59 protein-coding genes and 1 pseudogene are annotated in these 53,412 nt (G+C 59.2%); 27 read left to right on the top strand and 33 right to left on the bottom strand.

Translation table 11 applies throughout. The annotated features are described in order from the left end of the window. Positions 1–56 precede the first annotated feature (56 nt). Genes B0E42_RS12830 through B0E42_RS12815 form a run of 4 tightly spaced genes read right to left on the bottom strand, consistent with a single transcriptional unit; the run spans position 57 to position 1,811 of the window. Positions 57–365, bottom strand: coding sequence for an addiction module antidote protein (locus B0E42_RS12830; RefSeq protein WP_053180647.1), 309 nt, complete (start codon positions 363–365; stop codon positions 57–59). Between the two features lie 2 nt (positions 366–367). After that, entirely contained in the window at positions 368–598 is a 231-nt protein-coding gene (locus B0E42_RS12825; RefSeq protein WP_074849795.1) for a type II toxin-antitoxin system RelE/ParE family toxin, read from the bottom strand. A 20-nt stretch (positions 599–618) separates the two neighbouring features. Beyond that, positions 619–1,143, bottom strand: coding sequence for a DUF2867 domain-containing protein (locus B0E42_RS12820; RefSeq protein ID WP_053189437.1), 525 nt, complete (start codon positions 1,141–1,143; stop codon positions 619–621). Between the two features lie 23 nt (positions 1,144–1,166). After that, entirely contained in the window at positions 1,167–1,811 is a 645-nt protein-coding gene (locus tag B0E42_RS12815; RefSeq protein WP_053180727.1) for a DJ-1/PfpI family protein, read from the bottom strand. A 126-nt stretch (positions 1,812–1,937) separates the two neighbouring features. On the opposite strand from B0E42_RS12815, the gene B0E42_RS12810 reads away from it, so the two are divergent. The 4 genes from B0E42_RS12810 to B0E42_RS12795 all read left to right on the top strand — a co-directional run bounded on the left by B0E42_RS12810 (position 1,938) and on the right by B0E42_RS12795 (position 4,186). Next, positions 1,938–2,507, top strand: coding sequence for a TetR/AcrR family transcriptional regulator (locus tag B0E42_RS12810; RefSeq protein ID WP_053180645.1), 570 nt, complete (start codon positions 1,938–1,940; stop codon positions 2,505–2,507). 103 nt (positions 2,508–2,610) lie between these two features. Further along, complete coding sequence (locus B0E42_RS12805; RefSeq protein ID WP_172681163.1) at positions 2,611–3,225, top strand: hypothetical protein; 615 nt, start codon at positions 2,611–2,613, stop codon at positions 3,223–3,225. Beyond that, positions 3,182–3,382 carry a hypothetical protein gene (locus tag B0E42_RS31470; protein ID WP_013693816.1) on the top strand — a complete coding sequence of 67 codons (201 nt, stop codon included), beginning with the start codon at positions 3,182–3,184 and terminating at the stop codon, positions 3,380–3,382. The genes B0E42_RS12805 and B0E42_RS31470 overlap by 44 nt, the downstream gene beginning before the upstream one ends. A gap of 300 nt (positions 3,383–3,682) precedes the next feature. Next, positions 3,683–4,186 (top strand): AAA family ATPase, encoded by a 504-nt coding sequence (locus tag B0E42_RS12795; RefSeq protein WP_077506530.1) that lies wholly within the window; start codon positions 3,683–3,685, stop codon positions 4,184–4,186. Positions 4,187–4,624: 438 nt separating this feature from the next. Here B0E42_RS12795 and B0E42_RS12785 read toward each other — a convergent pair whose 3' ends face one another. The 3 genes from B0E42_RS12785 to B0E42_RS12775 are packed head-to-tail and all read right to left on the bottom strand — an operon-like array spanning position 4,625 to position 6,270. After that, complete coding sequence (locus B0E42_RS12785; protein WP_077506529.1) at positions 4,625–5,146, bottom strand: GNAT family N-acetyltransferase; 522 nt, start codon at positions 5,144–5,146, stop codon at positions 4,625–4,627. 21 nt (positions 5,147–5,167) lie between these two features. Then, complete coding sequence (locus tag B0E42_RS12780) at positions 5,168–5,383, bottom strand: DUF6434 domain-containing protein (protein WP_018610875.1); 216 nt, start codon at positions 5,381–5,383, stop codon at positions 5,168–5,170. A 32-nt stretch (positions 5,384–5,415) separates the two neighbouring features. Then, positions 5,416–6,270: an AraC family transcriptional regulator gene (locus tag B0E42_RS12775; protein ID WP_053180643.1), complete on the bottom strand. Its 855-nt coding sequence runs from the start codon at positions 6,268–6,270 to the stop codon at positions 5,416–5,418. A gap of 284 nt (positions 6,271–6,554) precedes the next feature. Here B0E42_RS12775 and B0E42_RS12770 point away from each other — a divergent pair, with 284 nt between their 5' ends. Further along, positions 6,555–7,709, top strand: a complete 1,155-nt coding sequence (locus tag B0E42_RS12770; protein ID WP_253278555.1) for an alpha/beta hydrolase — start codon at positions 6,555–6,557, stop codon at positions 7,707–7,709. Between the two features lie 114 nt (positions 7,710–7,823). Here B0E42_RS12770 and B0E42_RS12765 read toward each other — a convergent pair whose 3' ends face one another. Further along, positions 7,824–8,708 (bottom strand): LysR substrate-binding domain-containing protein, encoded by an 885-nt coding sequence (locus tag B0E42_RS12765; RefSeq protein WP_077506528.1) that lies wholly within the window; start codon positions 8,706–8,708, stop codon positions 7,824–7,826. A 104-nt stretch (positions 8,709–8,812) separates the two neighbouring features. Between B0E42_RS12765 and B0E42_RS12760 the strand changes: the two genes are divergently transcribed. Then, the gene (locus B0E42_RS12760) at positions 8,813–9,262 is read left to right on the top strand and encodes a PACE efflux transporter (RefSeq protein WP_053180634.1); all 450 of its coding nucleotides are present in this window, start codon (positions 8,813–8,815) and stop codon (positions 9,260–9,262) included. Between the two features lie 31 nt (positions 9,263–9,293). Here the strand turns inward: B0E42_RS12760 and B0E42_RS12755 are convergent, their stop codons facing one another. After that, on the bottom strand, positions 9,294–9,737 hold the full coding sequence (locus B0E42_RS12755; RefSeq protein WP_077506527.1) for a hypothetical protein: 444 nt from the start codon (positions 9,735–9,737) through the stop codon (positions 9,294–9,296). A 181-nt stretch (positions 9,738–9,918) separates the two neighbouring features. Between B0E42_RS12755 and B0E42_RS12750 the strand changes: the two genes are divergently transcribed. The 3 genes from B0E42_RS12750 (at position 9,919) to B0E42_RS12740 (ending at position 11,303) form a co-directional block, all read left to right on the top strand. Next, positions 9,919–10,329, top strand: a complete 411-nt coding sequence (locus tag B0E42_RS12750) for a hypothetical protein (RefSeq protein WP_077506526.1) — start codon at positions 9,919–9,921, stop codon at positions 10,327–10,329. 48 nt (positions 10,330–10,377) lie between these two features. Beyond that, positions 10,378–10,746, top strand: a complete 369-nt coding sequence (locus tag B0E42_RS12745) for a hypothetical protein (protein WP_077506525.1) — start codon at positions 10,378–10,380, stop codon at positions 10,744–10,746. A gap of 158 nt (positions 10,747–10,904) precedes the next feature. Further along, entirely contained in the window at positions 10,905–11,303 is a 399-nt protein-coding gene (locus tag B0E42_RS12740) for a hypothetical protein (protein WP_024619485.1), read from the top strand. A gap of 3 nt (positions 11,304–11,306) precedes the next feature. Here B0E42_RS12740 and B0E42_RS30150 read toward each other — a convergent pair. The 3 genes and pseudogenes from B0E42_RS30150 to B0E42_RS12730 form a co-directional block, all read right to left on the bottom strand. Then, positions 11,307–11,424: pseudogene (locus B0E42_RS30150) on the bottom strand (transposase domain-containing protein); the annotation flags it as partial. 71 nt (positions 11,425–11,495) lie between these two features. After that, positions 11,496–11,903 carry a DUF3224 domain-containing protein gene (locus B0E42_RS12735; RefSeq protein ID WP_077506524.1) on the bottom strand — a complete coding sequence of 136 codons (408 nt, stop codon included), beginning with the start codon at positions 11,901–11,903 and terminating at the stop codon, positions 11,496–11,498. A 173-nt stretch (positions 11,904–12,076) separates the two neighbouring features. Continuing rightward, the gene (locus B0E42_RS12730) at positions 12,077–12,853 is read right to left on the bottom strand and encodes an APH(3')-II family aminoglycoside O-phosphotransferase (protein WP_077506643.1); all 777 of its coding nucleotides are present in this window, start codon (positions 12,851–12,853) and stop codon (positions 12,077–12,079) included. A gap of 266 nt (positions 12,854–13,119) precedes the next feature. On the opposite strand from B0E42_RS12730, the gene B0E42_RS31115 reads away from it, so the two are divergent. The 7 genes from B0E42_RS31115 to B0E42_RS12700 all read left to right on the top strand — a co-directional run bounded on the left by B0E42_RS31115 (position 13,120) and on the right by B0E42_RS12700 (position 16,469). After that, positions 13,120–13,263, top strand: coding sequence for a hypothetical protein (locus B0E42_RS31115; protein WP_162843738.1), 144 nt, complete (start codon positions 13,120–13,122; stop codon positions 13,261–13,263). Between the two features lie 154 nt (positions 13,264–13,417). After that, positions 13,418–13,672: a Pathogenicity locus gene (locus tag B0E42_RS12725; protein ID WP_077506523.1), complete on the top strand. Its 255-nt coding sequence runs from the start codon at positions 13,418–13,420 to the stop codon at positions 13,670–13,672. Beyond that, complete coding sequence (locus B0E42_RS12720; RefSeq protein ID WP_018605232.1) at positions 13,665–14,378, top strand: YafY family protein; 714 nt, start codon at positions 13,665–13,667, stop codon at positions 14,376–14,378. The genes B0E42_RS12725 and B0E42_RS12720 overlap by 8 nt, the downstream gene beginning before the upstream one ends. 44 nt (positions 14,379–14,422) lie before the next feature. Continuing rightward, positions 14,423–14,731: an antibiotic biosynthesis monooxygenase gene (locus B0E42_RS12715; protein WP_018605234.1), complete on the top strand. Its 309-nt coding sequence runs from the start codon at positions 14,423–14,425 to the stop codon at positions 14,729–14,731. After that, entirely contained in the window at positions 14,728–15,072 is a 345-nt protein-coding gene (locus tag B0E42_RS12710) for a hypothetical protein (RefSeq protein WP_235862417.1), read from the top strand. Before B0E42_RS12715 ends, B0E42_RS12710 begins: the two co-directional genes overlap by 4 nt. Before the next feature lie 370 nt (positions 15,073–15,442). Next, positions 15,443–16,108, top strand: a complete 666-nt coding sequence (locus B0E42_RS12705) for a PDZ domain-containing protein (protein WP_018610889.1) — start codon at positions 15,443–15,445, stop codon at positions 16,106–16,108. A 91-nt stretch (positions 16,109–16,199) separates the two neighbouring features. Further along, positions 16,200–16,469: a YceK/YidQ family lipoprotein gene (locus B0E42_RS12700; protein ID WP_024619490.1), complete on the top strand. Its 270-nt coding sequence runs from the start codon at positions 16,200–16,202 to the stop codon at positions 16,467–16,469. Between the two features lie 121 nt (positions 16,470–16,590). On the opposite strand, the gene B0E42_RS12695 is transcribed toward B0E42_RS12700, so the two are convergent. Further along, on the bottom strand, positions 16,591–17,019 hold the full coding sequence (locus tag B0E42_RS12695) for a DUF2628 domain-containing protein (RefSeq protein WP_018610893.1): 429 nt from the start codon (positions 17,017–17,019) through the stop codon (positions 16,591–16,593). Positions 17,020–17,408: 389 nt separating this feature from the next. Between B0E42_RS12695 and B0E42_RS12690 the strand changes: the two genes are divergently transcribed. The 3 genes from B0E42_RS12690 (at position 17,409) to B0E42_RS12680 (ending at position 19,372) form a co-directional block, all read left to right on the top strand. Continuing rightward, the gene (locus B0E42_RS12690; RefSeq protein ID WP_053180620.1) at positions 17,409–18,248 is read left to right on the top strand and encodes an FRG domain-containing protein; all 840 of its coding nucleotides are present in this window, start codon (positions 17,409–17,411) and stop codon (positions 18,246–18,248) included. A gap of 108 nt (positions 18,249–18,356) precedes the next feature. Further along, positions 18,357–19,067 (top strand): AzlC family ABC transporter permease, encoded by a 711-nt coding sequence (locus B0E42_RS12685; RefSeq protein ID WP_003203772.1) that lies wholly within the window; start codon positions 18,357–18,359, stop codon positions 19,065–19,067. Next, positions 19,064–19,372, top strand: a complete 309-nt coding sequence (locus tag B0E42_RS12680; RefSeq protein ID WP_024619494.1) for an AzlD family protein — start codon at positions 19,064–19,066, stop codon at positions 19,370–19,372. The genes B0E42_RS12685 and B0E42_RS12680 overlap by 4 nt, the downstream gene beginning before the upstream one ends. A gap of 53 nt (positions 19,373–19,425) precedes the next feature. On the opposite strand, the gene B0E42_RS12675 is transcribed toward B0E42_RS12680, so the two are convergent. Both B0E42_RS12675 and B0E42_RS12670 read right to left on the bottom strand, forming a co-directional pair. Beyond that, the gene (locus B0E42_RS12675) at positions 19,426–19,632 is read right to left on the bottom strand and encodes a hypothetical protein (protein WP_018610898.1); all 207 of its coding nucleotides are present in this window, start codon (positions 19,630–19,632) and stop codon (positions 19,426–19,428) included. A 232-nt stretch (positions 19,633–19,864) separates the two neighbouring features. Next, positions 19,865–21,076, bottom strand: a complete 1,212-nt coding sequence (locus tag B0E42_RS12670) for an MFS transporter (protein WP_077506522.1) — start codon at positions 21,074–21,076, stop codon at positions 19,865–19,867. 128 nt (positions 21,077–21,204) lie between these two features. Here B0E42_RS12670 and B0E42_RS12665 point away from each other — a divergent pair, with 128 nt between their 5' ends. After that, on the top strand, positions 21,205–21,717 hold the full coding sequence (locus B0E42_RS12665) for an anti-virulence regulator CigR family protein (RefSeq protein WP_014337485.1): 513 nt from the start codon (positions 21,205–21,207) through the stop codon (positions 21,715–21,717). A 1,258-nt stretch (positions 21,718–22,975) separates the two neighbouring features. Here B0E42_RS12665 and B0E42_RS12645 read toward each other — a convergent pair. Continuing rightward, on the bottom strand, positions 22,976–24,820 hold the full coding sequence (locus B0E42_RS12645) for a sigma-54-dependent Fis family transcriptional regulator (protein ID WP_077506519.1): 1,845 nt from the start codon (positions 24,818–24,820) through the stop codon (positions 22,976–22,978). Between the two features lie 421 nt (positions 24,821–25,241). On the opposite strand from B0E42_RS12645, the gene B0E42_RS12640 reads away from it, so the two are divergent. From B0E42_RS12640 to B0E42_RS12615, 6 genes are read left to right on the top strand one after another with little or no spacing between them, the layout of a single operon-like run. After that, complete coding sequence (locus B0E42_RS12640) at positions 25,242–26,336, top strand: ABC transporter ATP-binding protein (protein WP_024616559.1); 1,095 nt, start codon at positions 25,242–25,244, stop codon at positions 26,334–26,336. Then, positions 26,336–27,445: an ABC transporter ATP-binding protein gene (locus tag B0E42_RS12635; protein ID WP_018608205.1), complete on the top strand. Its 1,110-nt coding sequence runs from the start codon at positions 26,336–26,338 to the stop codon at positions 27,443–27,445. The genes B0E42_RS12640 and B0E42_RS12635 overlap by 1 nt, the downstream gene beginning before the upstream one ends. Further along, on the top strand, positions 27,442–28,308 hold the full coding sequence (locus tag B0E42_RS12630; protein ID WP_014337489.1) for a carbohydrate ABC transporter permease: 867 nt from the start codon (positions 27,442–27,444) through the stop codon (positions 28,306–28,308). The genes B0E42_RS12635 and B0E42_RS12630 overlap by 4 nt, the downstream gene beginning before the upstream one ends. A gap of 10 nt (positions 28,309–28,318) precedes the next feature. Then, positions 28,319–29,119: a carbohydrate ABC transporter permease gene (locus B0E42_RS12625; protein WP_014337490.1), complete on the top strand. Its 801-nt coding sequence runs from the start codon at positions 28,319–28,321 to the stop codon at positions 29,117–29,119. A 10-nt stretch (positions 29,120–29,129) separates the two neighbouring features. Further along, positions 29,130–29,402 carry a DUF2160 domain-containing protein gene (locus B0E42_RS12620; protein WP_014337491.1) on the top strand — a complete coding sequence of 91 codons (273 nt, stop codon included), beginning with the start codon at positions 29,130–29,132 and terminating at the stop codon, positions 29,400–29,402. A gap of 48 nt (positions 29,403–29,450) precedes the next feature. Continuing rightward, on the top strand, positions 29,451–31,193 hold the full coding sequence (locus B0E42_RS12615; RefSeq protein ID WP_018608208.1) for an ABC transporter substrate-binding protein: 1,743 nt from the start codon (positions 29,451–29,453) through the stop codon (positions 31,191–31,193). Positions 31,194–31,415: 222 nt separating this feature from the next. Here the strand turns inward: B0E42_RS12615 and B0E42_RS12610 are convergent, their stop codons facing one another. The 17 genes from B0E42_RS12610 to B0E42_RS12530 form a co-directional block, all read right to left on the bottom strand. Then, on the bottom strand, positions 31,416–32,354 hold the full coding sequence (locus B0E42_RS12610) for an alpha/beta hydrolase (RefSeq protein ID WP_053180613.1): 939 nt from the start codon (positions 32,352–32,354) through the stop codon (positions 31,416–31,418). Positions 32,355–32,498: 144 nt separating this feature from the next. Beyond that, positions 32,499–33,272, bottom strand: coding sequence for a ChbG/HpnK family deacetylase (locus B0E42_RS12605; protein WP_139353144.1), 774 nt, complete (start codon positions 33,270–33,272; stop codon positions 32,499–32,501). Further along, entirely contained in the window at positions 33,244–34,419 is a 1,176-nt protein-coding gene (locus tag B0E42_RS12600) for a GNAT family N-acetyltransferase (protein ID WP_077506642.1), read from the bottom strand. The genes B0E42_RS12605 and B0E42_RS12600 overlap by 29 nt, the downstream gene beginning before the upstream one ends. Positions 34,420–34,424: 5 nt before the next feature. Next, positions 34,425–35,114 carry a GNAT family N-acetyltransferase gene (locus B0E42_RS12595; RefSeq protein ID WP_053189414.1) on the bottom strand — a complete coding sequence of 230 codons (690 nt, stop codon included), beginning with the start codon at positions 35,112–35,114 and terminating at the stop codon, positions 34,425–34,427. Then, positions 35,111–37,087: a hypothetical protein gene (locus B0E42_RS12590; RefSeq protein WP_077506518.1), complete on the bottom strand. Its 1,977-nt coding sequence runs from the start codon at positions 37,085–37,087 to the stop codon at positions 35,111–35,113. The genes B0E42_RS12595 and B0E42_RS12590 overlap by 4 nt, the downstream gene beginning before the upstream one ends. Positions 37,088–37,695: 608 nt before the next feature. After that, the gene (locus B0E42_RS12585; RefSeq protein ID WP_053180605.1) at positions 37,696–39,000 is read right to left on the bottom strand and encodes a lipopolysaccharide biosynthesis protein; all 1,305 of its coding nucleotides are present in this window, start codon (positions 38,998–39,000) and stop codon (positions 37,696–37,698) included. Further along, entirely contained in the window at positions 38,997–40,001 is a 1,005-nt protein-coding gene (locus B0E42_RS12580; RefSeq protein ID WP_053180602.1) for a polysaccharide deacetylase family protein, read from the bottom strand. The genes B0E42_RS12585 and B0E42_RS12580 overlap by 4 nt, the downstream gene beginning before the upstream one ends. Before the next feature lie 12 nt (positions 40,002–40,013). Beyond that, positions 40,014–41,150, bottom strand: coding sequence for a glycosyltransferase family 2 protein (locus B0E42_RS12575; RefSeq protein ID WP_077506517.1), 1,137 nt, complete (start codon positions 41,148–41,150; stop codon positions 40,014–40,016). After that, positions 41,143–42,102: a glycosyltransferase gene (locus tag B0E42_RS12570; protein ID WP_053180599.1), complete on the bottom strand. Its 960-nt coding sequence runs from the start codon at positions 42,100–42,102 to the stop codon at positions 41,143–41,145. Before B0E42_RS12570 ends, B0E42_RS12575 begins: the two co-directional genes overlap by 8 nt. Next, the gene (locus B0E42_RS31745) at positions 42,099–42,755 is read right to left on the bottom strand and encodes an O-antigen ligase family protein (protein ID WP_371915894.1); all 657 of its coding nucleotides are present in this window, start codon (positions 42,753–42,755) and stop codon (positions 42,099–42,101) included. The genes B0E42_RS12570 and B0E42_RS31745 overlap by 4 nt, the downstream gene beginning before the upstream one ends. A gap of 710 nt (positions 42,756–43,465) precedes the next feature. Continuing rightward, entirely contained in the window at positions 43,466–44,569 is a 1,104-nt protein-coding gene (locus tag B0E42_RS12560) for a glycosyltransferase family 4 protein (protein WP_024616571.1), read from the bottom strand. Beyond that, positions 44,566–46,158 carry a Wzz/FepE/Etk N-terminal domain-containing protein gene (locus B0E42_RS12555; RefSeq protein WP_053180595.1) on the bottom strand — a complete coding sequence of 531 codons (1,593 nt, stop codon included), beginning with the start codon at positions 46,156–46,158 and terminating at the stop codon, positions 44,566–44,568. The genes B0E42_RS12560 and B0E42_RS12555 overlap by 4 nt, the downstream gene beginning before the upstream one ends. Positions 46,159–46,175: 17 nt before the next feature. Continuing rightward, entirely contained in the window at positions 46,176–47,198 is a 1,023-nt protein-coding gene (locus B0E42_RS12550; protein WP_018602644.1) for a polysaccharide biosynthesis/export family protein, read from the bottom strand. Positions 47,199–47,218: 20 nt separating this feature from the next. Beyond that, positions 47,219–47,863: a CpsD/CapB family tyrosine-protein kinase gene (locus B0E42_RS12545; protein WP_014337506.1), complete on the bottom strand. Its 645-nt coding sequence runs from the start codon at positions 47,861–47,863 to the stop codon at positions 47,219–47,221. Next, positions 47,864–48,610, bottom strand: coding sequence for a sugar transferase (locus B0E42_RS12540; protein ID WP_018602647.1), 747 nt, complete (start codon positions 48,608–48,610; stop codon positions 47,864–47,866). Next, on the bottom strand, positions 48,607–49,665 hold the full coding sequence (locus tag B0E42_RS12535) for an NAD-dependent epimerase (RefSeq protein ID WP_053180593.1): 1,059 nt from the start codon (positions 49,663–49,665) through the stop codon (positions 48,607–48,609). The genes B0E42_RS12540 and B0E42_RS12535 overlap by 4 nt, the downstream gene beginning before the upstream one ends. Continuing rightward, positions 49,662–51,026 carry a UDP-glucose/GDP-mannose dehydrogenase family protein gene (locus B0E42_RS12530; protein WP_033062449.1) on the bottom strand — a complete coding sequence of 455 codons (1,365 nt, stop codon included), beginning with the start codon at positions 51,024–51,026 and terminating at the stop codon, positions 49,662–49,664. The genes B0E42_RS12535 and B0E42_RS12530 overlap by 4 nt, the downstream gene beginning before the upstream one ends. 376 nt (positions 51,027–51,402) lie before the next feature. On the opposite strand from B0E42_RS12530, the gene B0E42_RS12525 reads away from it, so the two are divergent. Continuing rightward, positions 51,403–53,100 carry a sulfatase-like hydrolase/transferase gene (locus B0E42_RS12525; RefSeq protein WP_077506516.1) on the top strand — a complete coding sequence of 566 codons (1,698 nt, stop codon included), beginning with the start codon at positions 51,403–51,405 and terminating at the stop codon, positions 53,098–53,100. Positions 53,101–53,412: the final 312 nt, after the last annotated feature.

The following is a 53,412-nucleotide window of genomic DNA, read 5'->3' as shown; positions in this document are numbered from 1 at the left end:
TGCAGGGCATGGGTAAAGAAGAGGCCAAGTCAAAGACCGTGGAAAGGAACCCACACTCAGGCTGGTGAATGATCAGCCGCATGCCCAGGCTGCGCATGAAGATCAATGCCTAGCGCATGAATAACCTTGAGTACGGTATCGAATCTCGGCTTTGATCCGGGTGCGAACGCCTTGTACAAGCTTTCTCGCCCCATGCCAGAGTCCTTAGCGATCTGCGCCATGCCTCGGGCCTTGGCTACATAGCCGATCGCCCGGAGAAACTCCTCGCTATCACCATCAGCCAGCACTTGAGAAAGGTATTCGCTGATGGCTTCGTCGCTATCGAGCAGTGCCGCCATGTCAAATGTTGTCAGGTGTTGGCTCATGTTCAAATCTCCTTTGCCAATTTCTTCGCTCGCCGGATATCAGCATTCTGTGAAGACTTGTCACCACCAGCCAGTAGCACGATGACCACTCCACCGCGCAGGGTGAAATAGACCCGGTACCCAGCGCCTACATCCACACGCAACTCTGAAATACCATCACCGACAGGTTTCACATCACCCAGGCCCTTTTTGGGGCGGCTTCGCCACCCAGCGGGAGCAAGCTCCCTCGCCACGGGTTTTGTGGCGTCGCGGCTCAGGCAGCCAAAGGCCAACCAATGCGCGCTGCACGGCGCAGGCTCGCCTTAACAACCAAACGATGAAACGGGGCAATAACGAAGATGTAGGTCCGGCCCAGTCGGTTGTGGCACTGGACCACGGTTGAAAAAACCAGTTGGCGACTGCCTTCTGGCTCTGCCTCTTCAGAACACAGGATCGATATCCGGAAGTCGAGGTGCTTGTCGTCCTCTCCCAACACGATTTCAGTCTGGTTCGTGCTGTAGACCTTGAAGATTTGAATCCGATGAGCAAGTGTCGCCAGATGTCTGGCTGTCTTGAGACCAAAACAGGCAACGACAGTGTCTCGGACTTTCATGAGCCATCCGATCCAGGATGGCTGGTGGGAAAGGATGAATCGCGCAAGCAAGTCTGGGTCGCTGGATGTGCCCGCAGGGAGCTGAATCGCAAAAGCGTCCGCCAGGTTCGTCGACTTGTAGAGGTGAGTGACGCCGGACCTCGAGGGGACCGGCACGGACTTAATAAGCTCAAATTCTCGGGGCATCGGGGATCTCTCCTGAGTTCTAACTACCAATTAGACGACCTGCCATGTCGCGTTTCTTGTTGGGCGGCGCCAATGTCTCCTTGTCGGATACTGAGCCCGATCAAGACATCATAGAACGCTTGTTGCCCGGCGGGCAGAACAGGGAGCAACGTCGCACGGCGCTTGTCGGCATCGAACCAGGATTCAACCAACCATCCCACCAGATAGAGCGCCGAAAGGCATCCGCCAGCAGTTGCAACGTTGCCCTGGCATACGAGAGGCTGGTCCACGGGCTCAAGTCCCAGCGCTTGCAAGCCCGATCGTGCATCGGGGTGTGTCGTTGCTCGGCCGCGGAGCAGCCCAAGCCGTTGAAGGATGAAAGCGCCGGCGCATAGGGAGCCGATTCGCTGGCGTCTGGGGTCAAGTTCAAACGACGGCAGGAAATCCGGGGCGGCCAGTGCAGCGGGTACTCCTTCCTTGCCACTGACGAACAATACCGCGTCGGCACTATTGGCCTCGGAAAGCGGACCGTGCACCGAAACAGGCAGGCCGTGGGCCGATCGTACGACAGGGCTGGAACCCAATATTCGGACGTGCCAGTCCTCCGTGTTGCGGCCTAAGATGTCCCACATCAGGAATAGGTCGATATCGGTGAATTGGTCGAAAGCAACCAGAACGATTTTCTTCAAGGCGAGCTCCATGAAAAGTGCTGGCGTGCAAAACGCAACGGCCATCTTTGCTGGTGTTCGCAGCGTATCGATCGGTTGCGCGCCATACACAGTCTGTATGGCGCCAAATAGGGAGCGAAATAACGGATGGAAAAACTAACGCGTCACCATTGGATCGCGGCTGGTTTTGAGGCCCTCGACCAGACAGGGCATATTGGCGTGTCAGCCGAGAGTCTATCGCGCCGATTGAATGTGACCCGCGGATCGTTTTATCACCATTTCCGCAATCGCGAAGATTTTGTCCGCACCTTGTTGGCCGCTTGGGAAGAAGACTACACGGAGCGCATGCTCGCTTTTGCGGCGCAGGGTCGTAGCGCGGGCGAAATCTTGAAACGCTACTTGAGTATTGCCGCTGAGAAACAACCTGGGCGGGAAGTTTCCATCCGAGCCTGGTCGCTGCACGATCCGTTGGTAGGCGAGTTTCAGCAGCGTGTTGACACACGACGGTTGGACTTCGCGGTACGGACGTGCCGCCGCTTGGCCCATAGGCCAGGCGAAGCAGAAGTGATGGGGCAGGTGGCCCACCTGTGCCTGATTGGGGGCCAACAGGCAGGTCTGCGGCGTGATGCCGCTCGCTTCAACAGTTTCGTGCATCGAGCCTTTTCGCTTTTCGAAGGGGCGCTTCCACCTTGGCGGCTTAGGCATGAGAAGAAATGAGCATGGGGAGTCCTGACCTGATAGCGTTGTGGACGGGTCATGGGTGGGGGCCGCGAATGGCCAAACCATGTGTTCCGATGTCTATTCGGAATGAGGACCGTTAATGCCGTACAACTACACGAACGGCCGGTACTTGGTCTTCAAAGGCCGGGGCAGCGATGGGGCGCCCTTGGGCCGGATTCACCAGGACGGAATAGTTCGAAACCTCCTGGGTGAGCCGCTGTATTACATAAACATGGACGAACATGCGTTCAGTTCGGTCGATTTTATTTTTCAGGGTGGTATACAAAAAAGTCGCGGCACGTTTTATGTGCTCAGCGACAAAGTTCTTTTCACATTTTCCGAGATGACGGTTAAGCCACTGGGAAACGAGACCGAGGAGCAGGCGCTTCACAGGGAGTTCAAAAAGAGGGCGCTAAGTTTGGCAGGGCAGATCGTCCAGGCGAAAAATGAGATGGTGCAGGCACGCTTGGATATGGCTTGGTCCAATTTAAATCTTTTCCGCCGTTTCCGTGCCTTCCTCACGAGCCGAGCCCGCAGGGAGCGAGCCTCACTAGGGTGGCGTTGCAGTGGGTTGGAAAGTGATCATGAGCTCAAATTGACGTCTGTCCCTGTGTCCTCCAGTGAGTTCAAAATCATAATCTGTCCCCAGTCTCAGCAAAGAGCGGCAATCAATGCCAAAGAAACTTCAGGAAAGCAAAGCAGCGACCGCTGCTGACATTGAGCGCTCTATCCAGGCACTGAACAAGATGGCTGAACGCCTCTGGGGCGACGGTCGAGAAGCTGAGGCGAAAGCCCTGCTCGACGCCTTGGATGCTTTAAACAGGGCGCTCGACAGGATCAGGATTGGGGAAAGTCGCAGGGTTCTTCATTGAGGTTTGAAGGAAAAGTGAGGAAAACGGAGTCGGCGAACCTTTGGCGCGCAAAGAAAAGCCCGACTGGGGAGGCCGGGCTAAAAGGGTTTCACTAGGAGCTGAGATGACCATAGGCGCTCGGCTGTGAAAGGGATGTGAAAGATTGCGTTCAGTACGAGTTTTAATATCGTGTCTGTCCCTGGTTTCATTAAAGAAATGTTGATCCAGCTGTCGACGCGGCGAGCGAGTGAGATCGAGCAATCGCTACCGCATAACCGGCTGCTGTCTACACTGGATAGCTCACTCATCGAAGGACATGGAATGCTCATCGTCTTCAGCGGCCTTCCCGGCACCGGAAAAACGACTATCGCCAATGATCTCGCCGCTACAACAGGCGCCGTGTACCTGCGGATCGATACGATTGAGCAGGCGATTCGAAACTCGGGCGCTCTTGCGCGAGACGTAGGGCGCAGTGGTTACATGGTCGCCAATGAGCTTGCGCGGAGTAATCTTCGTTTGGGCCGCACAGTCATCGTTGATTGTGTCAATCCCGTTCTCGAAAGCCGAATCGCGTGGAGCGAAATTGCCTCACAGGCTGGTATTCGATTGGCAAACATCCACGTGATTTGCTCCGATAAAGATGAACATCGGCGCCGGGTCGAAACAAGGATGGTTGATATTCCCGGGCTGACGCCACCCACCTGGCAGTCGGTACTGGATCACGAATATGAGCCGTGGGATGAAGCTCCGTTTTGCATAGACACAGCTCTGATCTCTCCGGTGCAAGCGGTCGCGATGATCATCAATCGACACGGTGTGTGCTGACTGATTTTTGTAAATTGCTGACGACATCGTTACGCGATGGTGGTGATGTCATGGATGTGATTGGAAGACGACTGCGGGCGCAGGCGGCGGAATTTTTGGAATTGCTGTCAGCCGGGGGAAGCGGAAGGAAAGGGCGGGGCGATTTCCTCTGTTCTTCCGCGCTGAAGGCGTCACGGGGGGCGGTTATGCTCGGGACGGCCACAGATTCAAAAAAACGGAGGCAGATCACGTTTATGAGACGGGTCGATTACAGCTGAGCCTAGAATCGGGGTCCCCAGCTTTTCGATTCGTCCTTCAGCACGATCCGCTGAGCTTTGTGCTCAGCCGGTCGAGGATCGCGAGCTCAAGGCCGGATCACCGTACGTGTCCGGTAAGCCATCTGGCTTTTTCCGCGTTGTCGTTATGACAACCAACCGACAGGGCGGTCATCGAATATGCCTATCGGGAAAGTTCGCATGCCATTACTACCATTCCAATTTCAACCCGGTCAGTTTTGAAAGGGATTTCACCGATTTCTTGGAAACCGAAACCTTCATAGAATCGCCGCGCATTTGAGTTGGTCTTGAGTACGTCAAGCCACAGCAAGCGTTCTCCGCGCTCTATCGCTCGGCGGCAAATGAAGTACAGGAGTTGTTTCCCATATCCTCGTCCTGCTTCGGACTTAAGAAAGTAGATTTTTTGAAGCTCCGCGCCCAATTCGCCAGTTAAAGGCGCAGGCGTTGACCAGTTAACTTTGGAAAAGCCTACGACCCTACCGCTTTCGTCAGAGGCTATAAGCCACAAATGGCAAGCGGGGGATTCGAGTGATTTGCCGAGCGAGGTAGGAGAAAAGTCTTGATTAAGGAAGACCTGCATGCCAGAGGGAGACCAGATGTCCGAAAAGTGCTCTTGGTAGGTCTCACAGCCGATTTCACGTAGGACATCTAGGTCGGCTGTAGTTGCTTCACGAATATTAATCACATTTCTCACCAGATTATTTGTTCAATGACCATCGCGATTGCGCTGCAGCCACTCATCGACGACTTCTCCGAGCGTTTTAGGGACGCCATCACGTATCCAGGCCATAAAGCCTCGGTCAAATTTAAACTTCGCGCCGCAGTGCTCCAGCATGAATCTGCGGACATTCTGTGTGTTTCGGTAATGCTTGCAAACGCTCGTATCTCTTGTGAGCGGCTCACTGTGCCAATTAAAACTCATGGGGCGGGCTCCATGCTGGGTGGTCTGATTTATCAATTCATGGCATGGGAGGCTTGGCGTCTTGCAAGCGGTATCCACACGTCCACGTAACCCTTCCCTCGGGAGGGTTCGAAATCAGGACTGTACTCTTCGAACTCAGGCGCGTCGGCAAGCTCGTATTCGGATTCAGGCAACCAGTGAGTGAAAATGGTGAAGAACGTCTGATGGATCGTCGAGATATGGCCTTGGTGTCGAAACACGGCATAGTTTTGCTGCGGCACCCTGAAATACCGAAAAGCCGGAGCAAGACCGTCGACGCAGGACACCTCGGTGCCGGCGATGTACTCAAAACTGCCATCCGGTTCAGGATTACAGCACAGGCCATAGCTCCCGTTGTTGACCTGATTGGGTACCTGTCCCAGGTAGGGGGAGAACGCTTGCCACAAACCGACGATGCCTTCGTTCTTATCGAAGGTAAAGCGATCCCCCAGGCCCGCGATGACAAACTCTGCTCTAGTTTCAAAGCGAGGTTCAGAGAGTGTTATGAGCTTCCTTTCTTTCATACGTAAAGGCTCCACCAGCGAGAGATGTTCATCCTCGTGCCCACGCACCTGCTTCGGCGTGAACCCAAACAGATCGCAGAAGGCGCGTGTAAAGGCTTCATGGGAGCCGTAGCCAGCATCCAGCGCTACTTGCAGGATATCCGGCGCACCTCGACGCAAGGTCAATGCCGCTTGGCTCAAACGCCGTGCGCGGATGTAACGCATCACCGACCAGCCCGTCGACAGCGCAAACAAACGGGCCAAGGCAAAGGGAGACATGTTGCAATGGCGCGCGACACGTCCCAGATCGAGTTGGGATCCCAGCTCCAGCTCGATATACCACAGGGCCCTTTCGATACTCAGCATGACGAATCTCCATGAGTGCTGAAGCAACGTTATCAAATGGAGGGGGACAGGATTTGATCGTTCTTGCGGTTTCTGCTTTAGACTCCTTTCTGAAACCGCCGATTACCCCATCCGCACCGTGACCCAAGTCTTGAAAAATATTAGTCGCCAAATTTCTTGGCTAGTGGCAAATTGACGCCATTCGTTTTGTGAGGTTTGAGGTAGACGGTCTTTTTACTGAAAAAAATGTGGATTGCTTTCTGTTTTGGTGCTCGCGTTAAATAAAATCAAAGGATGGAAAAATAATGAAGTTTTCTTTGTTGGGTGGTATCTGGCTTCTATCATTCAGCGTGTTTTTTGCCGGGTGTGCATCTTCAGTTTCGTATCCGGCTCCAACTTACAGTTCTGAGCAGCTACCTTATCCCACGCCGGAATACAGGACTGAAGTTTTTGCGCCAGTGAAGGTCAGCTATGCAACAAATAGAAGAAAAGCGCCGGATGGCAGTCTATTACCTGAGTTGAATGTGTCCGGTGACCCCCTGTCTTATGGTCAGGAGACCGTTCTGATTCCTTTTAAACGGGATCTAGGAAGCTTTAAAGACTCACATAGCCCTGCATTTAAGATGTTAATGGACTTTGGGCTCGTGGATGAGCAGGATGATCCAATTATCACCTTGCTTAATGACAGCTCGCTAACGTTGACTGAGGCTGACTTCTTTAAGCAGTTCAAACCAGCGAAAGGTTTTAAAAGCGGTGATGTATTGCTTTTCGTACATGGCTTTAATGTGAAATTTGAAGACGCTGTGAAGCGTGCAGCTCAAGTTTCTTACGATATTAATCCTGATTTGCAACCGGTGGTGTTCAGCTGGCCTTCTATTGGGGATCCGTTAAAGTACAATCGCGATTTTGGTAGGGCGTTGGACTCCGTTGATGACTTCGAAAAATTCATGTTAAAGCTGGTGGCCTCTACGCAGGGAAAGAGAGTTCATGTCCTGGCTCATAGCATGGGGTCAAAAGTAGTCATTCCTGCACTGGCTAGACTCTATTCTACTCATCCAAAACTGTTTGATAAGAAACTGGGTAATATCATACTGGCTGCACCTGACTTTCCCAGGGAGACGTTTATTCTAAAATATAAGGCCGCGTTTAGTAAGTTTGGCCGTGCGACAATCTATATGTCGTCGGAGGATAAGGCGCTCAAAGCTTCCTCTAGCACCTATCTTGCTGATCGAGGAATGCTTGGCTTTAGTGGCCCTGAAGGATTTTTCTTTCCCGGAATTGACTCTGTTGATATAACTCGTGCGGGAGGTGTTGATGTTCTTCTTGGGCATTCAAACTATGGTAGTTCGGCGCGTGTGCTAGTGGATATGCACGATATGATCGGAAGTAATTTGAGAGCTGACAAAAGAAAAGGTTTTATCATTGTGCCACCTTACAAGTATTTTTTTCTACAGCCGTAGTGGTTTTGGGGGGCTGGGAAGCGTGGGCAGAAACTCGCAGAGTCTAAACCACTAGCTAACAACGTACCCTAGGCTGCAAGCGTCCCGATTCGTCGGGACGTAGGCAGAACTCATTCAACCAATACTCCGCCCCAACAACCACTCACTAAACCCCCGCACCGCCGGCTGCCGCTCCCGCCCCGGTACACACACCAACGTATACCGCGCACCCGCCAAGCGAACCTCAGGGCGATAATCAACCAGCTCCCCACGCGCAACAGCCTCAGCAACCAGTACATTGCTGGCGAGTACCAGCCCGTGCCCGGCGATCGCCGCCTGCAGGGCATGTTGTTCCTCGTCATAACGCCGAAAACGCGCGTTCTCCAGCCAGCCCAGGGTCTCGGCCTTGGCGCACCATGCAGGCCAGTCGACCGCCACTTTTGCACTGCTCAGCCATGGCACGTCGATCAGTTCGACGGGCGAGCCCGTTGCGGGCGGTTGCCAGCCGGGGCGGCAATAAACGCCAAAGTACTCGTCCAGTAAAGGCTGTTCGAACAGCTGTGGGTCAGGCGTGAAGAGGGCGCGGATCGCCAGGTCGATGCTGGCGTCACGCTGCAGGTCGACCACGTCGTTGCTGGTATGCAGCCTGACGTCGATATCCGGGTATAACCGATGAAAGTCCCCGAGCCGCGGTATCAGCCACAGGCTGGCGAATGCCGGCGTCGTGCTCACCACCAGCGATTGTGCAGCACAAGGCGGTGACAGCACCTGCAGACCCTGTTGGATATCAAGCAGGGCACGGTGCATGAAAGGCTGAAGGCGCTCGCCGTCGGCGCTCAGGCGCACGCTTTGGCTGGAGCGTTCGAACAGCCGCACGCCAAGGAAGGCTTCAAGGCTTTTGACCTGATGGGAGATCGCCGCCGGGCTGACATTCAGTTCCTGGGCCGCTGCCTTGAAGCTGCCCAGCCGTGCAGCGGACTCGAAGCCGCGCAAGGCGGTGAGGGGCAGTTTGGCGAACATGGGGGGAGGTTACTCAGGTTGAGCGTGGCTCAATTTAGCTCAATTGTGCGCGGTGGCTCAACTTGCCAGGCTGTGGTTTTCCAACCCCGCGAAGGAGTCCACCGATGCAAGGCACGCCCCGTAAAATCCTTCAGGCCATCCTCTACGAAGCCGGCGGTGTGCTGTTCGTGGCACCGGCGCTGGCGCTGACCTACGGCCAGGGTATGGGCTATTCAACCCTGCTGTCGCTGGTGATTTCCGCTGTCGCGCTGGCTTGGAACATGCTTTTCAATGGCCTGTTCGAGTGGTGGGAACGTCGCCAGCGCAGCCGCCATCGTAACTGGCTGCGACGACTGCTCCACTCCCTGGGATTTGAAGGCGGCTTGACGCTGATCCTGACTCCGGTGATTGGCGCGTGGCTGGGCATCAGCCTGTGGCTGGCGCTGGTGACCAACCTGGGGTTGTTCGTGTTTTTCTTTTTTTACGCGCTGGTTTTTCAATGGTGGTTTGATCGAGTGTTTGATGTTCCGCTTTCGGCGCAGGCCGATCAGGGGGCTGCCTCTAGCACCCGCTGAGTCATTGGCATGAACATGTACGGGCGGAACGTTAACGGGAATCCAGGTTGGCACCTGCCTGGCTGTCCCTTATTGTCTTTCGAGTCGCTAATAGCACCAGCCATAAAAAAGAGAGCAGCCATATATAGAATCCGTAGCTGTAGCCCGTGACAGTCACGCGTCCGTCTCCATCATTCCACATGTTTGTATACAGGTACGACGACAGACCGAGGAGTGTGGCGCACAAGGCGCTGATCAGACGTCGTCTCGCCCTCTTGTCTGAGAAAAATGCCACGATGAAGAATAGATTGGCCAGCCAAGCGGCACTGCCATGCAATAGTGCTAGAAATCCGAAGCAGAGCGCTTCGTAGCCGTAGGTGACGCTCTCAAATTCCCATACTTCATTTCGAGTGTTGATGGCTGGCAGCATGAGGCTGACGGCAAAAAGGGCCAAGCTTAAGTCTCGAGCTTCTAATCGAAATGGGTGGAATTTCATCAGCTCTCCCTGCTGTAGAAAAGTCATCGTCCGACAAAGGCTACACCAAGAACGCCATTGCTCACATTTGAGCTAGGGGCAGCTCACCAGATGAGCCTTTCCTGGCCGAAAGTCGTTACAATTCGGCTCGACGCGGGGTATTCGCAACGCGCTGCATTTCAGTTGAATAAGGAAGTCCTACGTGAAACGGAGTTTCTCCCTGGCTCTTGTCGTCCTGGCTATAACGCTAGGTGGCTGCGCCGCCAACAAGTCGGCCAACGACCCATCCTTGGTGGGTTCATGGAAAGGCCTGCGGGCAGAAAACGGCAAATGCCAGTTCCTCTCCTGGAAAAATGACTTCAAGCCCGACGGTCGTTTCACCATCACCTTTTTCCGGGATGCCCAGCAGACTCAGCCGATTCAAACCGAACATGGCACCTGGTCCGCTGCCAATGGCAAGAATGAATTGAGAACCGATGGCGTGCGTATGCCAGATGTCTACACGTACAAGTTGATCGATGTCGACACGGTGCGTTACGTAAGTTTGGCGTCAGACCCTTCCGGCGATTGTCAGGAAGATTATGACTTCATTGAGCGCCGCATTCGCGGTTGAACCCATTTGGGGCGCCTCGTTTAAATCAGCATTCTAGAGGGATCTCTTATGCACTCATTTTTCGCCAAGACTTTTGGCGGTCTTACGACCAGCTACTACATCCGCCAGTTTCTTTTTGGGTTGGTGTTCACCGTGATGATCATCTCCCTGGCGGCCAACAGCCCCGCAGGAATCGGTGCGAAGCCTGGGTTGATCGTGTTGGCGATCATCAACACGTTGCTTTATCCGTATTCTCGGTTCGTCTACGAAAGCGTTGTCGGCTACATCATGGGCAACAATTTTTTTTTCGTGAATGCACTGTTCATGCTGATGGTGAAGGCTTTCACCATGGCCATGTGCTGGTCGTTCGCGATTTTCGTAGCGCCGGTGGGGTTGGCTTACCTGTTCTGGCGCAACAGCCGTTCGGTCGTTGAATAGGTCAATAGCTCAACGCGTTTGCAGTTGAAAACTGGTGTGGGTAGGGCAAACGTGAACCGACCATGATTATGGGTAAATTCATAATCACGGTCGGTGCCCTGTTTCCCTAAGGGCTCGACACCTTTCACAGGGCTTGGATCGCGACTGTAGATAAAACTATGCAAAGGTTGTCATTCTTCGTCAGAGTGTTGTTTGCATGTTGCCTTCTTGTCGCCACGGCTAATCACATCTGTGCAGATGCTTTACATGGTTTGCTCTGGGACTACGGATACGGACCTAGCGCTTATTTGGCGAGCCGTATTTTTTGGGGAGCACTTACATTTTTTGACCCGCTCGCTGCTCTGCTCCTGTTTCTCAAGCCAAGAGCCGGAATCGTGCTTACGGCTGCGATCATCTTGGTCGACGTAGCTCACAACACTTTATACGTCGCCTTGAAGCAGCAGTGGCTGGAGCCGTTCTACCTGTCCCAGGTGGCGTTCCTTATCTTTGTATTCCTGCTGTCCCCCATCGCTTGGCGCGGCTTTATTCCAGACGCTGTAATCACCAGTCCAGCTTGAACGTAATTCACTCGCCCGCTGCGTCGTCGGGCGCGCGAGAACCTCCTTCAGGTACGCATACGGTTCGTGACCATTCAGTCGTCCATGCAGACTGGATCAAACTCATGGCCGCTGCCCATCTCCCGCAGTAAGCACCCAGCGAGGCACCTCCCTGATGTGCATCAGGGGCGGTGTCCTTTACGGCTTGCTAAATTATTCGAGGTGGTAATCCAACCAGAGATGGTGCGTTCCGTCGGTGTCAATCGTGATCCCTCCTGACCCGGATATTCCTTCCAAACCATCCGTACCACTGCCTCCAACTATGCAGAAAAACTCGTCTGCACGATCAGTTCCGGTAGTGGAGGCGGAATGAATAAAGTTAAAGGAACCCTCTACGCCATTCACCGTGCCCTTGAAGCTCTCCAGTGCGATGTAGCTGCCCCTTCTTGACGCTTGGTCGAACGCTGCAGTAAAGGATGTCGAAGAAATACCATCGATAGCTCCCGTATAGGACTTTTCCATGAAGCTGATCGACACGGGTAAGCCTGTTGCAATGTTGGGCGTGGGCGTCAGGTCAGTGGGTTTGAAATTCTTGGTGGAAAAAGTCGCTCGCGCTTCCATTCGGATCAGTCCTGTTCCATATGAGTTGAGCGGTCATTCTAATGCAAGGGCACCCTCACGTTGAGAGCGTCAGGCAGAGAGCCAGTTCTGTGGTAGCAGCTTCCCGGCCTTCATGAACAACGTGACATTGCGCCTGGTTGTTGCTGATCGTCAGTCACCACCGGGCGCCGGTGCTAGAAGAACTCATCCAGAAGCCGATAGAAATAAATTCGATCCTGATCGGCTTCGAGCACTGCATATCGCCGCAGAAACGGCGCGACCCATTGTTCGCCCAACTCCTCGGCAATGTCCCGAGTTGCCAGTGCCAGGTCCTGATATCGATCCGCGACGCCCAGCCGACCGCAATCAATGAAACCCGTAAAACGACCGTTATCGACGATGATATTGGGCATGCACGCGTCGCCGTGGGTCACGACGAGATCTTGTTCGGCTGGTTGACGGTTTAGCAATTTTTCAAAGAGTAAGGCGGGGGCGAGTCCCTGGTGTTCTTCGTCCAATTCCTCCTGATCGACAAGCCCGGCTTCCATTCGGGCTCGGGCTTTGGCAATGCGATGGCGGGCGCTATGGTCGAAGGGGCAATCGGCCGGGTCGAGTTGATGGAGTTGGCGCAGGGCGTCGGCCATGACGTTGACCTTGGCCGCCTCGTCGATGGGGGCCGACAGCAGGTCCACCCCCGGCACGGCGCTTAACAACAGCCAGTCCCGATCTGTTTCGTGGGCTTCATCAAGGACATGGGCGCAAGGGGTGCCGGTAGAGGCCAGCCAACGCAGCCTTGCCGCTTCGTCGCGTAGTTCGCTTAACACTCCGGCAGGTTCCGTCTTGACGAACAGGGCGGGTGAGCCGGGAGCATCCAGGCGAAAGACCGCGGCATCCGAACAGCCGACGGCCATTGGGCGCCAGCTGTGATGTTTGAAGCGCTCCCGCCAGCCGCTCGGCAGTTTCGCGATCATCTCTTCGTGTAACGGGGTTGCGGTTGATTCGTCCTGGGTGTTCACCACTGCTCCTTGGAGAGTCTGGATCGACCGTTATGAAACCACACATGGGTCCGCCGGGGCAGGGTGTCATTGGTCGGCGACTCGTCTAGACCGGGGGTTTATGCTGGGCTCAGGGTTGCCACACAGATTGTTGGCGACTACCCTGAAAATGTTTGGATTGTTACGAGAAATTTCAAGCGTGGCGATTTTTGGTCAACCCACTTAAGGATGAGGTGAACACAATGTTTTCTCATGAAGGTGCTGCAATAGAGGTATTGCTCTTCATTTTTGGCTTTGCCGGGTTTGCCATGGCACTGTGGTTTGTTCATGCCTATTTTGAGCGGAAGGCTGAAAGTAGTGTAAAAAAACAACATTCAGGTCGTTGAGGCAGTTGAGCTTCGGCTGATGTTTCTTCGTAGACGTCTGCCGAACCTGCCTTCCTGATGGCCACGCTCAGGGTGATGGAGTCCATCTATTGAGATGCACTCTCCCGTGGGGCAAACTCCTGTCGCTTCATTGGCCGATAACAGGAGTTTACGGATGCCATTTCCACTGATGGAACAGAATGCCTTGTTGGCCCTAAAAGGCGTAGGGCCGGCCGTTATCGCTCGCCTTGAGCAGATGGGCATTGATTCGCTCGCGGTGCTCGGCAAAGCGAATGTTTGTGACATCCTGGCTCAGGCATCGGCTGCAGTGGGTTCGACTTGTTGGAAGAATAGCCCCCAGGCTCGGGCTGCCATTAACTCGGCCATTGAGTTTGCAAAGATCTCTCAGTTGAGCGCACCAGGTGCGTAAAGCTGATCGCTTATTTCAATTGGTGAATCTGATTCGTGTCCATCAGCCAATCTCTGCTGAACGACTGGCGAACCGAATTGGCGTTTCCGTTCGCTCGATCTATCGATACATCGATGACCTTTCCTTCAGTGGAATCCCAATCTATGGGACCGCCGGTGTGGGATATGCCTTGGATGCCGACTTCGAGATGCCGCCTTTAACGTTGAACAGGCTCGAGCTGGATGCGTTGATGCTCGGTATGGAAATGCTTTCAGCCTCCGCCGATAACGATCTGAGTGCTGCTGCAAGGATGTTGTTGAGCAAAATCTCAGCGTCTCTGGTCCATCACAAGGTTGACCCCAGCACGGCAAAAATCAGGGCACTTGGAACAACACCTTCCTCCACGCGCGGTCATCTGGCAACGCTTCGAAATGCCATCGAAAACACTCAGACACTGAAAATAACGTATACCCGTTTGGACGGTGCGGTTTCGCAACGCCTCATTTGCCCCCTTGGCCTTTTCTACTGGGGAGGAAAGTGGACAGTTGGAAGCTGGTGTTGCACCAGGGTGGCTTACCGCGATTTTCGGGTCGATCGCATCACCTCCATCGCTGTTGCCCAACAACCGCCACCCGACAATCCTGCCCTGGACCTCCAAGCGTATATGAAGCACCAGGCAAGTCAGTGGAAAGCGATCATCGCTACTGACACTACGCTGTCAGTATGAGCCACTAATAATGGGGACTCCTTAACACGCGGAAGGTCATTCCTATGCAGCACTCGTCTCATGTACTCGAACTTGCCATTTTCAAGGTCAAACAGGAATGCGTTGCGCAAATGCCTGGGCTCCGCGCAGGGCTTCGTGAAACGTTAAAGACCTTTCCTGGTTTGATCGAGTACCGTGCCTACTGCCCTATGGACGACGATCGAGTCTTCGTGGATTTAGCCGTGTGGGACAGTCTTGAGAACGCACAAAAAGCGGCAAAGGCGTTCAACGATGGAGATCCGAGATTCTCTGGGTATATGTACGCCATTGAAAACCTGACGTTCATGAGTCACCTCGTTCCAGAGATGAGTTGACCCTCGACGGACTGCCAGAGCGGGGTTCATGGAAAGGCCTACGGGCAGAAAACGGCAAATGCCAGTTCCTCTCCTGGAAAAATGACTTCAAGCCCGACGGTCGTTTCACCATCACCTTTTTCCGGGATGCCCAGCAGACTCAGCCGATTCAAACCGAACATGGCACCTGGTCCGCTGCCAATGGCAAGAATGAATTGAGAACCGATGGCGTGCGTATGCCAGATGTCTACACGTACAAGTTGACCGATGTCGACACGGTGCGTTACGTAAGTTTGGCGTCAGACCCTTCCGGCGATTGTCAGGAAGATTATGACTTCATTGAGCGCCGCATTCGCGGTTGAACCCATTTGGGGCGCCTCGTTTAAATCAGCATTCTAGAGGGATCTCTTATGCACTCATTTTTCGCCAAGACTTTTGGCGGTCTTGCGACCAGCGACTAGATCCGCCAGTTTCTTTTTGGGCTGGTGTTCACCGTGATGATCAGCAACTGAAAATTGGTGAGAGTAGTCGATGCCTTGGATGCTTTAGGCAGGGCACTCGATAGAATCAGGATTGGGGAGGGCCGCAGGCATTTACTCAGTTTCTAGTGGTCTGTGCCCAGTTTTTCCCAGATGCCTGGCTGTGGAGAGGGGTAGAGGGTGGATTGGACAGACTCATGGCAAAACAGTAGCTTTTAATCCCAACTCAAAAACTCCACCATCAGGGATGGCTATGTCGCTCAGACTTGTTTCGCTAATGGCAGCCGTCTCCCCGTTGCTTGTGGGCTGTATCTTTCTGCCCATGGGAGCAGAGGAAAAGGCGAAGTATGCCGAATATCATCGTGCTACCGAGTCTCCTGCGACCTATGAGGCGATGGACTGCAATACGTTGTTGATTACTCGGGACAGCTATGACCAGTACCCCACGCCTCGAACAGAAAAAATCAGGCAAGTGATTCATCAAGTGGTCGCTCAGCGAGACTGCTCCCGCAGCAGCGCAACCCAGCCAAGCATCGCCGCCAGTCCTGCTCCCACTGCGACGGCCGCGCCTGCCCCGATACCTGCCAAAAGCATTGCCGCTCCCGTGCCCGTTGCGGCTGGACATCTAGGGGCGCATCTCGGCGTGGTCACACCTGCTGTTGTAAAAAGCTTCGGTTTGCCTTCCGAGAAAGGGGTGCTGGTGTTTGGCCCGGAAGCAGGTGCCGATACCGCGAAAATGGGGCTCTTGGCGGGGGATATCATTTTGGAGATCGCCGGTGCGGCGGTGAACAGTCCTTCCGAGGTCACAGCCATCATCGGTCGCATGACGCCAAGTGACAGTGCCTTGATAAAGGTCTGGCGTTACCGGGCCGTGACTGACGTTCGGGTCGTTGTTTCTGACGGGAGTACGGCGCACTGATGCAAGACATGTAACTTATGTCGCCCGTTTCACAGGGCTTGGAGTAGAGTGCGGATCGCTCTTTTTCCGGCCCGTATTCGTGAGTGATCGCATGAAATTGTTCCTAGGCATATTGGCCGTTGTGCTGCTGGCAGGTTGTTCGACGCTCTCTGAAACCTTCGATGATCGTCCACGTTGTGGTCCCCATCCGTATTGCGGGTCCTCCACCGATATTGAAGTGATCAAGGCCGCAACGGATGAAAACGCCGGAGTGCTTCGTGCCTTGGTGCCATTGGCATTGATTGACCTGCCGTTCAGCTTAGTCGCCGATACGCTAATACTGCCGTATACCGTGTTTGCTGAAGAACCGACTCGGAACTAATCGGACCCGCCCGAAGACTTCGCAGGTCCGTAGGCTGGGTTATCCAAATTCCCACGACTCAGAAACAACAAGCCCGCACACTCATGATGAGCTGCGGGCTCTTGATGACCCAAGCCTACAATCAGAGACGCATGCCTTTGAACGGGTTCCAGCCTTGCTCGCCTTTCACTTCCTTGAGGTAGTAGGCGTAGTTGGTCATGAGCGCGTACATCATCGACAGAGCGATGCTCAGGCCTGTACTCAACGGCCGGGGAAACTCCATGCCGATGATTGCGAAAATTACGCTCAATGCGATATTGATCGCCAGGAAAATACCCAGCAGGGCAAGGTTCTTCTTCCAGAGGCCGAGGACGAACAGGTAGATAGGGCCGAAGAAAAACGCGATCACGTTGGCGTTGATGAGGATTTTCTTCTTGGCGCCAGGCAGCGTCTTGACGGCTTCCTTGTAGCGCGGGTCGTTTGGCGCGCCATAGGTTTCAAAGAAATCAAAGCGTTCCTGCCACTTGGCGCTGTATTTACCCGTGCTTTGTACTTGTTCAGTTGTGCTCATTTTTAACGTTCCTGTTTTCCATAAGTAATTTTTCTTTCTTCCAAGAAATCCTGTGCTCTGTTTCTAGCGCATTGATTGCTTTGATCTTTGACGAAGGGCTCAAGTGAGTCGCCTGAGGTGCTTATTTTGCCGTTTTATGGCCGTTGGTGTGGAACATTCCGCACTGGCCGCTGGAGCGGTCGCTTGGTCTGTGACGTGCTTCACTCTATTTGTCTTTCAAGAGCGCTCACGACATTCCATCTATGCTGTGGTGGCAATTTGATGCTATTTCGGGTTGAATGACGCCGTTTTGAATAGGGAAATGGGGAAAGGTACGCGTTTGGCGCGGGCTTTACGACTGTTTACCTTTGCAGGTGAGTGGTTGACTTTTATTCAGGGAGTGAAGTGTTGTGTATAAAACCACGGTTGTTGTGTCGAGTCTGACTGAGTACATCGACGCAGTTAAGAAACTCAATAAAGAATCCGGTACGGTCCACGGCTCGGTTTATCGAGGCCAAGGCAACGCGAACTGGGGATTAATGACTTCTCTGGCCCGCAGCCCCAAAACCAGATCAGGGGATTTGATCTCCAGGGCTACCAAGGCCTTCAGAAAATTCAACGCCGAACGTCACGCCTATCATCAACTGTCCTCCCACAATGATTGGGATGTGCTCGCGCTTGCGCAGCACTACGGTATGCCCACTCGCTTACTGGATTGGTCGTTGTCGCCCTTGGTTGCGCTTTTTTTCGCACTGGACGGCGTGAGGTACAAACGGATTTCTCTGATCGAAAGTGCTGGCTTGATGGCTGATTACAATGAAAACGATACGATTCCTGTCGATATGGATAACAGGGTTGGCGTCGTTGAAAATGACGCGGCGGTGTATGTGGTGACACCTCGCGGACAAGGAGGTGACCACGCGTGGGTGGAAACCAACGCCTTGCCGGAAGACGTTTTTTCGAACGTCCCCGATGCTCGTGAGGACGGCTTCTGTTTTTACACACCGAACTATATGAATGACCGGCTCAGGTCTCAAAGCGGGTTGTTTAGCATCGGCTATGAGGTAGAGGACAGTTTTCCAGCGTCTGAGGCGCACCAAATCATCATAAAAAAACAGAGCGTGGCAACGCTGTTTTCCGAGCTGTTGCTGATGAACGTCGGTTCAAAGCTGGTTTATGGCGATCTGGAAGGGTTGTGCAAGGATTTGACGTTCTCCTGTTTTGGCGGTTTTGCCACGCGCAATCTCTAAGGCTCGGCGGGTTGAGTTGCCCTTTGATCCGCCAAAAAGTTTTCGACACAGAGATTCAGCCCCATACTCTCGGTTTTTGCACCGCAGATACCCAGAAGAGGCCCAGTTTTGTCGAATGTTGAACCCCACCTGCACGCGCTGACGTTGAATCACATCTACGACGGTTTCAAACAGCTGATCCCCATCTCTCTTTTCGTCGTCGTGTTCGGCGTTGCTTTCGGCCTGGCGGCTGCGCAAACGGGCTTGAGTGATACGTCTGCCGTGCTCATGAGCACGCTGGTCTTTGCCGGCGCTTCTCAATTTGCCGCGCTGGATCTGTGGGGGCAGCAAGTGCCGGTCGTTCCGCTGATGATCACCGTCTTCGCCATCAACGCCCGGCACTTGTTGATGGGCGCGACGCTTTACCCGTGGCTGCGGGAGCTGCCCGTTGCCAAACGCTACGGTGTCATGCTGGTTGTTTCGGACGCGAACTGGGCCATGGCGATGCAGGCGTTCAGTCGGGGCAAGCCGGGGCTCGGGCTTTTATTCGGCGGCGGCATTGCACTCTGGGTCGCGTGGATCCTGGGCAGTTGGCTGGGGCTTCATTTTGGCAGCGCCATTGAGAACCCGGTCAGTTTCGGGCTCGATATGGTGATGGGCTGTTTCTTGTTGGCGATGGTCGTGGGCGGGAAGAAAAACCTGCGCATGTTCATCATCTGGACCGTGGCGGCCTGCTCATCGCTGTTGGCCTACTGGTACTTGCCGGCGAACAGTCATGTCGTGGTCGGCGCTTTGGCGGGGGGCATTCTGGGCGCGCTGTGGATGGAGAAAAAACAATGAGCATTGAAACGGCGGGTTACGGCACCCTGGTTGTCATATTGATAATGGCCGCGGTGACATTGGCGACTCGGTGGGGCGGTGTTTTCGTGATGTCGTTCGTGCCGATCAACTATCGGGTGCAGCAGTTCATCACGGCCATGTCCGGTTCGGTGTTGGTGGCGGTGTTGGCTCCACTGGCGGTTAAAGGTGACAACGGCGCACGCCTGGCTTTGCTGGCCACGGCAATCGTCATGCTGACACTGAAAAAACCGTTGCCGGCAATTGCGGCCGGCATACTTGCAGCGGCTTTAGCCAGGCAGTTCTGAAAGGTCGAGTCGCCCGCGAACAAGCGAGCGACGAAACCCCATCAATACCCAGGTCAAAAACTCAGCGCCGCCGCTTCCCCAAACGAGTGATCCTGTACCCCTGCCATAAAGTGCAGCGACATCTCCTGTGGTGCCTCGATGGGTGGAATTTCAAAACTCCCCACCACCTGACCCTGAAGCGCACTCAGCCGCATCGACTCTTCTTCCTTTAACTTTGCCATTCTCGCGTGATTCGCTGCGATTTCGTTGAGAGTTGACACGGTACATCTCCGTTTGCTGACCAAGCATTGATTAATTTGCCGCCGCGTCAGAATTACGTCGTTCTTGGCTGCTGAGACAGGCCAGTGCAAACCCTGAGCCAGACGTGGCCGCTTGTTGGCCCCGACACTCGACAGGTGACGAATGGCGGGGCAGACGTGTATTGACGCCGGCAACGTTGCAACCATGCCTCAACAATAAGTCACTGATAATACAAACCGCTCCCCGGCAGGGTCAGTCGGTCTCGGCGCTGTAGGCGCTTGACCGGTGTGTCGAATGCCTGTGCACCACAACCACCCCGGCTCCGATCAGGCTGGTGGCAACCGCCAGCAGCACAATCACCTGTTGCATTCCAACCGGCGCCGCCAGCACCGCGATCAGCAGGCCCGCGAGCGGTTGCGACAGGTTGTTGAGCAGCGTGATGACGCCGACGGTCTTGCCGAAGTCCTGGGGCGGAATCACTTGCTGGCGGAGGGTGCGGAAGTAGACGTTGAACATTTTGTCGAAACCGACAATTAGCAAGAAACCGACGACGTAGCCCCCTGTGTTCGGGCTGAGCGCGGTGATGAAGGCGCCGACGGTAATCAGCGTGTAGGAGAGGGCGCCCAGTAGCTTCAAGGGCAAGGCCACCCGGGCCAGGAGAAACAGGATGAGGATGGTGGTCACGGCACCGGCGGCCTGCAAGCCTGCGTAGTCATCCTTGCCTGCGCCGTAATGGCCGATGACCATGGCCGCTGAGGTGGCGAGGGTGACGCCGATGATCAGGTTGACGCCCACCGCCAGGCTGATGATCTTTTTCAGTTCCGCCAGGTTGCGAATGTGGCCGAAGGCAATGCGCAGTGGGCTCAGCCAGACGTCGTGATGTTGCTCGAAGGTTTCCAGGGTGACCGAACTGATGCGTTGCCAATACAGCATCGCCAGGTCCGCGAGCAGGAACAGCCCGGCAATCGCCAGCACCACCCAGTGCCACGCCCACACCTCAAGCAGCAGCGCAGCGATCAGCGGGCCCAGCACCAAGCCGGTCTGGTCGGCGATTTGCGAGTAGGACAGGGTCTTGGTGTAGGTGTAGTGCTTGAAGATGTACGGCATCACCACTTCGCGGGCCATGATGCCCTGGGTGGTCAGCACGCCGCACAGGGCCGAGAGCGCGACGATCCAATAGATCCCGCCGAAGACGCCATAAAGCACGACCGCCACCCCGCAGGCCACGGCGCGATAGACCTGGCTGATGTGCAGGATGCGAATCGGCGAGAACTTGTCGCACAGCGCGCCGCAGATGGGGAACGCCAGATAGCGTGGCAAGGATTCGACGAAGAAGGCCAGGCCTGCCCAGGAGACGCTGTTAGTGGTCTGGAAAACAATCAGCGGGACGATGAACAGCAAAATCTGGTCGGCCAACCGGGAAAGGAACATCGAGACGAAAAAAGCCAGGTAATCCTTGCGCATGAAACTCCTTGATTGCTGTGTTCAGGTGTATCCGGTCCAGGCAAGCGGCGCGCAGTGTGATATGGAACTAATATCACCGTTAGTCTCTATATCTTTACAGGGGGCACCCCTTTTTTGAGAGAACTGCCATGTTCAAATCGCGCTCGTTGATTGCTGCAGTGACCTGTTTCGCCCTGGCGGCTGGCCCTGGCATTGTTGTCGCGGACCCGGGCAACGGCAAGGGAAATGCTCAATTCGATCAAGGTCCCGGTCAAGGGCAGGGAGGCAAAGGCGGACAGGGCAACAAGGGCGGTCAAGGAAATCCCGGTAACAAGGGCAACCAGGGCGGCAAAGGCAACCAAGGCGGTGGCGGTGGCGATTGGCATAACGGCCCGAGCCTTGACCGCGGCGGCATCCTCGGTGTGATTGGCGGTTATCGCGATTACTGGAGCCCCGGCCCGGCGTTGCCGCCAGGCATCCAGAAAAATCTTGCACGGGGCAAGCCGTTGCCACCCGGTATCGCCAAGAAGCTTGATGGGCGACTGCTGGGGCGGTTGCCGCACTATGACGGTTATGAGTGGCAACAGGTCGGCACGGACCTGATCCTGGTGGCGATCGCCACTGGCATCATCTATGAAGTGCTCAATGGCGCGTTCGACTAAGTCGGAGTAATGCCAATCAGTTAAGCAAAACACCTGTGGGAGCGAGCTTGCTCGCGAAAGCGGTGGGTCAGCTTGCGATGCTGTTGGTTGTGCCGCCGCCTTCGCGAGCAGGCTCGCTCCCACAGTTTTTTCCGGGTTGTTCTCGGGTATCGCATTCAGCACAAATCCCCTGTGGGAGCGGGCTTGCTCGCGAAAGCGGTGGGTCAGCTTGCGATGCTGTTGGCTGTGCCGCCGCCTTCGCGAGCAGGCTCGCTCCCACAGTTTTTTCCGGGTTGTTCTCGGGTATTACATTCAGCACAAATCCCCTGTGGGAGCGGGCTTGCTCGCGAAAGCGGTGGGTCAGCTTGCGATGCTGTTGGCTGTGCCGCCGCCTTCGCGAGCAGGCTCGCTCCCACAGTTTTTCCGGGTTGTTCTCGGGTATTACATTCAGCACAAATCCCCTGTGGGAGCGAGCTTGCTCGCGAAAGCGGTGGGTCAGCTTGCGATGCTGTTGGCTGTGCCGCCGCCTTCGCGAGCAGGCTCGCTCCCACAGTTTTTCCGGGTTGTTCTCGGGTATCGCATTCAGCACAAATCCCCTGTGGGAGCGGGCTTGCTCGCGAAAGCGGTGGGTCAGCTTGCGATGCTGTTGGTTGTGCCGCCGCCTTCGCGAGCAAGCCCGCTCCCACAGTTTTTCCGGGTTGTTCTCGGGTATCGCATTCAGCACAAATCCCCTGTGGGAGCGAGCTTGCTCGCGAAAGCGGTGGGTCGGCTTGCGATGCTGTTGGCTGTGCCGCCGCCTTCGCGAGCAGGCTCGCTCCCACAACTGGATCGGAGTACGACTGGGAGAACCAGGTCGGCTGTCAGGCCGCCTCGCGAGCAAGCTTTGCTCCCACAGGTCCTGCTCAAACAAGTCTGATGGCGGTACGACCGGGAGAACCAGGTCGGCTACTAGGCCGCCTCGCGGTGGACGTTGATCTCGGCGCCCCGTTAACCACGATGGCTGAACGCAGGTATTGCGTAGTGGGCATCCCGGCATGGATGCCGGGATAGCCGCGCTGGGCCATGGATGGCCCTTCGCGGCGGGCCCACGGAGCAATGCCGGAGTGAGGGCATGCCGAGCCTAAGCGAGGCACCGAGTGGTGGGGCAATGCGCTTTTGGTTACTTTTGGCGCTCTTCCAAAAGTGACCCGCCGTCAGGGCGGAACCCTAAGCAGCCGTTACCGCAGCAACGGATATGTACTCAATCAACAAGAGCCAGCCCACTCCCACAAGTTTCGTATCAGCTCTCCAGTTGTCGCAAGCGTTTGTACAAGGTATTGCGGCTGACCCCCAGCCGTCGCGCCAGGTGTGAAATATTCCCGCCCACGGCCTGCAACTGACGGTTCAGGTCCTCGGCATCGTTGAGGTCCACCGTCAGCGGCTCAGGCGTTTCCACCGGTTCCATTTCAAGGTCGACAAAGAAATCGTCGGGCAGGTGTTCCGGGCGGATCGGCTGTTCCTCGGCCATCGCCAGGGCCACTTGCAGCACGCTGCTGACCTGCCGCAGGTTGCCCGGCCAGGGGTGGCGATCGAACAGATCCAACACCTCGCGGCTCAGGCCGGCCCATTGGGTCGGTTCGCGGTGGTGTTCCCAGAGACGTTTGAACAGGGCCTGCTTGTCGCTGCGTTCGCGCAGGGGCGGCAGTTCCAGGGTCAGGCCGCCGATGCGGTAGTACAAGTCTTCGCGAAACCGCCCCAGTTGCACCTGTTCACGCAGCGAGCGGTTGGTGGCGGAGATGATGCGGATGTCCACCGGGAACAGCTCGGCGCTGCCCACTGGCTGCACGCAACGTTCCTGCAAGACCCGCAGCAGCCGGGCCTGGGTCGGCAGGGGCATGTCGCCGATCTCGTCGAGAAACAGCGTGCCGCGGTCGGCCTTGCGGATCAGGCCGATGCTGCCTTTCTGGTTGGCACCGGTGAAGGCGCCTTTTTCATAACCGAACAATTCCGACTCCACCAACTCGGCGGGGATCGCTGCGCAGTTGACGGCAATAAACGGCTGCTTGCAACGCGAACTGGCCTGGTGCAGGGCTTTGACGAAGACTTCCTTGCCGACGCCGGTCTCGCCATGGATCAGCAGCGGAATGTCCTTCTCCAGCAAACGCTCGGCCTGGCGCACGGCTTTCTCCACGCGGCTGTCACCGAAGTGCAGGGTGTTGAGGCTGATAGCGTTGCTGGCGGGGGCCGGCGCAGGTGCTGTTTCGGTGAACACGCGAGCCTTGATCGACACCTGGCTCGGGCGCCTGAGCAAGCACTGGAAACGATTGCTGCCGGACGCTTGCAGGGCGAACGGCAGGCCGTCGGGCTGGTTCAGCAGTTCCAGCAGCGAGACCTTGAACAGGCTTTCGATGCTGACCCGTGACAGGCTCAGGCCCAGCAGGTTGTCGGCCCGGCGGTTGGCGGACAGGACCTGGCCGCTCTCATCGAAAATCAGCAGCCCGGCCCATTGGCTGTCGAGGTTGTTCAGGCCGGTGTTGAAGGTCAGTTGAAAGTGTTCACCGCGAAACAGGTTGAGGATCAGCCGGTTCTCCACGGTCTGGCTCATCATCTTGACCATGCCCAGGGTGTGGGACGGCGGCAGGTAGCTGTCGCTGGAGACGTCCAGCACGGCGATGACCTTGCGCTCGGCATCGAAGATCGGCGCGGCGGAGCCGGTCATGAAGCGATTGGCCTTGAGGAAGTGTTCATCGTGTTCGATGTGCACCGCCTGTTCGCAGGCCAGCGCGGTGCCAATGGCGTTGGTGCCGGTGCAGCGCTCCATCCAGCTCGCCCCGGCGCTGAAGCCATGGGCCAGTTTCGGCTCGATGAAACGCTGGGTGCCCCAGGAGGTCAGCACTTGGCCCTGGTTGTCGGCCAGCATGATCAGGCAGTTGGAGTTGCTCAGGATGTTCTCGTAATACGGCAAGACTTCCTGGTGGGTGGTCTGCACCAGCGAATGCTGGCTCTCCAGCAACTGGGCGATGCCTTGGGCGGGCAGCTGGTCGAAGGCCGGCACGCTTTGATGGTTCAGGCCGAAGGCGCGGCAACGGGACCAGGAGGCCTGGATGATGGCCTCGTGGGACAAGGCTGGGGCAGGTGCGGCCATGGGGCACTCTCGCAGGAGCTGTTTTTATTGTTGTGGCAAGTCTCGCACAGTCTCCTTGTGCTGGGGCAGGCCTGAATACCACTTCATACACAAACCCTTGTGGGAGCGGGCTTGCTCGCGAAAGCGTCGTGACAGTCGATATTTGTACTGACTGACACACCGCCTTCGCGAGCAAGCCCGCTCCCACAGGATCGCAGTCAGGCTAGCCGAAAACGTTCTTTCAGTGTTGTTCAAAATTGTTCATTGTCAACCCGCGTTTTGTTCAGTTGTTCATTCATGGCTGTTCACTTGTGTTCATCAACGAACGTATTTTTTCAGCGGATCAATGAAAATATCAATCTGATCAAAGGCTTGTGATTTCTGGCACGGCTTTCGCTTTCTAGCTCGGGTCGCTTGACTCCAATAATAAAAAGGCCGAGCCATGTCATTAAAGCTTGAGCACATCTGTCGCACCGTCGAAGGCCAGACCTGGATCGACGATGCCAATCTGAGTTTCGAACCCGGATCCTTCAACGTTCTGTTGGGCCGCACGCTGTCCGGCAAGACCAGCCTCATGCGCCTGATGGCCGGTCTGGACAAGCCCGACAGCGGCCGCATCCTGATGAACGGCGTCGACGTCACCAATCGCCCGGTGCGACTGCGCAACGTGTCGATGGTTTACCAGCAGTTCATCAACTACCCGACCATGACCGTTTTCGAAAACATCGCCTCGCCGTTGCGCCAGGCCGGTGTGTCCGAGGACGTCATCCAGGGCAAAGTCCTGGAAACCGCCAAAATGTTGCGGATCGAGAAGTTTCTCAAGCGCCATCCACTGGAATTGTCCGGCGGCCAGCAGCAGCGCACCGCCATGGCCCGGGCCTTGGTCAAGGACGCCGAGCTGATTCTGTTCGACGAGCCGCTGGTGAACCTGGACTACAAGCTGCGTGAAGAGCTTCGCCAGGAAATGCGCGAATTGTTCCAGGCCCGCCACACCATCGCCGTCTACGCCACCACCGAGCCCAACGAGGCGCTGGCCCTGGGCGGCACCACCACGATCCTGCATGAGGGCCGGGTGATCCAGAGCGGCAAATCCTCATCGGTGTATCACCAGCCGCAAACCGTGCTGGCCGCCGAATTGTTCTCCGAACCTCCGATCAACCTCATGCCAGGGCGCATCGTCGGTAACGAGGTGAGCTTCGCCAATTTCGTGCATTTCCCGCTGAACGTCGATCTGCGCCCGGTGGGCGAGGGTGAGTTCCGTTTCGGCGTGCGCCCCAGCCATATTTCCCTGGTGCCGAGCAACGACGACGACCTTGAACTGGCGGTGACTGTCGAGGTGGCCGAGATCAGCGGTTCGGAGACGTTCCTGCATGTGCGCAACGAACATTTCCTGCTGGTGCTGCACTTGCCAGGGGTGCATGAGTACGACGTGGACGCGCCGATCCGCATCTACATTCCGACCCATAAACTGTTTGTCTTCGATGCCCAGGGCAAGCTGGTCCAAGCCCCAGGGCAGCGTATCGCGAGGGTTGCCTGATGGCCGAAATTCGTTTGCAGAACCTCGCCCACAGCTACACCAGCACCCCGGCGGGCCCCGAGGACTACGCGATTCGCGAGATGAACCACATCTGGGAGCAGGGCGGTGCCTATGCGCTGCTCGGGCCTTCGGGTTGTGGCAAGTCCACGTTGCTCAACATCATCTCCGGCTTGCTCAGCCCTTCCGAAGGGCAGGTGATGTTCGACAGCAAAGTCGTCAACGACCTGACCCCGGAGCGCCGCAACATCGCCCAGGTGTTCCAGTTCCCGGTGGTGTACGACACCATGACGGTGTTCGATAACCTGGCGTTCCCGCTGCGCAACCAGGGCATGGCCGAGGCGAGGATCCACACCAAGGTGCAGGAAATCGCCGAGGTCCTGGACCTGCAGAACCTGCTGGACAAAAAGGCCCGCAACCTCACCGCCGACGAAAAACAGAAAGTCTCCATGGGCCGCGGGCTGGTGCGCGACGATGTGTCGGCGATCCTGTTCGACGAGCCGCTGACGGTGATCGACCCGCACCTGAAATGGAAACTGCGGCGCAAGCTCAAGCAGATCCACGAGCAGTTCAACATCACCATGGTCTACGTCACCCACGACCAGTTGGAAGCTTCGACTTTCGCCGACAAGATCGCCGTGATGTACGGCGGCCAGATCGTGCAGTTCGGCACGCCCCGGGACTTGTTCGAGCGTCCGAGCCACACCTTTGTCGGCTACTTCATCGGCAGCCCGGGGATGAACCTGATCGAGGTCACGGCGCAGCCCGGTGGCGTCGGCTTCGGCTCGACCCACTTGCCTCTGTCCGAAATCCTGCAACAACGCGTTGCCGAGGCCCAGGGCAAAACCCTGAAGGTTGGTATCCGCCCCGAATTCGTTCATGTCTGGGACGGCCCCTATGACGACGCGATGCGGGCTGACGTGGTGCACGTCGAAGACCTGGGCACCTACAAGATCCTGACCCTCAACCTCGATGGCGCGCCGATCAAGGTCCGCCTGGCCGAAGACAAGCCTGTGCCCGAAGGCACCGCGTACATCAGTTTTCCGGCCCAATGGCTGATGGTCTATGCCGATGAGTATTTGCTGGAACCGTTGAGCGAGGTGCAGCCATGAACAAGGTGCAGAACAACAAGGCCTGGTGGCTGGTGTTGCCGGTGTTCCTGCTGGTGGCTTTCAGCGCCGTGATCCCGATGATGACCGTGGTCAACTATTCGGTGCAGGACATCTTCGACCAGTCCAGCCGCTACTTCGTCGGCGCCGACTGGTACCGGCAGGTGCTGCTCGATCCACGGCTGCACGACTCGCTGCTGCGCCAGTTCATCTACTCGGCGTGCGTGTTGCTGATTGAAATTCCCCTGGGCATCGCCATCGCCCTGACCATGCCGACCAAGGGCAAATGGTCGTCCCTGGTGTTGATCATCCTCGCGATTCCGTTGCTGATTCCCTGGAACGTGGTGGGCACCATCTGGCAGATTTTCGGCCGCGCCGACATCGGCTTGCTGGGCTCCACCCTCAACGGCCTGGGCATCAACTACAACTATGCGGCCAACACCATGGACGCCTGGGTCACGGTGTTGGTGATGGATGTCTGGCACTGGACTTCGTTGGTGGCGCTGTTGTGCTATTCGGGGCTGCGGGCGATTCCCGATGTGTACTACCAGGCCGCGCGGATCGACCGGGCGTCGAACTGGGCAGTGTTCCGGCACATCCAGTTGCCGAAGATGAAAAGCGTGCTGTTGATCGCCGTGATGCTGCGCTTCATGGACAGCTTCATGATCTATACCGAGCCGTTCGTACTCACCGGCGGCGGGCCGGGCAACGCCACCACGTTCCTCAGCCAGACCCTGACGCAGATGGCCATCGGCCAATTCGACCTGGGCCCGGCGGCGGCGTTTTCCCTGGTGTACTTCCTGATCATTCTGTTGGTGTCGTGGCTGTTCTATACCGCCATGACGCACTCCGACGCCAACCGTTGAGGCCCGCACCATGAGCAAGAGAAAGCTGATACCCCTGCTGATCTACATCCTGTTCCTGCTGGTGCCCATCTACTGGCTGCTGAACATGTCGTTCAAGAGCAACACCGAGATCCTTGGTGGCTTGACCCTGTGGCCGCACGATTTCACCTTCCACAACTACAAGGTGATCTTCACCGACCCGAGCTGGTACACCGGTTACCTCAACTCGCTGTACTACGTGAGCCTGAACACGGTGATTTCCCTGGGTGTCGCGTTGCCGGCGGCCTATGCGTTTTCCCGCTACCGGTTCCTGGGGGACAAGCACCTGTTCTTCTGGCTGCTGACCAACCGCATGGCCCCACCGGCGGTGTTCCTGTTGCCGTTCTTCCAGCTGTACTCGTCCATCGGCTTGTTCGACACCCACATCGCCGTGGCCCTGGCCCACTGCCTGTTCAACGTGCCGCTGGCGGTGTGGATCCTCGAAGGGTTCATGTCCGGGGTACCGAAAGAAATTGACGAGACTGCCTACATTGACGGCTACAGTTTCCCCAAGTTCTTCGCCAAGATCTTCATCCCGTTGATCGGTTCCGGCATCGGTGTCACGGCATTTTTCTGCTTCATGTTTTCCTGGGTCGAACTGCTGCTGGCACGCACGCTCACTTCGGTGAATGCCAAGCCGATCGCGGCGGTCATGACCCGTACCGTGTCGGCGTCCGGTATTGACTGGGGCGTGCTGGCGGCGGCGGGGGTGTTGACCATCCTGCCGGGCATGCTGGTGATCTGGTTCGTTCGCAACCACGTGGCCAAGGGCTTTGCCCTGGGCCGGGTCTGAGGAGTCGATGATGGAATGGATGAACTGGACCGCCCCCACGGCGGCATTCTTTGGGGTCATCGCCTTGCTGCTGGCAGGCATGACCACGTGGGAACTGCGTTCGCCGAGCATCCCTCGGCGGGGTTTCCTGCCGATTGCCACCACCCGTGGCGATCGGTTGTTTATCGGTCTTCTCGGTAGCGCCTACCTGCACATGCTGGTGATCGGCGTTACCGACTGGAGCATCTGGATAGCGTTCGCGTTGTCTTTGGTGTGGCTGTTGGCAGTGATGCGGTGGGGCTAGTCGCGAAGGTTCGCCGATCAGGCTCTTAAACCCAAACAGGAGGTCTCTATGTTCAATAAAAACAATAAGCTGCGACATAGCGTTTCATTGGCAGCCATGCTGGCACTCAGCGGGTTGAGTGCTGCGGCCTGGGCCGACGCCTATGAAGACGCCGCGAAAAAATGGATCGGCAGTGAATTCAAGCCGTCGACCCTGACAGCCGAGCAGCAGCTCGAAGAACTCAAGTGGTTCATCAAGGCCGCCCAGCCGTTTCGCGGGATGAAAATCAACGTGGTGTCGGAAACCATCGCCACCCACGAATACGAGTCCAAGGTGCTGGCCAAGGCCTTTACCGAAATCACCGGGATTCAGCTGACCCACGACCTGCTCCAGGAAGGCGACGTGGTGGAGAAACTGCAGACCCAGATGCAGTCGGACAAGAACATCTATGACGGCTGGGTCAACGACTCGGACCTGATCGGAACGCACTTTCGCTACGGCAAGACTGAATCGATCACCGACCTGATGGCCAACGAAGGCAAGGATTTCACCTCGCCGACCCTGGACATCAAGGACTTCATCGGCATCTCCTTCACCACGGCGCCGGACGGCAAGATCTATCAACTGCCCGACCAGCAATTCGCCAACTTGTACTGGTTCCGCGCCGACTGGTTCGAGCGTGCGGACCTGAAGGCCAAGTTCAAGGAGAAATACGGCTACGAGCTGGGCGTGCCAGTGAACTGGTCGGCCTATGAGGACATTGCCAAGTTCTTCTCCGAAGACGTCAAGGAGATCGACGGCAAGCGCGTCTACGGCCACATGGACTACGGCAAGAAAGACCCCTCCCTGGGCTGGCGCTTCACCGATGCCTGGTTCTCCATGGCCGGTGGCGGCGACAAGGGCCTGCCCAACGGTTTGCCGGTGGACGAGTGGGGCATTCGCGTCGAAGACTGCCATCCGGTCGGCTCCAGCGTGACCCGCGGCGGCGATACCAACGGCCCCGCAGCCGTGTTCGCGACCACCAAATACGTGGACTGGATGAAGAAGTACGCGCCACCGGAAGCGGCGGGCATGACCTTCTCCGAATCCGGCCCGGTACCGTCCCAGGGCGCCATCGCCCAGCAGATATTCTGGTACACCGCTTTCACCGCCGACATGACCAAGCCAGGCCTGCCGGTGATGAACGCCGATGGCACGCCGAAATGGCGCATGGCGCCGTCGCCGCGCGGTCCGTACTGGGAAGAGGGCATGAAGCTGGGGTATCAGGATGTGGGTTCCTGGACATTCATGAAGTCCACGCCGGAGAAGCAGAAACTCGCCGCCTGGCTCTACGCGCAGTTCGTGACGTCCAAGACGGTGTCGCTGAAGAAGACCATCGTTGGCCTGACGCCAATTCGTGAGTCGGACATCAACTCCCAGGCCCTGACCGACCTGGCGCCGAAACTCGGTGGCCTGGTGGAGTTCTACCGCAGCCCGGCCCGCGTGCAATGGACCCCGACCGGGACCAACGTGCCGGACTACCCGCGTCTGGCGCAACTGTGGTGGAGCCACATCGCCGAAGCGGCCAGTGGCGAGAAGACCCCGCAACAGGCCCTCGATGGGTTGGCCAAGGACCAGGACGCGATCATGACTCGCCTGGAACGCTCCAAGGCCCAAGCCACCTGCGCACCTAAGATGAACCCTGAGCGCGATGCGCAATACTGGTTCGACCAACCGGGCGCACCGAAGCCGAAACTGGCGAACGAGAAGCCTAAAGGCGAAACCGTGAGCTACACCGAGCTGTTGAAATCATGGGAAGCGGCACGCAAGTAAAGCCCCAAGCGTGAAAACGAACGGCACCGAAAGGTGCCGTTTTTTTTGCGTGCGCTTGCACCGCCATCGCGAGCAGGCTCGCTCCCACAGGGATCGGCTGTGAACACTGATCTTGTAAACAATCAAAGAACTGTGTGGGGGATATCTGTGGGAGCAAAGCTTGCTCGCGATAGCGGTGTGACAGTCAATGAAGGTGTTGGGTGTCAGCCGGGGACTTGTGCGTTAGCCGGCCTTGGCCGAGCTTACCTGGGAGTGTTCGGCCATGGGCGATGGCTTGTTTTTCATCAACGCGTCCAGCGCTTGCCGGTAAGTCTGGCCCGCCAGGCTCATGCTGTTGTTGTGTGTTGCCCCCGGTACCAGCAGCAGGCGCTTGGGCTCCCGGGCAGCGTTGAACAGTTGCTCGCTGAACCGGGGCGGGACGTAACGATCGGCAGCACCATGGACCACCAGCAGCGGCATGTTGATCTCGCCGATTTTGTCGATGGAGTCGAATTTCTGTGACAGCAACCAGCGCACGGGCAGGGAGGTATTCGCCATCGCGGTGGCGACATCGCCCAGGGAGGTGAAGGTGGATTCGATGACCAGGCCTCGGACCTGGGCAGCACCATTGTTCGCCGCCTCCTGACCCAACTGCGCAGCTAGGTCCACTGCGACGGCACCGCCCAGTGAATGACCGTAGATCAGCCGCAGGGCCGGATCCGGTTGCAGGACCTTGAGACGCTCCCAGGCGATACGTGCATCTTCATAGACGCTGGCTTCCGACGGCAGATCCCCATGGCTTTTGCCAAAACCCCGGTAATCGATCGCCAGCACCGAATAGCCCAGCGCCCTCAGTTGCTGGATACGAAACAACTGGCCGGTCAAATTCCAACGCACGCCGTGCAAGTACAGGATCGCCGGTGCGTTCTTGCGTTCGGCCGGCCACCACCAGGCGTGGATATTTTCCCCGGCCTTGAAGCTCTTGGGCTTGAGATCGAATTCCTGCACACCGCTGGGAAGCCCGCGGAACCAGCTCGCGGTCCCCGGCTCGATGCGAAAGACCAGCTCCCGTTCCTTGTGCTGCAACACACCACAGCCCACCGGCAGGCCGACCACCAATGCGCTCATGACAAGGAAGGCCAGCCAGCGCCGCCGAAGGCGAGAGAATAAAGGTAAAGGCATCGACGTAATTCGCTACTCGAAACTGAAGATGCCTTGTAGCAGATTCTCCGAAAGCGGCGCAGGGATTTCGGACGGTCGTGGCGAGGTAGCAAGCGCCCTCGCCACAGGTATGCACCGCGCCCCTGTCAGTGCACATCCCCGTACTCAACCAGCGTCAATACCTGCGGTCCGGCCGTACGCGACCTTGGGCACGCCCGCCAGGCGCTTGTGCAGTACGTGGGTCAACGACTCGCCTGGCCCCAGGCTGGCATCGCCAAAATCCCCGTCCAGTTGCATCGGATGCACGATGACCTCAAGCGAGCCATATACCGGTGGCGCGGCGTAGTCCAGGTCGGCTGGGGTGCAGACGTAGTCCGCTGTCGCACCGCACAGGCTGCGAATGCGCCGGTTGAACAGGGTTTTGAAGAGGCGCTTGGGTGGGTTCAAGTTCGCCCCCAGGTTGCGCGCCAGGCGCATGGGCACGCCTTGCCTGGCGGCGAAGCGGGCCACCAGTTCGCCAATGGGCCAGATGTTGTGCACATGTTGATGGGAATCGAGATGGCTGGGTCGCAGGCCGTGGTCCAGGCAGTGTTGCCATTGCGCCTGCAGTTCATCTTCCACCGCCGCCAGATCCTTTGAACCCAGGCGCAGGCAATAACGCGACAGGTTCAGGTCGAACTGGCCATCGGCGTCGCAAAAAACCGGTCGCGAGGTGATCGCCTGGCCCAGCGGCGGGCCGTAGCTGAGGTTGAAATGCAGGCCAACGTGGCCGTTGAGCAGCGGTTGCCGGGCCATTTCACACGCCTGATCGAAACCCGGCATGTTGGCCATGACCGTGGCAGAACTGATCACTCCGGTCTCGAAGGCCCGCAGGATCAGCGCATTTTCGCTGAGGCTGAGGCCGAAGTCGTCAGCGTTGACGATCACTTGGCGCGGCATTCGTCTTCTCCTGATTCTTTGAGGGGGACGATGCCGTCGTCGCGGTCGGTTTGCTCCGGCGTTTGCCGAACCATGGCTTCAAGCTTTTCCATAGCCGCAAGGCAAACCCCAGGAGCAAGCCACCGGGCTGCCAGGAGTAAAAACTCCAGCGCCAGTGTTCCAGTTGGCCGGTCATGCGTTCGTGTAGCTGATGGTTGGAGTTCTCCAGGCTGACCCGTGATGCGTCGATCCAGTGCCAGTTCTCGTCCAGCCCCCAGCGAATCCACTCTTCGAGCAAGACCCGGCCGCTGCCCAGGTCGGCATGCTGCGGCAGGAACGCCAGGTTGTAGTCATACAGCCGTCCCTGATCCAGCAAGCCGAGGCGATAGCTGATGCATTCGCCGTTCAGCTCCAGCATCACCACCCGCACCAGGCCTTGGGCGGCGAGGGCGGTGAAGGCGTGGTTCATCCATTGTCGGCGCCTGGGGTCGGCGAAGATGCCGACGCCTTCCTCGCCTTTCCAGCTGGCATCCTCGACATCGGCCAGAGCTCGTAACAATTGCCCCATGCTGATGGCGTCTGGCGTTATCCGGCGGATCTCGGCACCACAAGCAGCGATTCGCTTGCGTGCTCGACGCAGCTTGTAGCGTGGGTCGCCAGAGATTTCCTGATGGTCGCTGTCGCTGATCAAATGCACCGGCACCCGGCAACTCAGGCGTCGTTCTCCGGTGGAACTCAGTGCCATCCAGGCACTGAGGACGCTTTGCTCACCGACCGGCTCGACCACCTCATTTAATTGCAGCAGCGCGTGGGGCAAGTGCTGACGGATCTGCATCAGTGCCTGCCCCATGCCCTCGGGGTCCAGGCGCACCAGCAAGGCGATGCGATCGGCCAATGGGTAACCCAAGTGATGCAACACCCGGAACCGCAGCCCGCCGATACGCTCACGCCCCGATACCAGGGGCAGGCACAGGCACAGCGCCTGGTCCTCCCAGCCCAGCAACACCTGTAACTGCTGGTCCGGCAGCAGGGCGAACTCCGCCGCTTGCAACCAGGCCAGGGTGTTGAAGGGCGTAGCGTCGGGCACCTGGGTTCGCAGCTGGTCATAGGCCGTTATGGGAAAGTCCTCGGCGCCCAGGGAGCGACACCATTGGAACCGGATCGCCATGGGCGTCAGGCCGCCGCAGTCGATGCAACCGGCTGGGCCGGTTTACGAAAGGCGTCCAGTGCCGAGCCGTTGTAAAGCGTGTCGCGGAAAAACCGCCAGCGGCCGAACAGGCGATACATGTGGGTGATCTTGCCGCGTTCCTGGAAGCCCATGCGCAGGTGCATCTTGATCGCTGGGATGTTCTCTATGTCGCAGACATCGACCATGGTGTCGCACCCTTTGTCCGCCATGACTTTCCACATCTCCAACTGCATGTCCGCCGATATACTGGAGCCCCAGTATTTACGAATCGCCTCGCCACCGAACTGAAAGTACTCGCCAGGCTTGATCGGGAAGTTGCATTGGTAGAAATGGCGGTCGAAATAGTCTCGCGTACTGCCCCAGGCGAACCCCACGGTGTCGCCTTGATCATCCAGGTACATCAAGCCTGCGTAGCCTTCGGCTGCCAGCTCGCGCATGGTTTCGACGCGGTCGCCAAAATGCCGGGAAAAAGCGTCGGCATTGCTGATCGTGATGGCCTCCAAGCGCATCGGCGGGTAGGGCTTGAGGTTATGCGGCGGCAGTGGGGTTCGCACATCGTGCTCCAGCCACACCAGTTGCGAGTGGAGAAACACGTAGCGTCTGAACAGCTGTTTGAGGACGGCGCGCAGGCCTTTTTTCTGGATGCGATCACGCAATTTCTGCAGAGCGTTCATGGTGCCTCCTGACGGGTGGCGGGTTGGGGGGAAGAGGGTGCGGTCCAGCTCAGGGCAAACAGGGTTTCTCCTGGCAGGAGAAAACGGATCTGCCCGGTCTCGCAGTTGAATGGGGCGCTGCGGCTATGGTTGTCGGGGCCGAAGTACACCAGCTCGGCTTTCACCTGGGGGCAGGGCACGCCGTCCAGGCTGACCTGTTGCGGGCGCGTGCTTTTGTTCACGCCCAGCAGGCTGCGCCTTGCGTCGGTGGCCATGGCCAGCACGTCGACTTCAAAGGCGTCGTTATCCAGGCGCAGCACTTGGTCCAGCCAATGCTGGTGGATGAACTGTTGGGCCAGGCCCACCGGCTTGAGTTCGAAGCGCTGGCTGTCCAGCACTCGAACCATACCTTTTGGGTACTCCGGTTCGTCGGCGGACTGGAACCAGTTGAGCATGTCCAGCCAACCGTCCGCCGAGGCATTGATCGCCACGGACGTCCACCACAGGGCGGCGTAGTGGGTTTCCTGGTCGTAGGGGCTCAGGCTCGAGCCGCTGGACATGTTGGTCTGGTCCAGCAGCAAGGCCTTGCGCGGCCGGCCGTTGCTGTCCAGGCCCACCAACTCGGCGGCCTGACGCACGCTGTTGCGATAGACCCGGGTCGCCAGCAGGTCGCGGATCATCCATTCATGCCAGGCCAGGGCGTCGATCTGGTCACTGGATTCGGCCAGCAAACGCCGCGCCCAATCGATCCCGCGCCGGTCGGCGGCGTTTTCCGCCAGGGGGCCGTTGGTGAACCGGGAGCTGGCCGGTATGGCAATGCGCACCCCGGCGCGGGCGTTGTCGGGAACGGCGCGAACCTGGCTGGCCATGCTCTCGAACACCTGCTGGAAACTGGCGAAATCCGGGTAGTTGAGGTTTGGCTCATCGGCGAAACTGAGGTAATGGATGCCTTTGCCGCCCAAGGCGCGGGTCGATTTGAGCCAGGCCTGCAAGCCGCTGTTACTGACGCGGTCGGCTCGCAGGTCGGCTTTGCGTGCGCTACCGGCCAACAGGGTGATGTCCCGGGTGATGCCGAAGCGGTCCTGATACAGGCGCCGGAACGCATCTTCGTGGTCCGGCTTGGCCGCGGTGACGTCGACAAAACTGTAATAAGTGGCGGCCTGGGGCTTGAGGGCATCGATGACCGGGTAGGCCGAGGGCGGGGGCATGACGTAGGGCAGGGAAATGCCCAGTCTCGGAGTGGTTCCCAGGACATCGCCATAGAGTCTCAGGTGCGCTTGCCCCGGGTCCTGGCGCAGCGGTTGCAGATGCTCGGCGGCTTGTGCGAACAGGTTCGCCGTGCCGTCCAGCCAGAACGCCGCCTTGCCGTTGCCCTGCAATTGCAGGCGCCAGGTTTGCTCGACGTTGGCAACGGGCAGGGCGACTTGATCGAACTGCCAATAGGCCGGGTATGGCTTGAGGTTCAACTGCACCTGTTTGCCATCGGCAACACGCCGGGCTTGCAGACTGCGCACGCCGCCGTGGAACTTGCCCGCCAGCACGGCCTGCTCACCGGGTGCGACCTTGAAATACAGCTCATCGCCGTCGTGGGTTTCGGCGCTGAAATGCACCTTGGCCGGGGCGAACATCGCCCGGGTCCGGGCATCGTGTTCGATGTTGTAGCGGCGGAAGCTGTAGCCGGGAATTTCCAGTCGATAGCTGGTGGCCCCTGGCAGCAAGGGCCACTGCTGCTCGCCACGTTCCTGGGTCGCCTTGATCAAGCGCTCACCCACCAGTTGCCCCTGGCCGTTGAGCAGGTACAGGTGCTCACTATTGGCGTTGGCCTGCCACGCTGGTACCCAGCGCACGATCACATAATCCGGGCGGTCGGTCTGCAGGTACAGGCTGCCGTCGCGGATGCCGGTCCATTGCATCGCCGCGCCCTGGGCAAAAAAGGCCAGGCTCCAAAGGCACAGGCCAGCAGCCACTTTCCACCAGCGCTGCACCGGCCCCATCGCGAGCAAGCTCGCTCCCACAGGGGATTTGTGGTGGGCATGGATATTGTGCCCAGCACCAGGCTTTTGTGGGAGCGGGCTTGCTCGCGAAGAGGGCGGCACATTCAACCTTGATGCAAGCTGACCCAGCGCTTTCGCGAGCAGGCTCGCTCCCACAGGGGGTTTGTGGTGGTTATGGATAGTGTGTTCGGCACCAGGCTTTTGTGGGAGCGAGCCTGCTCGCGAAGAGGGTGGCACATTCAACCTTGATGCAAGCTGACCCAGCGCTTTCGCGAGCAAGCCCGCTCCCACAGGGGGGTTGTGGTGGTTATGGATAGGGTGTTCGGCACCAGGCTTTTGTGGGAGCGAGCCTGCTCGCGAAGAGGGCGGCACATTCAACCTTGATGCAAGCTGACCCAGCGCTTTCGCGAGCAGGCTCGCTCCCACAGGGGATTTGTGGTGGTCATGAAAGTTGTGCTCGGTCCCAGGCTTTTGTGGGAGCGAGCCTGCTCGCGAAGAGGGCGGCACATCCACCTTCACTGCAAGCTGATTCGGCGCGCTCACAAGGTCACCACCACCCCCTGTGGGAGCGAGCTTGCTCGCGATGGCGGTTTGGCTGGCAACCGCACTCATGCCGATTTCCCAAGCAGCATTTTGCGCATCGGCAGCAAGTCGCTGGGCAGGATGATCAGTGTCTGCCACAGCGCTACGCCGCTGAGGCGGCAGTACATGGCCAGCAGCGCCAGGGTCACGCCCAGGTAGGCGATTGACGACGCGGCGGCGGCCCCGACGATGCCGTAGCGGGGAATCAGGATCAGGTTCAGCGCCAGGTTCAGCAGCGCCCCCACGCCCATCAGCAGCGAAACCGTGCCAGGTCGGTCCTTGCCCAGCAGATCCAGGCGCAGGATGCTCGCGTAGCACAGCCCGAACAGCCCCGGCAGCAGCGCCAGCAAGGCGGGATACGCCGGCTGGTAGGCGGCGCCAAACAAGGTGACGATCAGCCATTGGCCGATCAGCGCCATGCTCAGGCAGGCGCCGAGCATCACCGTGGCGGTCAGGCGCAAGGCCAATGGCGTCAGGCGCTGCATGTCGCGGTCCTGCTGCAACAGGCGTTTCATCAGCGGCGTGGTGACGGCCTCCGGCACGATCAGCAGCAGTTCGGCGGCGGCGCTGGCCATGGCGTAGTGACCCAGGGCCGTGCTGCCCAGCAGGGCACCGATGAACAGGAAGTCCGAGCGCAGCAGCATTTGCTGGAACAACAAGTCCGGATGGCTGCGGGCGCCGTAGCGCAACAGTTCGTTCTGATGGGTGCGATCCCAGCGCAGGGTGACCACATGATCGCGGCGCAACCACACCCAACCGGCCAGCACCACCAGGCTCAGGCCCGCCAGCCAACTGATCAGCGCCGCTTCCAGGGCCGCCTCTTTCCACATCCAGAACAAGGCCAGGAACAGCAGCAGCGGCGCCAGGGATTCCATCAGGCGCAAGGCATTGAAGGCACCCACGCCACCGGAGGCGTTGTGCAGTGTCAGCAGGCCGCTCTTGAGCACGGTCAACGGCACGGCCAGCAACAACAGCCAGGCGAGCAATCCCAATTGCGTGGCGATGTCCAGTTCGCCGCCGAACTCGCGCACCAGCGCCACCACCAGCAAGGTCAGCAGCCCGGCCAGCAGGCAGCCGAAGACCAGCACCTGGCTGAGCAACAGCCCCATCGAGCGCTGCTGCGCCGCCTGATAACCCACGGCGGAATTCAGCCCGCCGCTGGTGGCGGCGCTGATCAGGTCCGGCAGGGTGCTGAGCAAGGCGAACAACCCACGTTCGCTGGGCCCGAGAATCCGCGCCAGCAGCACATTGCGCAGCAGGCGCAGGCCGATCATCGCCAGGCGCGTGCCCATGCTCAGCGCCAGGTGCTTGAGGTAGTGAGCGCGGCTCATGGGCGTGCCCCTCGGCGAATGCGCCAGGCCAGTAATTCAGGGTGATGGGCATTGTGTTGGCTGACGCCGAAACGTGGCACGTTCAAGGGGTCACCGTCGTTGCGATACAGCCCCGCCTCGGTGCCGAGGGCGAAGGCAAAACCGTGGGCCGCCACCTGTTGGCGCACGCGCTCATCGTTATCGCCGTTGGGGTAGCAATACACCGGCAAGGGTTGGGCGCAGCCGTTTTCCAGGGCGATCCAACTGCGCGTCAGTTCTTCGTGCAGGCGCTGGTCGTCCAGCCCGGTCAGGATCGCGTGGCTGGCGCCATGGGGGCCAAAGCGGATCAGGCCGGAGTCTTCGAGCATGCGCACCTGGGTCCAGTCCAGGGCCTGGGGCTGGGAACCCTGTGGGCAGGCGTCGGTGAGGTCGCTCAACGTCTGTGCATCGAGGCTCTTGAGGCTTTGCAGGTAATGCAGCAGCGCCAGGCTGCGGCGCTCGTCGTCGATGTCATCGAGCAGCACCGGCAACGGTCGACCGACGAGCTGCAAGTGCTCGATCAATGCGCGCCGTGCCACCTGGCCATGGCTGCCCCAGAGGGTTTCGCCGATGCTTTCCCACCAGAAGTGCTGGCGGCTGCCGATGAAATCGGTGGAGAGGAAAATACTCGCCGGCACCTGGTACTGGCGCAGCAACGGAAAGGCATTCATGGCGTTGTCGCGCCAACCGTCGTCGAAAGTCAGGGCGACCCGCGGGCGGTTCGGGACGTTTTCAGGATCGGCCAGCAACAAGCTCATCAGCGGCACGCACTCGAAATGCCGTTGCAGCCAGATCAGCAAATGTTCAAACGCTTCGGGCCCCACGCACAACTCGTTGCGATGGGGCAGCTCCGCGGCGCGGTCGTTATTCAACACACGATGAAGCATCAGGATCACGCCGGCGCCACGCAGGGGATGGCGACCCAGGGACGTGTTCAGGTAGAGCCAGCCGCCGGTGCGCTTGAAGACTTGTTTGATCGACATCGGCCCTTCTCCTCAGCGGTTCTGCTCGGGGTTCCATTGGCTGTAGCGCTGGCCCCGCAGGAACTGCCAGAGCCCGATGCTCATGCCCGCCAGCGTCACCAGTACGAATGCGGCCAGGCGAAAGGGCCGGGGCAAGCGGTGGCGCGCATCCATCAGCCCGATCAGCGCCATGGCGTAACCGAGCAGTTGTGCCACCAGGCTCAGGCGATAGAACGGATGGTCGTTCCACAGCCAGGCATTGCTCAGCAACAGTGGCAGCAGCAACACCGGCGCCAGGCGGCGGATCAACTTGTGGCTGATCAGCCCGATGGCGTAGAGCCCGTGACGCAGTGGGTTAAGCAACGCCCGGCGCTGGGCCAGGCTCTGCAACCCGCCGACGGTGACTCGCTGGCGACGGCGAAACTGCTTGTCGGCTTCGTCCACGCCCTGGTCAGTCACCCGGGCCAGGGGGGCATAGACGATGGATTTGCCGGCGGCGGGTGCGCAGGTGCTGAGGAAAAAGTCATCGTTGACCTGGGCCGGTATCGGTTGGAACAGCCCTCGGCGCAGGGCCAACAGCGCGCCGTCGGCCGAGACCATGCAACCGGTGCGGCTCTCCACCCGACGCAACCAGCCTTCGTAATGACGATACAGGCTGTCGCCCAGGCTCAGGCCCTTGCCCGGCACCGGGATTTCCATGTGCCCGGCACAGGCGCCGACTTCGGGATCGCCCAAGGGCGCCAGCAGATGGCCGAGGGTGTCGTTGGCCCATTGGTTATCGGCGTCGGTAAACACCAGGATCTCGCCGCTGCTGTGGGCGACACCGGCATTGAGGGCGGCGGCCTTGCCCTGGCGCGGCAGGTCGAGCACGCTGATGCGCGGATCGATCACCTTGCGCGCGCAGGCCACCGTCTCGTCGGTGGAGCCGTCGCTGGCGAGGATGATTTGCAGCGAATGGGCCCGATAGTCCTGGGCCAGCAAGGTGCGCAACTTCTCTTCGATGTGCCGCGCCTCGTTGTGGGCGGCAATGACGATGCTCACGTCCATCGGCAACGCCTTGCCGTAGCGCCGCAGCGGAAACAGCGGCACCAGCAGGCTCAACATCAAGGGGTAACCGAGGTAGGCGTACACCGGCAGCAACAGGCACGACCAATAAATGAATTCAGCCACGGGCAGGTCTCCTGGCATTCCAATGACACAGGTTGAGCAGCAGGGCGGCGCCGGTCAGGTGCAGGCGCACGCCATGCAAGGCCCACAATTGCAAGGTCAGGCGCGGCCCGCGCCGGCTCTGGCGCAGGCTCAGGAACAAGGGCGGCAGGGCGGTGACCAGCAACAACGTCAGCGCCAGGTGCAACTGCCCCTGGAGCAACGCGAGCACGGCCAGCAGGTCCAAGCCCCAGGCGCCCACTGACAGCGCCGGGAAACGCAGCAGGCGCAGGCTCGGGCCATGGCTGCGGAGCAATTGCAGATGGCTGCCCTGGCGCCACAGTTCCTTGCTCATCCACTCGCGCCAACTGCCTTCGTAGCCCCAGTGCAGGGCCACGCTTTCGTTGACCAGCAGCAATTGCGCCTCGGCCTGGCGCAGGCGCAAGGAGAAGTCCTTGTCTTCGCCAGTGCGCAGGGTTTCGTCGAAGCCACCGACCCGTTCGAACCAGCTGCGACGCATCAACAGGTTGGCACTGGGCAGCCACTGCACCCGATGCAGGAGGCGTGACCCCGGGCGTTGGCTGCGGCGCTGCCAGGCTTCGGCGAACCACGGTGCCTGCCGGGGCGTGTCGAGGTCCAGGCCGAGTACGTCGCCCTGGTGACCTTCGAGCTCCAGCAGCAGCGTGAGCCAGTCGGCCGGCATTTCGATGTCGGCATCGATGAACGCCAGCCAGTCACCCTGGGCGGCGGCGGCACCGCGGTTGCGCAGGGCGCCGATGTGCACGCCTGGCACGATCAACACCCGTGCCCCCAACTCGTTGGCGATGCGCGGGCCGTGGTCGTCGGAGCCGTTGTCCACCACGATCAATTCACATGCCAGGCCTGCCTGGCGGGCGGCTTCCTGCGCCGCTTGCAGCGTACGGCCGATGTGCCGGGCCTCGTTGTACATCGGGATGACAATGCTGACGCAGCTCATGGACGAGCCTCCTGTGGCGCGGCCTGCTCGGCGTCGTAGCGCAACACACTGGTGAGGGCGAGCATGATCCACAGCAACTTGTGGTTCGGCGCACTGAGGAACATCAGGAACAACGCCAGCGAGAGGAAACTCATGCCCAGGTGCGTCAGCAGGTCCGCCTGCGCCCAGTCCCGCCGCTGCAGCCAGAGCCGACGGGCGTGCAGCAGGTTGTACAGGCCAAGGCCGATCATGGCGACGAACATCAGCCCGGCCGGGATGCCGATTTCGCTGAAGATTTCCAGGTAGGTGTTATGGGCCCGGCGATACAGGTCCCCCAGCTTGCGATTGGCCGAGAACGCCTTGGCATAGCCGGTGGGTGCGTAGTGCAGGGGAAAGGTCCCGGGGCCTGAGCCGAGCATCGGGTTCTCGCGGATCATCTGGCTGCCGACCAGGATGTACGAAGCACGGCGGCCCAGGGATTCGTCCTGGTGGGCGCTGGCGCCGGCACTGAGGATGCTCAATGACTGGATGCGCGCGACGTAGCCGGCCGGCATCACGGCGATTGCCAAGGGAATCAGCAATGCCAGCCCAAGCATGGCGAAGCCCAGGTGCCGTGGACGGATACGCGGCAACTGCGCGCGGTAGTGATACAGGCCGATCATCAGGCTGAGCATCAACACCACCAGCCCCGAGCGCGACTCGGTCTTGGTCATGCCGCCCAGCAGCAGGATGAAACAGCCGCCCCAGAACAACCGGTGCAGCAAGCTTGGGCCACGCACCACCAGCAGCAACGCCAGCGGCACGGTAAAGGCGATCAGCAGGGCGAAGGTGTTCGGGTCTTCCAGCAGGCCGGACGCGCGGCCCTGGTCCTGGTACTTGGCCGAAAACATCGCCAGCACGCAGGTGGTGGTGACGCTCAAGGTCATCAGTCGGCAGAACAGGTCCAGGTTCAATTCACGACCGATCAGCAAGGTGATCACGAACAGGATCAACCCCACCGTCAGCTCGCGAAAATGGGTCGTGGACAGGCCCATGTTTTCCGACAGCAACAGGCTCAGGCCGTACAGCAGCATGAAGCCGATCAGCGGCCGCCAGATATTGCTGCGCAGGCGCGTCCCCGGAATCTGGTGCAAGGCCAACTGCAACATCAGGATCATGATCAGCGCCAGGCCAAAGAATTTGCTGCCGGAAAAGGCGCTGTCCTTGAACAGGCCTTCGAACGGCACCAGGGCGGCAATGCCCAGCAGGCCCCACATGGGCTTGCGGTACAGCACGGCAACGCCGACCAGACCGAACACCGCGCCCGGCGCCAGGAACGGATAAGGGCTGGCCAGCAACGCCAGGCACACCAGGCCCAGCAGACTGATGATCGAGAGTGGGACAATCATGAGCGAGCCTCCCGTGCCGTGCGGATGTAAAGCTGCGACCAGCGTTCGGCCAGCGTGCGCAGGTCGTAGCGGTCCCGTTGGGTGCGGCGCGCGTTGTCGGCCAGGATCCGCGCCAGGGGCGGTTCGCTGAACAGCGTTTCGATCTGCGCCGCCAGTTCCGCGCTGTCGGCCGGTGCCGCGAGCAGGCCGTTATGGCGGTCCTGCAACACGTCGGGAATGCCGCCGACGCCGAACGCCACCACCGGCACGCCGGCCTGCATGGCTTCGAGCAGAATCATCGGCGTGCCTTCGGTGCGTGAGCTGATCACCAGGGCGTCGAGGCGACTCCACCAGGCGTTCATGTCGGTCTGGTAGCCGGGCAATTCGATGCGCGTGGGCAGTCCGGCATCGGTGATGCGCTTGAGCAGCGCCTGGCGTTCCGGGCCGTCGCCGAGCATCACCGCGTGCAGCGATGCATGCTTCTGGCACAGCGGGATCATGGCGTCGAGGAACAGGTCCGGGCCTTTCTCGCTGCTCAAGCGGCCGACGTAGCCGACCCGCCAGCGTTGCTTGTCGGCGCGATGGGCCAACGGCGTACTGGCCGCTGGCAGGCCATTGGGGATGACGTCGAGTTTTTCCGCTCGCACGCTGGCCCGGCGATGCAGCGTGGCGATGCTCTCCGCCACGCAGACGACCCGCTTGACCGAGGCGGTGCGGCACAGTTGCAGGCTCAGCCAGGTATAGAAACGCTGCTTGGGGCTGCGCGGCGTGAAGCCATGCTGGGTGATTACCAGCGGCAGGCGCAGCAGCGTGGCCGCCGACCAGCCGAACAACAGCCCCTTGAAGTTGTGGGTGTTGATCAAGGGGCGCTCGTCCCGGCGCTGGCGCAGGTGCTGCAACAACTCGGCCCAACTGGCGCAATGACGACAATCGACCCCGGCCTGGCGAAAACGCGTGATCAAGGTCGGTGGCGCCGCCAGGAACAGCACCTGATGCTGGCCGGGCGTCGCCAGGCAATGATCGAGCAGCATCCGCTCGGCCCCGTAGAAGCCGCCGCTGTCGAGCAGATGAATGATCGACAGGGGGCTGCTGTGGCGGGTCGGGCCGAACGGCGCGTTCAATTTCGCACCCAATGGACAAGGCTGGGCAGGCTCCAGTTGCGGTGCGGGTTGACCCGGTCGGGGGACTGCTCGTTGATCACCAACAGCACCGGCACATCCAATTGCTGGGTGATTTGCGCTGGGTGCTTGAAGCGATGGTCGAAGAACTCACGCACATAGACCAGGGCGATCGCCAGCAGCAGGCCGCTGAACATGCCGAAGGCAATGATCAGCATCGGCTTGGGAAAGGCCGGGGCGGTCGGTTCGAACGGCGGGCTCAGGACCCGCGCGTTGGACAGGTCGGTGTCCAGCGAGCGTGCGGTGCTGGCTTCGGCGAAACGCTGGGCATAGGTGGAGAACGCCGCATGCAGGGCGTTGATCTCGGTGTCCATCTGCCGCAGCTTGCTTTGGGTTTCCTGCAACTGGTGGATGCGCTCCTTGAAGGTGGCGATACGCTCGATCTTCTGATTGATCACCGAACTGACCACCGCCAGGTCGGTGGTGCGCTCCTGGATGCGGTTGTTCACCACTTTCAGGAACTGCTGGCGTGTGCGGATGATCTGCTCCCGGGCCAGCAGCATCGGTTCGCTGCCGGGCTGGAAGATCGCCAGGTCATTCATGTAGCGGCTGACCTGGCTGGTCAGTTGCTCGCCCAGTTGCCTGATTTCCCGGTCTTCGAAGGCAATGTTGTCCACGGTGGTGGTGAAGGTGAACGGGAAGGTGTAGTCGTTGAACCGCGAGCTGTTCGCTGCGGCGAGACTGGTCTTGAGGTAATCGAGCCAGCGTTGGCTTTGCAGTAGGCGATCCTGGTACAGGTTCAGGGCCTGTTCTTCGGTGTTGATGGCGTTCAGGCGGAAAGTGATTTCTTCCTTGGGGTCGGATGAACCGATGTTTTCCAGCAGCCCCAGGCGGGTGCCTTCCAGGCCGTCGAGACGGGTCTGGTATTGGGCTTTCTTCTGCTCATAGAACGTCTGCGGCATTTCGATCGATTGCAGGTCCTGGCGGCTGCTGAGGTAGTTCTGCAGCAGTTGCGCCACGAACCGGGTGCCTTGGGCAGGGTCGCCAAAACTGTAGACGATGGAGATGACGTTGGAGCCGGGCAGGGTCTCGATCTTCAGGTTTTCGATGGCCTCTTCGGTCAGCGTATCGAGCACGGTGTCGCGCACCGGATCGACCTCTAGCCCCAGGCCATCGCGCAGCGGGTTGATGACGTACTCGCGCAGCGGTCGGGTGATGTAGAGCTTGAGCGGTTCGCTCACCCATTTGTTGAAAATGCCGGGGCTTGGGGTGTATTCGCCCTGGTCGCGCAGGGTGCTGATGGTCTGCCGGATCAACGCCGGCGAGCGCAGGATATTGCTCTCGGTTTCCATGTCCGCCAGGGACGGCGGGATGAAGGTCGCGTTCTCTTGGTTCAGCGACGTGGTGGCGTCGCCCTGGGAGAGTTTTTTCGACTGGACGATCACCTGGGCGGTGATATCGAAGCTCTGCTTGAGCATCAACGGCAGCACCAGGGCGATCACGGCGAAGATCAGGAAAACGCGCTTCACCCACTGCTTGTTGGCGAAGAAGATCCTGAAAAACTCATGCAAATAATTTTCCTTGGGGTTCATGATCGGTCACCTGAGTTTCAGTTGTCGCTGCCTTTGTTGTCGACGCGGTAGCCGAAGCCGAACCCGACGCCCTGGAACAGCACTACGTCGGCCAGTTGCCTGGCCGTTTCGCCGGCTTTGGCCAGTCCGGTCTTGGGCACGTACAACATGTCCTCCGGCTGCAGGTAGGCGATCTGCGAGGCGTCGCCGCTCAAGGCCTTTTCCACGTCGTAGTGACGGGCTTCGACCTGGTTGCCGTTGCGGCGCATGATCATCACCGAGTCGAGCCGGGCCTTGACGTTCGTGCCACGGGCCAGGGTCAGGGCTTCGAGAACCGAGATCGGCCGGCGGATCGCATAGGCGCCGGGTTGGGCCACTTCACCGAGTACATAGATCTCGTTGCCGGCGGTGGACTTGAGCAGCACATCCACGGTCATGTGGCCGGGCAGTTGGGCGTAGCGCTCGTTGAGGAGGGTCTCCAGCTGGGTGACGGTCATGCCTTGCAACGGCACCGAGCCAATTTCCGGGAAGCTGGCGTAGCCATCCCGGCCCACGATGATTTCCCGACTCATGCCCGTGGCCGGGTGGGTCAGGGTGTTGCGCAGGTTCGCCTCGCCGGAGAGCGGGCTGGTCACCAGGACGGTCAATTGGTTGCGATTGGGTTGGAACAGCATCTTCTGGTCATAGGCACGCTGCACCGCCAGGCGCGCCTCGTCGGTGGTCAACCCGGCGACTTTCACCGAGGTGTTGGCCCCAGGCAGTTCGATACGGCCGTCGGGCATCACCTGTTGCGTGCCATTGAGCTGGCTGGCGGCGGTGAAGTTCAGGGCAACCTGGTCGCCCGGTTGCACTCGATATGCCTGGGAGGAGGTCGTGCCGATGTGGAAGATCACATCCAGCACATCCTGGGGCCGCAACGTCTGTTCGACCTTGGGCATGTCGGTGGCCTGGGCATTGGCCGGCGCAGCCGTGAGGATCTGCACCGGCATCGAGCGGGTATCACTGGTACTGGAGCAACCGGCAAGCGGCAGCAACAGCAGGACAAGCATTCTGGCGTTCATCTCGTCATCCTTTTGCAGGCTTACAGGTTGTTGTAGAGCCACTTGGGCATGTAGTACTTGCGGCGGTTGAACACGCTGCCCACCACCTTCGCGCCGGCCTGGGACAGGCGTTGGCGAGCGGCCTGGGCCACTTCCCAGCGGGTGTCTTCACCGCGCACCACCAGCACCACGCCGTCTACCTGGGTGCTGAGTACCAGCGTGTCGCTGGCCGAATACACTGCGTCGGCGTCGATCACCACAAAGCGGTACTGCGCCGCCAGTTGCCTGAACAGTGGGCGCAGTCGCTCGGGGCTCAGGTGCTCGGCATTGCGGCCCAGGCGCCCGTGGGGCAGCACGTCGAAGGGCAGGCTGGACGCTTGCACCACGCAGTCCTGCAACAAGGGCGGGGCGAGGCTGTTGAACAACAGGTCGGTGAAACCGCGCTCCTTGTGCAACGACAGCTGCTGGCTGAGGTTGCGCGGTGACTGGCTGGCATCCACCAGCAGCACGCGACCGTTGCTCATCTGCGCCAGTTGAGCGGCCAGCGCCATGGCGCTGGTGCTGGTGCCGGTGCCGGTGTTGGCGGCCGTCAAGAGCAGGATCCGCAGGGAAGGGTCGAGCACGGTCGAGGTCAGGTTGGTCTCGCTCGGGCTTGCTATGGTCAGGATATTGGTTGAACCGTCCATTTAACTCGCTCCGTGGCCGCTGAAAACTTTGAAGGGGGTAATCATCAGGATCTTCAAATCCAGCCACAGGCTCTGTTCAGCGATATAGCTGAGGTCCAATTCCACGCGCTGGTCGAAGTCGATATTGCTGCGCCCGGAGATCTGCCAAAGGCCGGTCATGCCGGGGTAGATGCTCAGGCGCACAAGATGGTTGTCCTTGTAGCGATAGGCGTTGAACGAGGTCGGCCGCGGGCCCACCAGGCGCATGTCGCCGGTCACTACATTGATCAGGTTCGGCAGTTCATCGAGGCTGCTTCGTCGCAGGAACCGGCCGATGGGCGTGATGCGCGGATCGTTGTCGATCTTGAAGTCGATGGCTTCGGCGCCGTGTTTGTTGAGGTGGCGCAGCGACTCCTTGAGAGCCTCGGCGTCGGCAACCATGGTGCGGAACTTGTACATGCCGAAGACCCGACCGCGATACCCGGTGCGCTTTTGCACGAACAACACGGGACCGGGGCTGGAGAACTTCACCAGCAGCGCCAGGCCCAGCAGCAGCGGGCAGAACACCAGCAGGATCGCCAGTGCGCCGAGGCAGGCCACTACGCGGTTGGTGCGCGAGACCGTCCAGGGCCGGCCGCCGTCGCGACCGGTCAACCAACCACGGCCCTGGCGGTGGATGGCCGCGTCCAGGCGCCTGCGGTGCTCCGGATCGACGCGCTTGTCGCGTCCCGGGGCGTTGATCTCGATGACTTGCTCATGTCGGGTCATAGACTCCTCCGCTGAACTTCAGCCGCGAACGGCGTATGGGCGATGGGTACTGCGTAGTAATCGACGAACCACTGGATGAAACGACCCAGGCCGTCGTCCAGTTCGATACACGGCTTGAAGCCGGTGGCCCGTGCCAGGTCGCTGGCATCGGCGCAGGTGTTGAGCACATCCCCCGCTTGCAGGGGCAGCAATTCGATACGGGCGGTTCGTCCCAGGTGTTTTTCCAGCAGCGCGACATAGCTGCGCAGCGCCACCGGGTGCTGCCCGCCGATGTTGTAGATCTGCCAGGGCGCGCGGCTGGTGGCCGGGTCCGGTAGTTCGTGATCCAACAGTGGCGTGACCTGGGGCGCACGTTCGATCAGGCGGGCGATGCTTTCGACGATGTCGTCGATGTAGGTGAAATCGCGTTGGTGTTCGCCGTGGTTGAACAGCTGCAGCACGTGGTCTTCGGCGATGGCGCGGGCAAACTGGATCGGCGACATGTCCGGCCGGCCCCAAGGGCCGTACACCGTGAAGAAGCGCAGGCCGGTGCAGGGAATGCCGAACAGGTGGCTGTAGCTGTGGGCCATCAGTTCGTTGGCTTTTTTGCTGGCCGCGTACAGCGACAGCGGATGGTCGACGTTGTCCTGCACCGAATAAGGCGTGCGCGAGTTGGCGCCGTATACCGAACTTGAGGAGGCGTAGATCAGGTGCTTGACCGGATAGCGGCGGCAGTTTTCCAGGATGTTCAGGAACCCGGTGATGTTGCTGTCGACATAGGCCTGCGGGTTCTCCAGGGAGTAGCGCACGCCGGCCTGGGCCGCGAGGTGAATCACGACGTCCGGGCGCCGGGCCTGGAACAGTTCATCGATGGCCGGCGCGTCGGCCAGATCGATCCGCGCCAGGGGAAAATCGCCGGCCTGGTCGTTTACCCAGGTCACGCGGTCGTGCTTGAGCTGCGGGTCGTAGTAGTCGTTGAAATTGTCCAGCCCGCACACCCGATGGCCGTCGCGCAGCAGTCGCAGCACGACGTGGGCGCCGATGAAGCCGGCTGCGCCGGTGACCAGGATGTTCACGCTTGTGGCCCTGGTGTCGGAGTACCGGGCACGGTGTGGCGCAGCCCGATACCGCGATACAGCAACCCGGCGGCGGCCAGGTGTTCGGGGTTGTACAGGTTGCGGCCATCGATGATCACCCGGGCGCGCAACTTGCTGGCCAGCAGGTCGAAGTCCACCACGCGAAAATTCTTCCACTCGGTGCAGATCACCAGGGCGTCGGCATCCTCCAGAGTGTCGTCGCGGGTGGCGCAGAGGTTCAGGTCCTTGCGATAGCCGTAGAGGCGCCGGCATTCGGACATGGCTTCCGGGTCATAGGCATGGACTCGGGCGCCTTCGCGCCACAGCGCTTCCATCAGGTAGCGGCTGGGGGCTTCACGCATGTCATCGGTGTTGGGTTTGAACGCCAGGCCCCAGATGGCAATCGACTTGCCGGCCAGGCCCTCCTGGAACTGTTTCGCCAGTTTCTCGAAGAGGATGTGCCGCTGGCTGTCGTTGACGTCGGTGACGCTGCGCAGCAGGCGCAGTGGCATGCCGCTTTGCTCGGCGGTGTGCAGCAGGGCCCGCAGGTCCTTGGGGAAGCACGAGCCGCCGAAACCGCAGCCGGGGTAGATGAAGTGATAACCGATGCGTGGGTCCGAGCCGATGCCTTTGCGCACCGCTTCGATGTCGGCGCCCAGCCGTTCGGTGAGGTTGGCCAGTTCGTTCATGAAGCTGATGCGGGTGGCGAGCATGGCATTGGCGGCGTACTTGGTCAGTTCGGCGCTGCGGTTGTCCATGAACATCAGTTTTTCGTGGTTGCGGCAAAAGGGCGCGTAGAGCTCCGTCATCTGGTCGCGGGCCAGCGGGTCGGCGGTGCCGACGATGATCCGGTCGGGGCGCATGCAATCGGCCAGCGCACTGCCTTCCTTGAGAAACTCGGGGTTGGACACCACGCGCACGTTCAGCTGTTTCAGGCCTCGCCGCGCCAGTGCCTGGCGAGCGCATTCGGCCACTTTGTCGGCGGTGCCCACCGGCACCGTGGACTTGATGACCAGGGTGCGGTCGCTGTCCATGAAGTCGGCGATTTGCTGGGTGACGGCCAGCACATGGCTCAGGTCGGCCGAGCCGTCCTCATCGGCGGGGGTGCCGACGGCGATGAAAATCAGCTCGCCATGATTGACCGCGTCGCTGGCCTGGGAACTGAACGACAAGCGTCCGGCTTTGATGTTGTCTTCGAGCAAGCTGGACAACCCCGGCTCGCTGATGGTCGGTACGGCTTGTTGCAGTTGCTGGATTTTTTTCGGGTCGATGTCGATGCACAAAACGCGGTGCCCGACGTCGGCCATTGCGGCCGCCTGGATCAATCCCACATACCCCGTACCAAATACGCTCACGTCCATTTTTGGCGCGCCTCGTAAACCGGTTGATGTAACTCGGATGAAACTGTTTAGAGGGGTATAGCGCAGCTTCAGAAAAGCGTGTCAGCAAAATGACAGTTGTCAGTGTTGGCAATTCAAGTGAAGTCGGGCCTTTTGATATCAAGTCCTTGACTGTCTTAATAAAGTGGCTGTTTTATTGGGCTTTACGGGAATTTGACAAAGCGATAAACGGTAGTAATCCATAGATTTTTACATTTTGTGACGGCATTTCGTGTCATTTTTGGGGTAACTTTTTTTTGACGCGTGGTTCGGATGAAGCATTTCTTGCGCTTTGAACATCGGCTGCTAACGTGCAGGAACGAAGCGCTTTCGACACTGCGATCCGGTCGAGGAAAACATGGCCCGTTACCTCAAGGAACTGCTGCTGGTTCTGTACCTGCTCAAGGGATACGACTATTACCTCGACCGTCTCGACGCGTTGGGCTTGGGCTTGGCAGCCTTGCTGTTCGGCGCCATGTTTGTGCTGTTGGTGCTGGCGCTGTGGATGAGCGCCTACATACGCCAGACCTTGGTGAGGCATGTGTTTGCCTTGGCGATGTTTGTTTCAGCGGTATTTTTCGAGGTGTACACCCGGGTCACGGACAGTTACCTGACCTATAGCCAGTTCGTTTCGCTGGTGTACTCGGGAGGATTTATCCAGGAGGCGGCCTATCAGTACCGCGACGTGATTATCAGCGCGGTGATCAGCGGCTTGCTGCTGTTGTTCGGCATCGCGCTCAAGCCTCAAAGGTCGGTGCGGTTGCCCGGCTACCTGCCCATGGCGGCGCCCGTGTTGGGCGTGTTGTTGCTCAGTGGCGTGTTGTTCGTGCGGGCAGGTGAGGGCGCACGCGGCCTGCCGGTGATGTACACGCCCTTGGCCTATTTGAATCTGTTTGCCTACGAGTCCTTGCACAACACCGTCGGCCCCCGGGAGCCGGTCACTCTGATGCGACGATCGTCTGTGATCGAGCAGGATATCGTGCTGATCATCGATGAAAGCATTGGCGGCAATTACCTGGATATCAACACGCCGTTCGGCGTGCACACCGGCCTGAAGACGCCGCCCGAGGGCGTGGATGTCTTCAATTTCGGCTATGCGGCCTCCATCGCCAATTGCAGCGCCGACACCAACGTCACCCTGCGCTACGGCGGCACGCGCACCGACTACGTGCGCATCAACAGCACCCGACCGTCGATCTGGCAGTATGCCAAGAAGGCCGGTTTGCGTACCGTCTACATCGACGCCCAGCGCACCGGCGGCTACCTGCAGAACCTGATGACCGAGCTGGAAAAACAGGACATCGACGAATTCGTCCAATTCGACCAGGCCAGCGTGCGCGACCGTGACATGGCGGCGGCGGCGAAGTTGATCGAGCTGTTGGGCGACAACCAGGCCGAACTGGTGGTGGTCAACAAAGTGGGGGCGCATTTCCCGGTACACGACAAATACCCCGACGACTTCATGGACTACCGCCCGGCCTTGCCGCGAGGGCAGTTCCAGGACGTGGTCGACACCGGCAGCCGCGACGGCTTCAATGGCCAGAAAGATGATTGGCTGTTGTACCGCAACGCCTACCAGAACACCTTGCTGTGGAACGTCGGCGAGTTCTTCAAGCGAATCTTCCAGCAGGCCGATTTGAGCCATGCGGTGTTGATCTATACCTCCGACCACGGCCAGGACTTGCACGAGCGCGGCAACCCCGGGCTCAACACCCATTGCGGCGGTGACCCGGTGGCGGAGGAGGGGTTGGTGCCGTTGGTGGTGATCCAGGGCGCGCAGTTGCATGCCCTGGACTGGCGCCGAGCCTGGGCACAGAACAAAGATCGCTCCAGCCACTACAACATCTTCCCGACGCTGTTGCAGTTGATGGGGTACGAGCCGGCCGGGGTTGAATCGACCTATGGGAAATCCCTGAGCCAACCAACCGATGATGATTTCACTTTCAACTATCGCTTTAATGCGCGGTTGGGGGCGAAACCGGCTTGGAAACACATCGACTTGGGCGACATCGTGACACCGCAGTCCGGCCAGGTTGAGATGGCGGAGGGGCATTGACTGGTGCTGAGCTCTTGGTGGGAGCGAGCTTGTCGCCGGTCAGGGTCTTATTGATTGAGTACATATCCGTTGTTGCGGTAACGACCACTTAGGGTTCCGCCCTGACGGCGGGTCACTTTCGAAAAGCGCGAAAGTAACCAAAGCGCTTTATGCCCCACCACTCGGCACCTCGCCTAGGCTCGGTGTGCCCTCACTCCGGCATTGCTCCGTGGGCCGCCGCGAAGGGCCATCCATGGCCCAGCGCGGCTAACCCGGCATCCATGCCGGGTTGCCCACTGCGCAATGCCTGCGTTCGGCCAGCGTGGTTAACGG

It is taken from the genome of Pseudomonas sp. A25(2017), from assembly GCF_002001065.1.
Classification (GTDB): Bacteria; Pseudomonadota; Gammaproteobacteria; order Pseudomonadales; family Pseudomonadaceae; genus Aquipseudomonas; species Aquipseudomonas kilonensis.
This window is presented reverse-complemented; position numbering and strand designations above follow the sequence as displayed.

What these genes read in the sequence shown, in the direction of transcription:
- B0E42_RS12830 (WP_053180647.1), bottom strand. Translation starts at nt 365, where the DNA reads ATGAGCCAACACCTGACAACATTTGACATGGCGGCACTGCTCGATAGC.
- B0E42_RS12820 (WP_053189437.1), bottom strand. Translation starts at nt 1,143, where the DNA reads ATGCCCCGAGAATTTGAGCTTATTAAGTCCGTGCCGGTCCCCTCGAGG.
- B0E42_RS12810 (WP_053180645.1), top strand. Translation starts at nt 1,938, where the DNA reads ATGGAAAAACTAACGCGTCACCATTGGATCGCGGCTGGTTTTGAGGCC.
- B0E42_RS12805 (WP_172681163.1), top strand. Translation starts at nt 2,611, where the DNA reads ATGCCGTACAACTACACGAACGGCCGGTACTTGGTCTTCAAAGGCCGG.
- B0E42_RS31470 (WP_013693816.1), top strand. Translation starts at nt 3,182, where the DNA reads ATGCCAAAGAAACTTCAGGAAAGCAAAGCAGCGACCGCTGCTGACATT.
- B0E42_RS12795 (WP_077506530.1), top strand. Translation starts at nt 3,683, where the DNA reads ATGCTCATCGTCTTCAGCGGCCTTCCCGGCACCGGAAAAACGACTATC.
- B0E42_RS12780 (WP_018610875.1), bottom strand. Translation starts at nt 5,383, where the DNA reads ATGAGTTTTAATTGGCACAGTGAGCCGCTCACAAGAGATACGAGCGTT.
- B0E42_RS12775 (WP_053180643.1), bottom strand. Translation starts at nt 6,270, where the DNA reads ATGCTGAGTATCGAAAGGGCCCTGTGGTATATCGAGCTGGAGCTGGGA.
- B0E42_RS12770 (WP_253278555.1), top strand. Translation starts at nt 6,555, where the DNA reads ATGAAGTTTTCTTTGTTGGGTGGTATCTGGCTTCTATCATTCAGCGTG.
- B0E42_RS12765 (WP_077506528.1), bottom strand. Translation starts at nt 8,708, where the DNA reads ATGTTCGCCAAACTGCCCCTCACCGCCTTGCGCGGCTTCGAGTCCGCT.
- B0E42_RS12760 (WP_053180634.1), top strand. Translation starts at nt 8,813, where the DNA reads ATGCAAGGCACGCCCCGTAAAATCCTTCAGGCCATCCTCTACGAAGCC.
- B0E42_RS12755 (WP_077506527.1), bottom strand. Translation starts at nt 9,737, where the DNA reads ATGAAATTCCACCCATTTCGATTAGAAGCTCGAGACTTAAGCTTGGCC.
- B0E42_RS12745 (WP_077506525.1), top strand. Translation starts at nt 10,378, where the DNA reads ATGCACTCATTTTTCGCCAAGACTTTTGGCGGTCTTACGACCAGCTAC.
- B0E42_RS12740 (WP_024619485.1), top strand. Translation starts at nt 10,905, where the DNA reads ATGCAAAGGTTGTCATTCTTCGTCAGAGTGTTGTTTGCATGTTGCCTT.
- B0E42_RS12735 (WP_077506524.1), bottom strand. Translation starts at nt 11,903, where the DNA reads ATGGAAGCGCGAGCGACTTTTTCCACCAAGAATTTCAAACCCACTGAC.
- B0E42_RS12730 (WP_077506643.1), bottom strand. Translation starts at nt 12,853, where the DNA reads ATGATCGCGAAACTGCCGAGCGGCTGGCGGGAGCGCTTCAAACATCAC.
- B0E42_RS31115 (WP_162843738.1), top strand. Translation starts at nt 13,120, where the DNA reads ATGTTTTCTCATGAAGGTGCTGCAATAGAGGTATTGCTCTTCATTTTT.
- B0E42_RS12725 (WP_077506523.1), top strand. Translation starts at nt 13,418, where the DNA reads ATGCCATTTCCACTGATGGAACAGAATGCCTTGTTGGCCCTAAAAGGC.
- B0E42_RS12715 (WP_018605234.1), top strand. Translation starts at nt 14,423, where the DNA reads ATGCAGCACTCGTCTCATGTACTCGAACTTGCCATTTTCAAGGTCAAA.
- B0E42_RS12705 (WP_018610889.1), top strand. Translation starts at nt 15,443, where the DNA reads ATGTCGCTCAGACTTGTTTCGCTAATGGCAGCCGTCTCCCCGTTGCTT.
- B0E42_RS12700 (WP_024619490.1), top strand. Translation starts at nt 16,200, where the DNA reads ATGAAATTGTTCCTAGGCATATTGGCCGTTGTGCTGCTGGCAGGTTGT.
- B0E42_RS12695 (WP_018610893.1), bottom strand. Translation starts at nt 17,019, where the DNA reads ATGAGCACAACTGAACAAGTACAAAGCACGGGTAAATACAGCGCCAAG.
- B0E42_RS12680 (WP_024619494.1), top strand. Translation starts at nt 19,064, where the DNA reads ATGAGCATTGAAACGGCGGGTTACGGCACCCTGGTTGTCATATTGATA.
- B0E42_RS12670 (WP_077506522.1), bottom strand. Translation starts at nt 21,076, where the DNA reads ATGCGCAAGGATTACCTGGCTTTTTTCGTCTCGATGTTCCTTTCCCGG.
- B0E42_RS12665 (WP_014337485.1), top strand. Translation starts at nt 21,205, where the DNA reads ATGTTCAAATCGCGCTCGTTGATTGCTGCAGTGACCTGTTTCGCCCTG.
- B0E42_RS12645 (WP_077506519.1), bottom strand. Translation starts at nt 24,820, where the DNA reads ATGGCCGCACCTGCCCCAGCCTTGTCCCACGAGGCCATCATCCAGGCC.
- B0E42_RS12640 (WP_024616559.1), top strand. Translation starts at nt 25,242, where the DNA reads ATGTCATTAAAGCTTGAGCACATCTGTCGCACCGTCGAAGGCCAGACC.
- B0E42_RS12635 (WP_018608205.1), top strand. Translation starts at nt 26,336, where the DNA reads ATGGCCGAAATTCGTTTGCAGAACCTCGCCCACAGCTACACCAGCACC.
- B0E42_RS12630 (WP_014337489.1), top strand. Translation starts at nt 27,442, where the DNA reads ATGAACAAGGTGCAGAACAACAAGGCCTGGTGGCTGGTGTTGCCGGTG.
- B0E42_RS12625 (WP_014337490.1), top strand. Translation starts at nt 28,319, where the DNA reads ATGAGCAAGAGAAAGCTGATACCCCTGCTGATCTACATCCTGTTCCTG.
- B0E42_RS12620 (WP_014337491.1), top strand. Translation starts at nt 29,130, where the DNA reads ATGGAATGGATGAACTGGACCGCCCCCACGGCGGCATTCTTTGGGGTC.
- B0E42_RS12615 (WP_018608208.1), top strand. Translation starts at nt 29,451, where the DNA reads ATGTTCAATAAAAACAATAAGCTGCGACATAGCGTTTCATTGGCAGCC.
- B0E42_RS12610 (WP_053180613.1), bottom strand. Translation starts at nt 32,354, where the DNA reads ATGCCTTTACCTTTATTCTCTCGCCTTCGGCGGCGCTGGCTGGCCTTC.
- B0E42_RS12605 (WP_139353144.1), bottom strand. Translation starts at nt 33,272, where the DNA reads ATGCCGCGCCAAGTGATCGTCAACGCTGACGACTTCGGCCTCAGCCTC.
- B0E42_RS12600 (WP_077506642.1), bottom strand. Translation starts at nt 34,419, where the DNA reads ATGGCGATCCGGTTCCAATGGTGTCGCTCCCTGGGCGCCGAGGACTTT.
- B0E42_RS12595 (WP_053189414.1), bottom strand. Translation starts at nt 35,114, where the DNA reads ATGAACGCTCTGCAGAAATTGCGTGATCGCATCCAGAAAAAAGGCCTG.
- B0E42_RS12590 (WP_077506518.1), bottom strand. Translation starts at nt 37,087, where the DNA reads ATGGGGCCGGTGCAGCGCTGGTGGAAAGTGGCTGCTGGCCTGTGCCTT.
- B0E42_RS12585 (WP_053180605.1), bottom strand. Translation starts at nt 39,000, where the DNA reads ATGAGCCGCGCTCACTACCTCAAGCACCTGGCGCTGAGCATGGGCACG.
- B0E42_RS12580 (WP_053180602.1), bottom strand. Translation starts at nt 40,001, where the DNA reads ATGTCGATCAAACAAGTCTTCAAGCGCACCGGCGGCTGGCTCTACCTG.
- B0E42_RS12570 (WP_053180599.1), bottom strand. Translation starts at nt 42,102, where the DNA reads ATGAGCTGCGTCAGCATTGTCATCCCGATGTACAACGAGGCCCGGCAC.
- B0E42_RS31745 (WP_371915894.1), bottom strand. Translation starts at nt 42,755, where the DNA reads ATGCTCAGCCTGATGATCGGCCTGTATCACTACCGCGCGCAGTTGCCG.
- B0E42_RS12555 (WP_053180595.1), bottom strand. Translation starts at nt 46,158, where the DNA reads ATGAACCCCAAGGAAAATTATTTGCATGAGTTTTTCAGGATCTTCTTC.
- B0E42_RS12550 (WP_018602644.1), bottom strand. Translation starts at nt 47,198, where the DNA reads ATGAACGCCAGAATGCTTGTCCTGCTGTTGCTGCCGCTTGCCGGTTGC.
- B0E42_RS12545 (WP_014337506.1), bottom strand. Translation starts at nt 47,863, where the DNA reads ATGGACGGTTCAACCAATATCCTGACCATAGCAAGCCCGAGCGAGACC.
- B0E42_RS12540 (WP_018602647.1), bottom strand. Translation starts at nt 48,610, where the DNA reads ATGACCCGACATGAGCAAGTCATCGAGATCAACGCCCCGGGACGCGAC.
- B0E42_RS12530 (WP_033062449.1), bottom strand. Translation starts at nt 51,026, where the DNA reads ATGGACGTGAGCGTATTTGGTACGGGGTATGTGGGATTGATCCAGGCG.
- B0E42_RS12525 (WP_077506516.1), top strand. Translation starts at nt 51,403, where the DNA reads ATGGCCCGTTACCTCAAGGAACTGCTGCTGGTTCTGTACCTGCTCAAG.